This window comes from Methylobacterium fujisawaense (genome assembly GCF_039619325.1).
Classification (GTDB): Bacteria; Pseudomonadota; Alphaproteobacteria; order Rhizobiales; family Beijerinckiaceae; genus Methylobacterium; species Methylobacterium fujisawaense.
In genome coordinates this window covers 3,626,914-3,684,584 of sequence record NZ_CP155000.1, presented here as the reverse complement: position 1 = coordinate 3,684,584, position 57,671 = coordinate 3,626,914, and the positions used below count along the sequence as shown (strand labels likewise).

The window sequence follows — 57,671 nt, the reverse complement described above, 5'->3', positions numbered from 1 at the left end:
TGCGCGCCGCGACATAGGCCGGGCTGTCCTCGCGGACGCCGCCCTGCTTGTACGCGAAGGGCGTCTCCACAGAGGGCCGGGTGTAGTCGGGGCCGACCACGCAGCCGGCGAGGAGCGGGGCGGCGAGGAGGAGGGATGCGAGGGTGCGGCGCCGGCGATTGGCAGCGGCAGGTTCGCGGCTCAACAATCCGACGGACGCAGGCGTCATGCCCACCCGCACCCTCATGCTGAGGTGCCGGAGCGCAGCGGAGACCTCGAAGGACGGCTCCAGCCAGACGCGCGATCCCTGGAACCCTCCTTCGGGGCCCGCTGCTGCGGGCACCTCAGGATGAGGGCGTGGGTTGGACAGATGTTCACACCCGACCGGAGCCGCCGCTGTTTCACGTGAAACCTTAACCATCACTCTCCGGCCGGCAGCGCCGCTTCTCCGCCCCGTCCCGCGCGCCTGCGCCGGTTGAGCACCCTGTGCCGGAGGCGATCGAGGGTGAGGTAGACGACGGGGGTGGTGTAGAGGGTCAGGATCTGGCTCACAATCAACCCGCCGACGATGGCGATGCCGAGCGGGCGGCGCAGCTCCGCGCCCTCGCCGTTGGCCAGGATCAGCGGGACGGCGCCGAGCATGGCCGCCAGCGTCGTCATCATGATCGGCCGGAAGCGCAGGAGACAGGCCTCGCGGATCGCGTCCACGGGATTCGCGCCCCGGGTCCGCTCGGAATCGATCGCCACGTCGATCATCATGATCGCGTTCTTCTTCACGATGCCGATGAGCAGGAACACGGCGATCAGCGCGATGATGGTGAAGTCGGTGCCGGTCACCAGCAGCGCCAGCACGGCGCCGACGCCGGCCGAGGGCAGGGTGGAGAGGATCGTCAGCGGGTGCACGAAGCTCTCGTAGAGGATCCCCAGGACCGCGTAGACCGCCAGGATCGCCGCCAGGATCAGCAGCGGCTGGCGGGAGGCCGAGGCGACGTAGTTCTTGGCCGCGCCGGCATACTCGCCGTGGATCGTGGCCGGGAGCTGCAGGGAGGCCATGGCCCGGTCGATGGCGTCGGTGGCGTCCGACAGGCTCTTGCCCGGGGCGAGGTTGAACGAGATCGTCGTCGCCACGAACAGGCCCTGGTGGCTCACCTGCACGGGGGCGCTGCCGGGCTCGATCCGCGCGAAGGCCGAGAGCGGCACCATCGTCTCCTTGGCGGCCGAGACGGGCGCGCTCGACGAGGCCCCGCCCTTGCTCGCCGCGATGGCGTTGGAGGAGGCGTTGCGGGCCGAGTCGGACGCGATGGCGGCGGCGTTCGAGGCGGTATCGGCCGTGCTGGTGGCGGAGGCGGCGGCCGCCGCCGCGACGGCGCCCGCGCTGCCCGAGCCGCCCACCGCCCCGGAGCCGGTGGCGGCGCCGGTCGCGGCACTCGCCGATGACCCGCTGCCCGGGCTGCTGGTGCCGGTCGCCGTGTTGATGTTGACGGTCCCGCCCGCCGCCACCGTGCCGGCGACCGCGTTGGTGGTGGCCGAGCCCGGCGCGTTGCCGCCCGAGGTCGAGACGTAGATCTGCTTGAGCGTCTCCGGCGTCTCCAGGTAGCGCGGCGCGATCTCCATCACGACGTGGTACTGGTTCAGCGGATTGTAGATCGTCGAGACCTGACGCTGGCCGAAGGCGTCGTAGAGAGTGTTGTCGATCTTGATCGGCGTGATGCCGTAGCGGAACGCGGTCGCCCGGTCGATCACGACCCGGCTCTCCAGCCCGCCCTCCTGCTGGTCCGAGGTCACGTCCGCGAAGGTCGGATCCTTCTGCAGGGCCGCCACCAGCTTCGGGGCGGCGGCGAACAGCTCCGCGGCGGTGTCGCCCTGAAGGGTGTACTGGTATTGGGCGAAGCTCTGGCGCCCGCCCATCTGCAGGTCCTGGCGCGGGAAGACGTAGAGGCGCGCCCCCGCAACTTGTGCGAGCTTCGGCCGCAGCCGCGCCATGACGGCGGAGATCGGCGCCCGCTCGTTGAGCGGCTTCAGGCCGACGAAGACGTTGGCCGAGTTGGTGCCGCGGCCCCCCGTGAAGCCGACGACGCTTTCCACCGCCGGATCCGCGCCGACGATCGCGGTCGCCTGCTTGAGCTTCTTCTCCATGGACTGGAACGAGATGCGCTGGTCGGCCTGGATACCGCCCATCATCTGCCCGGTATCCTGCTCGGGGAAGAAGCCCTTCGGGACGATGATGTAGAGGTAGACGTTGAGGCCGACTGTGGCGAGCAGGCTCAGCAGCACGAGCCGCGGATGGGCGAGCGCCACCGCGAGGGTCCGTTCGTAGGCGCCGAGCAGACGCGAGAAGCCGCCCTCCAGCATCCGGATCAGCCAGTTCGGCCGGCGGCCCGCCGGGGGGGCGCCGTTGGGGCCGTGCCCCTCGGCCCGGAGGAGCCGGGCGCACATCATCGGCGTCGTGGTGAGCGAGAGGACCAAAGAGATCAGGATCGACAGCGACAGGGTGACGGAGAATTCCTGGAAGATGCGCCCGACGAGGCCGCCCATCAGCAGGATCGGCAGGAACACCGCGATGAGCGACAGGCTCATCGAGATCACCGTGAAGCCGACCTCCCGGGCGCCGATCAGCGCCGCCTGGAGCCGGGGCTTGCCCTCCTCGATGTGCCGCTGGACGTTCTCCAGCACCACGATGGCGTCGTCGACCACGAAGCCGGTGCCGATGATCAGCGCGGTCAGCGACAGGATGTTGAGCGAGTAGCCGAGCAGGTACATCGCCGAGAAGGTGCCGATGATCGAGATCGGCACGGCGACCGCCGGGACCAGGGTCGCCCGCCAGGAGCGCAGGAAGGCGAAGACCACCAGGATGACGAGGCCGACCGCCACCAGCAGCGTCTCCTCGGTGGCCGAGAGCGAGGCGCGGATCGTGGCGCTGCGGTCGCCGGTGAGCTTGATGTCGATGCCGCCCGGCAGCGCCGCGGTGATCTGCGGCAGGGCCTCCTTCACGGCGTTGATGGTCTCGACCACGTTGGCGCCGGGCTGCTTGTAGACGAACAGCAGCACGCCGGGCTTGCCGTTGACGATGCCGAGGTTGCGCTTGTCCTCGACCCCGTCGAGCACCTCCCCCACGTCGGTGAGCTTCACCGCGGCGCCGTTGCGGTAGGCCACGATGATGTCGCGGTAATCGGCGGCCTTGCGGCCCTGGTCGTTGGCATAGAGTTGGTAGCGGCGGTCGCCCGCATCGATCTCGCCCTTGGGCGAGTTGGCGTTGGCCGAGGCCAAAGCCGCCCGGATGCCTTCGAGGCCGATGCCGTAGTTGAACAGGGCCGTGGGATCGAGCTCGACCCGCACCGCCGGCAGGGACGAGCCGCCGATATCGACATTGCCGACACCGGGCAGCTGCGACAGCTTCTGCTGCACCACGGTGGCGGCGGAATCGTAGACCTGCCCGCGGGTGAGCGTCTCCGAGGTCATGCCGAGGATGATGATCGGCGTGTCGGCGGGGTTGAACTTCCGGTAGGTCGGGTTCTGCCGCAGAGAGGCCGGCAGGTCGGCGCGGGCCGCGTTGATGGCGGCCTGGACGTCCCGGGCCGCGCCGTCGATGTCGCGGTTCAGGCCGAACAGCAGCACGATCCGGGTGGAGCCGAGGGCGTTCGTCGACGTCATCTCGTTGACGTCGGCGATGGCGCCGAGCCGCCGTTCGAGCGGCGCCGCCACGGTGGTGGCCATGGTCTCGGGCGAGGCGCCGGCCATCTGCGCCTGGACGAGGATGACCGGGAAGTCGATCTGCGGCAGCGGCGCCACCGGCAGCTTCAGGAAGGCGAACACGCCCGCCAGCAGCACGCCGATCGTGAGCAGCGTGGTCGCCACCGGCCGTCGGATGAACGGCTCGGAGATGTTCACGGCAGCGCCTCGCCGGCCGCGAGATCGGGCCCCCGCCGCCCGGAAATCCGCCGCTCCAGCCGGTCGAAGGCCAGGTAGATCACCGGCGTCGTGAACAGCGTCAGCACCTGGCTGACGATCAGGCCGCCCGCGATGCAGATGCCGAGCGGCTGGCGCAGCTCCGAGCCCACGCCGGTGCCCAGGATCAGCGGCACCGCGGCGAACAGAGCCGCCAGCGTCGTCATCAGGATCGGCCGGAAGCGCAGGAGGCAGGCCTGGAAGATCGCCTCCCGGGGCTCGAGCCCGTCCTCGCGCTCCGCCTGGAGCGCGAAGTCGATCATCATGATGGCGTTCTTCTTCACGATGCCGATCAGCAGGACGATGCCGATCACCGCGATGATGTCGAGCGACAGGCCGAACAGCATCAGGCCGAGCAGGGCCCCGATCCCCGCCGACGGCAGGGTCGACAGGATGGTGATCGGGTGGATGAAGCTCTCGTAGAGCACGCCGAGCACGATGTAGACGGTGACGATCGCCGCCAGCACGAGGAACAGCTCGTTGCCGAGCGCCGACTGGAAGGCGAAGACTGAACCCTGCGGCACCACCCGGAACGAGGGCGGCAGGCCGATCTCGGCCTTGACCGTGTCGATCGCCTCGACCGCCTGACCGAGGGCGGCGCCCGGGGCGAGGTTGAACGACACGGTGGTGGCCGGGAACTGGCCGAGATGCGAGATCAGGAGCGGCGCCCGCCGCTCGCTGATCCGCGCCACCGCGGAGAGCGGCACCTGCCCGTTGGTCGCCGTGGAGGAGGGCAGGTAGATCGCGTCGAGGCTGCGCAGGGTCGTGTGCAGCTTCGGATCGGCCTCCAGGATCACCCGGTACTGGTTGGACTGGGTGAAGATCGTCGAGATGATGCGCTGGCCGAAGGCGTCGTAGAGGGCGTTGTCGATCGTGGCCGGGGTGATGCCGTAGCGGCCGGCGGTGGGCCGGTCGATGGTCACGTAGGCGGCGAGCCCCTGGCCCTGGTGGTCGCTCGCCACGTCCGCCACCACGGGCGACTTCGCCAGCGCCGCGGTGAAGCGCGGCACCCAGGTCTCGAAATCGTCGATGTTCGGGCTCTCGAGAATGACCTGGTACTGGGTCGCCGAGACCGCCGTGTCGATGGTCAGGTCCTGGACCGGCTGCATGTACAGCCGCATGCCCGGCTCGTTCGCGACCGCCGCCGAGATCCGCCGGATGATCGCGCTGGCCGAGGCCGTGCGCTCATCCCGGGGCTTCAGGTTGATCAGCATCCGGCCGGAATTGAGCGTGACGTTCTGGCCGTCGACCCCGATGAACGAGGACAGGCTGGCCACGTTCGGGTCCTTGAGGACGATCTCGGCCATGCGCTGCTGGCGCTCGGCCATGGCCGCGTAGGAGACGGACTGGTCCGCCTGGGTGATGCCCTGGATCACGCCCGTGTCCTGCACGGGGAAGAAGCCCTTGGGGATCACCACGAACAGGTAGACGGTGAGCCCCAGCGTGCCGAGCGCCACCAGCAGCGTCAGGCCCTGGTGGTCGAGGACCACCCGCAGGGAGCGTCCGTACGACGCGATGGTGGCGTCGATGGCGCGCCGGCCGAGACGGGAGAGCACGCCCTCCCGGCGGCGGGTCTCGGCCTCGGGCACGTGCTTCAGGAGCCGCGCGCACAGCATCGGCACCAGCGTCAGCGAGACCACCGCCGAGATGATGATGGTGGCCGCCAGCGTGATGGCGAATTCGTGGAACAGCCGCCCGACCACGTCGCCCATGAACAGCAGCGGGATCAGCACCGCGATCAGCGAGACGGTGAGCGAGATGATGGTGAAGCCGATCTCGCGGGAGCCCTTGAGCGCCGCCTCCAGGGGCGAGTCGCCCGCCTCCACGTGGCGGGCGATGTTCTCGATCACCACGATGGCGTCGTCGACCACGAAGCCGGTGGCGATGGTCAGCGCCATCAGCGACAGGTTGTCGAGGGAGAAGCCGTAGAGGTCCATCACCGACAGGGCGCCGATCAGCGACAGGGGCACGGACAGGCTCGGGATCAGGGTCGCCGACAGGCTGCGCAGGAACAGGAAGATCACCAGCACCACCAGGGCGATGGCGAGGCCCAGCTCGAACTGCACGTCCTCCACGGAGGCGCGGATCGTGGTGGTGCGGTCGGTCAGCGGCGCCACCGCCACGGCGGCCGGCAGGCTCGCCTGGAGCTGCGGCAGCAGCGCCTTGATCTTGTCGACGGTGGCGATGACGTTCGCGCCGGGCTGGCGCTGGATGTTGAGGATCACCGCCGGCGTCGCGTCGGCCCAGGCGCCGAGCTTGGTGTTCTCCGGCCCCTCGACCACGTCGGCGACCTCCGAGAGCATCACCGGGGCGCCGTTGCGGTAGGCGATGATCGCCGAATTGTAGGCCTTCGGGTCGCGGATCTGGTCGTTGGCGTTGATCGCGTAGGACTGCGTCGGCCCGTCGATCGTGCCCTTGGGCGTGTTGACGTTGAGGTTGGTGATCGTGGTGCGCAGGTCGTCGATGTTGAGCCCGTAGGCGGCGAGCGCCCGGGCGTTGAACCGCACCCGCACGGCCGGGCGCTGGCCGCCCGAGATGCTCACGAGGCCGACGCCCGCCACCTGGCTGATCTTCTGCGCGAGGCGCGATTCGGCGAGGTCGCGCACCTGGGTGAGCGGCAGGGTCTTCGACGTCAGCGCCAGGGTGAGGACCGGCGCGTCGGCCGGGTTGACCTTGGCGTAGATCGGTGGCGCCGGCAGGTCCGAGGGCAGCAGGTTGCCGGCGGCGTTGATCGCCGCCTGGACCTGCTGCTCGGCGATGTCGAGGGACAGGTCCAGGCTGAACTGCAGGGTGATGACCGAGGCCCCCGCGGAGGATTGCGAGGTCATCTGGTTGAGGTTGGCGAGCTGCCCGAACTGCCGCTCCAGGGGCGCCGTCACCGAGGAGGTCATCACCTCGGGGCTGGCGCCGGGATAGAAGGTCTGGATCTGGATCGTCGGGTAGTCGACGGCCGGCAGGGCCGAGACCGGCAGGTTCAGGTACGACACGCCGCCGACGATCAGGATCGCCAGCATCAGCAGGGTCGTCGCCACCGGGCGCAGGATGAAGAGGCGGGACGGGTTCATGGGCGCGACCCTTCCGCGCCGGACAGCCTGCGCTGCAGGGAGGCTTGAATCGGGGGGCACGGACGTCCCATCCGCGCCCTCATCCTGAGGTGCCGAAGCGCAGCGCAGGCCTCGAAGGAGCCCTCCAGCCGGGCGCGCGATCCCTGAAGCCCTCCTTCGAGGCGGTGTCGCCGCACCTCAGGATGAGGAGGAGACTGGGACTGACCTTCCGGAATCTCCCCGACTCCGCGGAAGGGGGAGGGGAGGCCGCGGGTCCCGCGCGCCAGACCCGTCCTCACTGCGCCTGACGGCGCCGGTGCCGACGACCGCCCTCCGCTGTCCCTGGGGCATCCGCCGCCGCGTCGGTCGGCGCGCCGGACTTCACCTCACCCTTGCCGTCGGGCTTGGACTCCGCGGCCTTCCCGTCCCCTGCCGCCGCCTGTGCGCCCTCCGTGATCCGCACCGGGGCGCCGTCCTTCAGCCGGTCGGTGCCGTCGGTGACGACCCGATCCCCGGGCTTCAGGCCCGAGACCACCACGGTGTTGGTCCCGTCGGTCTCGCCGGTCTTGATCGGCCGGACCGTGACCTTGTTGTCCCCGTCCATCAGGTAGACGTAGGTGCCGGGCGTGCCCTGGAGCAGGCTCGCATTCGGCACGAGCGCCGCGCCCCGCACCGTGTCGACGGTGAGCTTGGCGTTCACGAACTGGTTCGGGAACAGCTCCTCGTCGCCGTTGTCGAACAGCGCGCGCAGCTTCACCGTCCCGGTGGTCGTGTCGATCTGGTTGTCGACCGTGTCGAGCCGGCCGGCGGCGATCTCGTGGGCGTCGCCGCGGTCGTAGGCCCGCACGGTCAGCTTCGCGCCCGCCCGCACCTGCCGCATCACCCGCGCCACGTCGTCCTCCGGCAGGGTGAAGATCACCGAGATCGGGTGGAGCTGGGTCACCACCACGATCGCCGTGGAGGCGGCCGAGATGTAGTTGCCCTGGTCGACCTGACGCAGGCCGACCCGCCCGTCCACCGGCGACGTGATGTGCGTGTAGGCGATGTTGAGCTTCTGCTGGTCGACCAGCGCCTGATCGGCCGCGACCGTGCCCTCGTTCTGCTTCACCAGGGCGCCCTGGGTGTCGACGTTCTGCTTCGAGATCGAGTCCTGCCGGTTCAGGGTCTGGTAGCGCTGCAGGTCGAGCTTCGAGTTCTGCAGGAGCGCCTGATCGCGGGCGAGCTGGCCCTGGTACTGGGCGAGCAGCGCCTCGTAGGGCCGGGAATCGATCTGCGCGAGTTCGTCGCCGGCCTTCACGGTCTGGCCCTCGCGGAACTTCACCTGGGTGAGATAGCCGCTGATCTGCGACTTCACCGTCACGGTGGCCAGCGGCGTCACTGTGCCGAGGCCCTGGAGCACCACCGGCATGTCGCCGGTCGTGACCGCCGCGACGCCCACCGCCTGCGGCATGTCGGCGCCGCCGTGCCGGCCGCCGCGGCCGCCGCCCTTGTGCGCCGTCGCGGGCTCCGCGCCCTTGTCGGTGCGCGCCTCGTACCAGCGATGACCGATCGCCCCGGCGCCGGCGAGCAGCATCAGGATCACGAGCCAGCGGATCGGCCGGAAGCGCCGCGTCCGGACCTCCCGCGCGGGCGCCTCGCCGGGCTGGTAAGCCCGGGCCGTGTCGATCCGGATCGGTGAACTCTCGTTCATGCCTGACTAGAGCACATGCCGGTCGCCTGCGCGACCGGCGGCACCCTATCCCTCGCTGTCGAAGCCCCCACTCCGCCTCCGGAACGCCGCGTCCCGAAGACCTGTCCTGAAGCCGCCCTGTCCCTCGGGAACCGACGGCTCCGATCCCGTGTGCGGGAGCATACGCCCATAAAGCTGTCCGGGCCCCGAACGGCTCCTTACCGCGGCGACATGTTCACCTGCGGGTTCACCTGCGAGGTCACCTGCGAGGTCACCTGTCGGTGCACTTACCGGTGCCCGGCCAATGCGCCGTCACTAGGGCGGCGACGTTTCAGTCGTGTTGCTGGGTCCCGCCGGCCGCATCCGGCGCCGCATAGGCCCGCAGCACCGCGCGGAAGGCGTCATCCACCGGGGTGACGGTCATGGCGCGGCGCAGGCCGATTCCGACGCCGCCGATCAGCAGCGCCAGGATCAGGCAGCCGAGGACCGTGCGTGAGGAAGGCCGCATCGTCGCATCCGGAAGACCCGCCCGACGATCGGAGCGGCCGCCTCCGGACATGCCGAAAGGGCCACCGACCCGCAAGTCGATGGCCCTTCTTGGGGACCGGAGCGGAACCCCGCTGACGGAGCGAGGGGGCGAAGCTCCGTCGGCGTGTGCGCCGCTCCGGCCGTGATCCGAACCTAAGATACGGGTGATGAATGTCAACATTCGTCAGCCGGCGCGTGCGCGTCGGAATCCGGGTCTGTGCGACCGCGCACATTCCGCAACGCGCGGCGCCCATGCTACAGGCCGGCGATGCCGACCCCCTCGATGCCCGGCGCCCACAGCCGCGCCCCCTGCCGCGCCGCATGAAGCCCGCCTTCATCAACCCCGTCTTCGACGCCCTCCCCACGACGGTGTTCGAGACCATGTCCCGGCTCGCGCGGGTCCACGGCGCGATCAATCTCGGCCAGGGCTTCCCCGACGATCCCGGGCCGGAGGACGTGCGCGAGCGGGGCGCGCGGGCGCTCCGCGACAGCTGGAACCAGTATCCCCCGATGATGGGGCTGCCGGCCCTGCGGGAGGCGGTCGCCGCCCATTACGCGCGGCACCAGGGTCTCGTCCTCGACCCGGAGACCGAGGTGATGGTCACCTCCGGGGCCACGGAGGCGCTGGCCGGCGCGCTCCTGGCGCTGATCGAGCCCGGCGACGAGGTCGTGCTGTTCGCGCCCATGTACGACGCCTACCTGCCCCTCGTGCGGCGGGCGGGCGGCGTGCCGCGGATCGTGGCGCTGCAACCCCCGGCCTTCCGCCTCGACGAGGCCGCGCTGGCGGAGGCCTTCGGGGCGCGGACCCGCGTCGTGGTGCTGAACAATCCCCTCAACCCGAGCGCCACGCTGTTCGCCCCCGAGGATCTCGACCTGCTCGCCCGCTACTGCCAGCGGTTCGACGTGACCGCGCTCTGCGACGAGGTCTGGGAGCACGTGGTGTTCGACGGTGCGCGCCACCGGCCGCTGATGGCGCTGCCCGGGATGCGGGAGCGGACCGTCAAGATCGGCTCGGCGGGCAAGATCTTCTCGCTCACCGGCTGGAAGGTCGGCTTCGTGATGGCCGATGCCCGGCTGATGCGCGGGCTCGCCAAGGCGCACCAGTTCCTCACCTTCACCACGCCCCCGAACCTCCAGGAGGCGGTGGCCTACGGGCTGGGCAAGCCGGCCCCGTGGTTCGAGGCCATGCGCGCCGGCTATGCCCGGTCCCGCGACCGGCTCGCGGACGGCCTGCGCGGCCTCGGCTACACCGTGCTGCCGGCCCGGGCCACGTGGTTCCTCAACCTCGACGTCGCGAATCTCGGCTACGCCGACGACGCGGCATTCTGCGAGGCGCTCGTCACCCGGCATGGCGTCGCGGCGATCCCCGTGAGCGCCTTCTACCCGGACGCCGCCGTCCGCAACATCGTCCGGCTGTGCTTCGCCAAGGACGACGCCACCCTGGATGCGGCCCTCGACCGCATGAGCGGTCTTGCCGGGAGGGCGGCGTGACCCGCGGCGGCCCCGTCCTTGCGGGGATCCGACCGGGGGGCCACATCGTTGCGGACGATGGCTTCCCGACGGATCCCGACCATGGACTTCACCCAGGCTGCCCAGGCCGGGCGTTTCGCCCGTGCCGAGACGTTCCCTGGGGGCGCGACGCCCTCCAACCCCGCCTTCCTGAAGGCGGATCTCGGCCGGGAGGCGAGCCTCGCCCGGCTGGAGACGCTGGCCCACCTGATGGACACGGCCTTCGTCATCCCGGGCATCAACCGGCGGGTCGGGTTCGACGCGCTGATCGGCCTCGTGCCGGTGATCGGCGACGTGGCCGGCATGGTGATCTCCTCCTTCATCGTCTACGAGGCGAAGCGCCTGGGCGCGCCGCGCTGGCTGCTGGCCCGGATGGGGATGAACGTCGCCTTCGACGGGCTGATCGGTGCGGTGCCGCTGGCGGGCGACCTGTTCGACGCCGCCTTCAAGGCCAACCGCCGCAATGTCCGTCTGCTGCGCCGCTGGATGGAGCGCAGCGGCGGTCTGCGTCCCACCGAGATCGAGGGCACCGCGACCCGGCTCGACGGCTGAGCCCCCTCAGCCGCTCCCCGTCCGGCCGGTCCTGGGGCTGCGCGAATCTCAGGGCGAGTCCCTGGGCAAGTCTCTGGGCAAGCCCCGGGGCAGCGGCATGGCGCGCGGCACGGGCCGGGAGACAGCACGGATGAACGAGGTCACGCGTCCCGGCGAGAGCGAGGTCGTGCCCGCGCCGATGCCCGGCGCCCAGCCGCTGGTCCTGCGGCCGGACGAGGGGGCACCGGTCCCGGTCGCCGCCGCGGGCCGGCGTACCCGCCTGTCGCCGCTCAACCGGCGCCGCCTCGACAATTTCCGCCGCAACCGGCTCGGCTACGGGTCATTCCTGATTTTCGCGGTCCTGTTCGTCCTCAGCCTGTTCGCGGAATTCATCGCCAACGACCGCCCGATCCTGCTGTCCTACAAGGGCGAGTGGCTGGTCCCGGTGCTGGTCGACTATCCCGAGGAGAAGTTCGGCGGCTTCCTCGCGACGACCGATTACCGGTCCTCGGAGATCCGCAAGGAGATCGCGGCGAACGGCTGGGCGCTCTGGCCGCCGATCCCGTTCTCGTACGACACGATCAACGAGGATCTGCCGACGCCGTCGCCGTCCCCGCCCACCTGGATGCTCACCGACGCGCAATGCCGGCCCGTGGCCGAGAAGCTCGGCGGCACGGGCTGCGCGGACATTCCCTGGCACTGGCTCGGCACCGACAACACCACCCGGGACGTGCTCGCGCGGGTGATCTACGGCTTCCGAATCTCGGTGCTGTTCGGACTGATCCTGGCTGCGGTCTCCTCGGTGATCGGCGTCGTCGCGGGGGCCGTGCAGGGTTATTTCGGCGGCTGGGTCGATCTCGCCTTCCAGCGCTTCATCGAGGTCTGGGGCGGCATCCCGACCCTCTACCTGATCATCATCATCTCGGCCTTCATTGCCCCGGGCTTCTTCGTCCTGCTCGGGATCATGCTGCTGTTCTCGTGGGTGGCGCTGGTCAGCGTCGTGCGCGCCGAGTTCCTGCGAGCCCGGAATTTTGAATACGTCCGGGCCGCGCGGGCGCTGGGCCTGTCGAACATCCGCATCATGACGGTTCATCTGCTGCCGAATGCCATGGTGGCGACCCTGACCTTCCTGCCGTTCATCCTGAACGGCTCGATCACCACCCTGACGTCCCTGGACTTCCTCGGCTTCGGCCTGCCGCCGGGCTCCCCCTCCCTCGGAGAGCTTCTCGCGCAGGGCAAGGACAATCTCACCGCGCCGTGGCTCGGATTGACCGGCTTCCTGGTCATCGCCGTGATGTTGAGCCTGCTCGTCTTCGCCGGCGAGGCTGTGCGCGATGCCTTCGATCCGCGTAAGACTTTCGTCTAACGTCGCGATCGGCGGGCGAAAATGACGCAGGCGCCCCGCCCGTCTTTCCACAACTGTACGAAGATCGAGCGTTGTCCCGGCATGACCGCAGGGCAATCGTGAGCGATCGTCTAGGTGCGCCCTCGGTCCGGGCGGTAAAGGTCTCTGCCGCCAGCGAAAACCCGGCTCCAGGATCCGGCTAGCATTCGTGGGACCGGCGGGGATAAAGCGCTTCAGAAGTGCGCCTCAAGTGCCATCAATGCAACCATACCCTGTAAGCCCAGCCGCGTGATCGAGGTTTAGACTTCTGCACGATCACAGATAATTGTATGAATCGCCTTGCATTTTCTGGACGCTGTCTTAACTCGCGAAAAGTGAGGATCCAACCAGGCTTTTGCGCCGAGGAAAGAGAGAATGTCAGAAGCTGCGCCGACATCGCAATTGGACTACATCGAACGGACCGTGGACGTCGTCGCGGCCTACGTTTCCAACAACTCGCTACCCTCGGCCGATTTGCCGGCCCTGATCGCGAGCATCCATGAGGCCCTGAACGCGATCGGATCCGGCCCGGTCGCCCCGGCGACCGAGAGCGTCGAGCGGCCGACGCCGGCTCAGATCCGCAAGTCGATCCGCCCTGACGGACTGGTCAGCTTCATCGACGGCAAGTCGTACAAGACGCTGAAGCGCCACCTGACCAAGCACGGGCTCGATCCGCAGAGCTATCGGGAGCGCTACGGCCTGCCGGCCGATTACCCGACCACCTCGGCGAACTACTCGGCCCAGCGCTCGGCTCTCGCGAAGAGCCTCGGTCTCGGCCAGCCGGGCCGGTCTCAGTCCGCCGACAAGGATGCGGAACCCGCTGACGAGGCGGTCTCCGCCCCCACCCCGAGCCGGCGCAAGGCTTCGGCCGCCGCGACCAAGCCGCGTGCCGACCGCAAGGTCGAGGCCGCCTGATCGCGGCCGCGGAAGCCGGACGGTCGTAGGCGCGCGATCGGAGACGGTCGCGTCCTCACCGTCCGCAGGTCCTGCAAGGCGCCCTGGCGCGCTGTGGATTCAGGCCGGCTGCGGTCCGGCCTGACGGTCACGCGGCCGCCGATCAGGCCGCGAGCCGCCCATCCAGCGGAAAGACCTTGGCGGGGTTCAGCATCCAGTCCGGATCGAACACCGCCTTCACCCGCATCTGCTGCTCGAGATCGACCTGATCGTACTGGAAGCGCATCAGGTCGCGCTTCTCGATGCCGACGCCGTGCTCGCCGGTGAGGCAGCCGCCCACCTCGACGCAGAGCTTCAGGATCTCGTCGCCGGCGGCCTCGGCCTTCTGCAATTCGCCGGGCGTGTTGATGTCGAACAGGATCAGCGGATGCAGGTTGCCGTCGCCCGCGTGGAACACGTTGGCGACCCGCAGGCCCTTCCCGGCGCAGATCGCGCCGATCCGCTCCAGCACCGGACCGAGCTGGCCGGTGGGGATCGTGCCGTCCATGCAGATGTAGTCGGAGATCCGGCCGGTGGCCCCGAAGGCCGATTTCCGGCCCTTCCAGATCGCGGCCGATTCCGCCTCCGAGCGCGAGACCCGCACGCTGGTCGGGCGGAAATCCTTGGCGATCGTCTCGATCCGCGCCAGCATCGCGTCGCACTCGGCATCCGAGCCCTCGACCTCGATGATCAGCATTGCCTCGGCGTCGCGGGGATAGCCGGCCTGGGCGAAGTCCTCGGTGATCAGGATCGCCTCGCGATCCATGTACTCGATCGCCACCGGGATGATGCCGGCCGCGATGATCGCGGCCACGCAATCGCCCGCATCCTCCACCTTCGAGAAGCCGACCAGCACCGGCCGGGCCCCTTCGGCCGCCCGCAGGATCCGCACGGTGGCCTCGGTGACGATGCCGAGCTGCCCCTCCGAGCCGCAGACGAGGCCGAGCAGGTCGTAGCCGCCGCTGTCGAGGTGCTGGCCGCCGATCTCCACCACGGTGCCGTCGTTGAGCACCAGGGTGACGCCGAGCAGGTTGTTGGTGGTCACGCCGTATTTCAGGCAGTGGGCGCCGCCGGAATTCATCGCGATGTTGCCGGCGATCGTGCAGGCGAGCTGGCTCGACGGATCGGGGGCGTAGAAGAAGCCCTCGTGGGAGACCGCCCCCGAGATGGCGAGGTTGGTGATGCCGCTCTGCACCCGGGCGGTGCGGTTGGCGAAGTCGAGGTCGAGGACCTTGGTCATCTTGCCGACGCCCAGGATGATCGCGTCGGCCTGCGCGATGGCGCCGCCCGCGAGCGAGGTGCCGGCGCCCCGGGGGACGACCCGCACGTTGTTGGCGTGGCAATAGGCCATCACGGCGGCCACTTCCGCGGTGGTGGAGGGCAGCACCACGGCGAGCGGCATCTGCCGGTAGGCGGTGAGCCCGTCGGTCTCGAAGGCCCGGCGCTCGTCCTCGCTGACCACCAGCGCCTCCGGCGCGACCAGGGGCGCGAGGCCGGCCAGGATCGCGTCGCGGCGGGCGAGGATCGCGGGATCGGGGTCGGGGAAGCGGATGGTCATGGGGCTTGTGCCCTCCTTGGGCCCGCGGCGCGGGGTGGCATGCGGGATGGCGTGCCGGCAGCATGGACCGCGGCGGCCGCGCCTTCAACCGGCGTGCGGCGCTGCGTCGTCCCCGCGTCACATTTCAACCACGACGGCTGCCTAGCGTCGCCGGACACGCTTTGCTGCGCCGATCCGCGAGCCCGGCCCTCGGTGCCGGATCCGGTCGACGGGTCCAGAACGGAAACGATGAACGCTCCCGCCTCCAGCGCCCTGCGCGACGATCGTTACGACGCGCCGTCGGCGCATCTCGCCACCACCCGTGACCTCGGGATCCGCAGCCTCCAGCTCGGCATCGCGGCCCTGCAGGAGGCGAGCGCGGCCTTCCAGGGCCGGCTCGGCGCGGCCTTCGAGGAGGCGGTGCAGACGATCCTGCAGAGCAAGGGCCGGGTCATCGTCAGCGGCATCGGCAAGAGCGGCCATGTCGGCCGCAAGATCGCCGCGACGCTGGCCTCCACCGGCACGCACGCCTTCTTCGTCCACCCCACCGAGGCGAGCCACGGCGACCTCGGGATGATCGCCCGGGACGACGTCATCATCGCCCTGTCGTGGTCGGGGGAGACCGCGGAGCTGTCCGACCTCGTCGGCTTCAGCCGCCGGTTCTCGATCCCCCTGGTCGCCATCACCCGCAACGGCGAGAGCACGCTGGGCAAGGCCGCCGACGTGCTGCTGGAACTGCCCCGGGTGCGGGAATCCTGCCCGCACGACCTCGCGCCGACCTCCTCCAGCCTGATCCAGCTGGCCCTGGGCGACGCCCTGGCGGTGGCGCTCCTGGAGCGGCGCGGCTTCACCTCGGCGCGCTTCCACACCCTGCATCCCGGCGGCACCCTGGCCGCCCGCCTCAAGACCGTGCAGCAGGTGATGCACGGCCCCCAGGACATGCCGCTGGTCCACGAGACCGCGCTGATGTCCGAGGTGCTGATCGAGATCGCGGCGCGGCGCTACGGCTGCGTCGGCGTCACGGACGCGGCCGGGCGCCTCGTCGGCATCGTCACGGACGGCGACCTGCGCCGCCACATGGGCCCCGCGATCCTCGACACGCCGGTCACGGACATCATGACCCGCGACCCGATCACCGTGGAGCCCCACAAGCTCGCCCAGACCGCGCTGGAACTGATGAACCGCCGGCTGATCACGGCGGTCTTCGCGGTCGCGGACGGACGGCCCGTGGGCATCGTGCACGTCCACGATCTGCTGCGCGTCGGCATCGTCTGAGGCCGTTCGGAACCGGCAGGTCCGATCCTCGCCCCCGTCCTGAGGCCTCCGCCGCGCTGCGGCCCCTCGGGATGAGGACGGAGGGTCGGACGACCGGCGCCGCTCACAGCCGCGCCAGCAGCTCCGCCTTCTTGGTCGAGAATTCCGCATCGGTGAGCACGCCGCGCGCATGGAGCGCGGCCAGACGCTCGATGGTGGCGAGCACGTCGTCCGATGATGACCGATCCGGCGCAGGCGCTGCGGCGGGACCCTGGATCCCGGCCGCATCCACCGGATGCGGATCCGCCGGGTGAGTGCCCGCGGGGTAAGTGTCCGCGGGGTGAGTGTCTCCTGGGCGTGGATCCGCTTGGCGCGGCGCGGCGACCTCCGCCTCGATCCGGCGCAGGCGGTCGAGGGCGACGGCTCCGGCCGGCCCGGTGAAGCCGAGGCTTCCATCCGCCTGCGACACGCCGGTGATGCGGTGCTCACCGGTGTCGTAGAGAGCCACCCCCGCCCCCGATTCGACCGCGAGCCGCCGGCTGTCCGGGAAATAGGCGTAGCGCAGCCCGTTCTGCGCACCGGTGCTCGCCGGGTTCCCGAGACCGGCCGGCCACCACTCGCCGCCGCCCCGGAGGGCCGCAGGGGCCGCATCCGAGAAGCCGCCCGCCGGGAGCGCCCCGGCCAGCTCGGTGCAGAGCGCACCGACCCGCGCCTTCAGCGCGTCGTCGAACATCCGGCCGACCATCACCATGCCGCCGGCGAACCACTGGCCCATGCCGCCGAGATCCGGATGGTCGAACTGCGCCATCGTGCCGTGGCCGCGCTCCAGCGCCTGCACGAGATGGCGCACCGCATCCAGGCTGACCCCGTGGCGCTCGGCCACGCTCTGCAGCCCCGAGGCGTGGTCCAGCGGTCCGTCATCGAAGAAACCGTCGCGCGGGGCGCTGTCGGACGGGTTCATGAGCCAGCTCCCGATTCGTCGCAGGGCGGACCGGATCGGTGCAGGCCCGGCGATCCGCCACCCGGCATGTCCGACCTGCGGCGGTGAGCCCCAGGCCGGCCACGACGTTGCGCTGCGGACACAATCCCTGGTCGAAGGCACCGGTTCCGGCCCGTCTCAGTCCGCGGCGGGCGGGAACGGACCCGCGATGGTGAAGTCGGTGATCGGCCGGCGGCCGTTCGGCGTCTCGCGGGGCCGCTGCTCCTCGGTGAGTTCGGCCTCGGGCGTCTTGCGGCCGACCGCGAAGGCGGCCTCGATCCGGTGGTTCTCGGGCAGGCGCAGGATCTCGGGGGCACGGACATGGTCGAAGCCGACCATGCCGTGGGCGTGCCAGCCCTGGTGGATCGCCTGGAGCTGGAAGGCCAGCGAGGCGGTGCCGGCGTCGAAGGAGTGGCTGTAGGAGGGCTTGAGCTCGTCGCCGACCTTCATGAGCCCGTTCGAGACCAGGAACAGGATCGCGCCGGTGCCGGATACCCATTTCTGGTTGCCGGGCACGAGCAGGCCGAGGAAGGTCTCCCAGTGGGCGTCGCCGCGGAGCGCGTAGAGGAAGCGCCAGGGCTGCGAGTTGTAGGCGGAGGGCGACCAGCGCGCCGCCTCGATCATCCGCATCAGCTCGGCTTCGGGCACGGCCTCGCCCGTGAAGGCGCGGGGCGAGTGCCGCTTCACGAAGACCGGATCGATGTCGTGGTCGGCGCGGCGGGGCGGGGGCAGGCTCAAGGGATTCGTCTCCGAAGGGCGGGGCGCCCGGGCGGCCGAGCTTGCCCGAAACGCCTGCCCGGAGGCAAACCCGATGCCGACCCGATGCCGACCCTAGGCCACGCTGCGCTCGATCTCCTCCTCGTCGCAGATCACGCCGGCATTGCCCTCGAACTCCGCCGCGAGGTCCACGGGGGCGTGGGTCGGCGCCGGCGAGACCCGGTCGCGGGCGAAGGTCGCCAGGAACAGGCGCATCACGTGGCGGACGCCCGCATCGTTGATGGTGCGCTGGTCCTCGTTGTAGTAGCGCCCGGCATTCACGTTGCTCGTGACGATGTCGTAGGCGGGGAAGTAGACCGCCCGCGGGTCGCCGCGGCCGACCACCTCGCCGGCCGCCACCCGCAGCACCGACTTGGAGTAGCTGTTCGACTCCATCACGTGCCGGTCCATGTAGGTGGCGATCATCGGCACCGGCGAGACCGTGAAGATCACCCGCGCCTTCGGGTTCACGCTCCAGAGCCGGTCGAGGAAGCCGTTGAGGTCGCCGAGCACCTCGCCCGCGCCGGCATTGACGCATTCGTAGAGGTCCGGATCGAAGGTCCCGCCCGCGACCCCGGGGGCGAGCGGCAGCGCCGCCCCGTCGGCCCGCCAGCGCCAGCCTTCCGTGAGGCCGAGCGTCAGCACGAACACGTCCAGGGTCTCGAACAGGCGGCGCACCTCGGCGAGATGCGCGTCGCGCGCCGCGACCACCTCGGCCTCGCTGGCGAAGCCCGCCGGCTCGACCGTGGGGCGGAACGGGTCGACGTAGCGGCCGTCGTCCCGCAGCCACGCCTTCAGCTCCGGCTCGAACTTGCCGTAGGCCCGGTCGAACAGCTGCACGAACTGGCGCGTGTAGTAGAGGTTGCCGTAGCGCGCCGAGAACGTGCCGAACTGCCGGGCATTGGCCTCCTCGGCGCTCATGCCGGGGGGCGGCGGCTCGGTCAGGTAATAGTTGAAGCCGGCGCCGCGCACCGCCTCGGCCACCCGCTGCGCGAAGCAGGAGCCGCCGGTGGCGACCTTGTCGGTCGGCCCGATGACGAACGTGTCCTTCGGGTGCGGATTGACCGCGAAGGGCGGCACGTTGGTGACGACCTTGCGCCAGAATCGCTCGGCCGGTAGACCCGTATACGGATTCAACGCCATCTTCGAACCCTCTTCTTCACGACGGCGGCAGGCCCTCGGGGGCGCTGACCCGTCCGCTGACACCGGCACGCGACGTGGCCCTGAACGACCTGCCCCGGCGCGCCCGCAGCGCGTTCACCCTCGCGACACCCAGTTGGGCGCCCACCTGGGCGACACCATGGCGGAACCGCGCCCGCGCCGCCACGACCCGTGACGGGCCGAGCATCGCGGTGCTGGGCAATTGCCAGGCGCGGGGCATCGCCCGGGCCATGCGCCTGCTCGCGCCGAAGAGCCCGGTCCGCTACCTGCCCATGGGCTCGCTGAAGCGCGACCACGGCCATGTCGACGGCTTGATCCGGACCCTGCGCGCCCACGACCACGTCTTCTCGCAGGCCTTCCCGGCCGGGCTGATCCCGGGCGGCGACGTCGCCACTCTGCGCGCGGCCGACCCGCGGCTCAAGCTCTTCCCGTCGATCGTGTTCTCGGCCTTCCACCCGGACATGGTCTATGCCGGCCAGGCCTCGGACCTCGCCGCCCTGAAGCTCGCGCCGTCGCCGATGGGCCAGTACCACTCGGCGATCGTCCTCACCGCCCACCGGCTCGGCCTCGAGCCGCAGCGCACCGCCGGCCTGTTCCGCGAGGAGGTGTTCGCCCGCCTGGGCTATCTCGACCATTGGGATCCGGCGGTGCGCGAACTCGTCGGCGCGGCGGATGCCCTGGGCTTCGGGCTGGAGCGGGAGGTGACCCGCTGGGCGCGCCGCGGCGCCTTCATGCATCTGATGAACCATCCCAAGGTCCATGTCCTCGGCGACATCGCCCGGCGGCTGCTGCTGGAGAACGGGCTCACGCCCGAGCCCGTGGAGATCGAGGATTATCTCGGCGACGAGCTGGCTCAGGACGTGGTCTGGCCGCTCTACCCGCCCATCGCCGAGCATTTCGGGCTGACCGGCTCATACCTGTTCAAGGCCAAGCCCCGGGGCGACGACTTCCCGGTGCTCTACGACCTCTCGGGCTTCATCGCGGCGAGTTTTGCCATCTACGACGCGACGTCCCCCGGGGATCTCGCCTGTCCCCGGGTGGACGCTTGGCTCGGCGCGCCGGAGATCGTCGCGCTGTTCCGGCGCGGTTGAGGCCGTCTCCGGCCGCGAAGGGCGTCCGACCGAAGGATGCGGACGGCCCGTGATCCGGGAGGCGGCGTCTCAGCCTGCCGTGCAGAGTTGGCTGTCGCAGTCGGTCGCGCCGAGGCCCTCGACCATCATCCGGACCAGCCGGTTGACCTCCTGCACCTGGAAGGGCTTGCGCAGGAACAGGCTGCCCGGCACGCCGCTGCGGCGGTTCGTGTCCGTCGAGGAGTAGACCACCGGACGGTCCGGATGGATCGCCCGGAAGGCATGGGCCACGGTCCAGCCGTCGATCAGCCCCGGCAGGTGGATGTCGGTGAACAGCCAGTCGATCGCATCGCCCCGGTCGCGCAGGACGGTCAGCGCCGCCTCGCCCGTCGAGGCCTCGATCACCCGGATGCCGTGCGTCTCGCACAGGCTCGCGATGATCTCGAGGAGCAGGTAGCTGTCCTCGACGATGAGGACGCACTGGGCGGGGCGCATGACGGAGGTCCGGTTTTCGGCCCGTCGATTAGGAAGCGTTAGGGTTGAGGATTCCTTAAGGTCCCGGCCGGAACCGTTACGGTGCGGAAGCCCCGCGCCTGTTGCCGCGCCGCAACCGACACGGCCGAAATGGCCCTTCGCCTCCGTCCGCCCCGCCGCCGCCGCATTCCGGGCGTGTCCCGGGTGCGTCAGCGCACGCCATCGCTCGGTGCGGACCGTCACCACGGCCGCCGCGCCGCGCGACGGAACCGTCGCTTAACCATCCCCGCCTACCAACGGCGCCAGGACTATGCGGACCCGCCTCGAAGACCCGCAGCCGGCCTTCGGCACCGCTCGAGGAGTTTTTCAGACCATGCCCCAGCGTTTCCGCGCCGCCGCCCTCGGCCTCGCCCTCGTCGCCGCCCTCGGCCTCGGCGCCTGCAGCAACGACAAGGACCTCGCCGACGCCTCCGCCTTCGGGGCCGGCGCCGCGACCCCGGGCAGCGCGCAGGACTTCGTCGTCAATATCGGCGACCGGGTCTTCTTCGAATCGGATTCCACCGACCTGACGCCCACCGCGACCGCCACCCTCGACAAGCAGGCCGCATGGCTGCAGCGCTACCCGCGCTACACCTTCATCATCGAGGGCCATGCCGACGAGCGCGGCACCCGCGAGTACAACTTCTCCCTGGGCGCCCGCCGGGCCCAGGCGGTGAACGACTACCTCGCCACCCGCGGCATCGCGGGCAACCGCATGCGGACGGTGTCGTACGGCAAGGAGCGGCCGGTGGCGGTGTGCAACGACATCTCCTGCTGGTCGCAGAACCGCCGGGCGGTGATCGTCCTCGACCGCGGCGCCGGAGCGTAAGCCGTCGCGACGCGTTACCCGGAGGCGGCCCCGGCCGCCGCCGCGCCGCAGTTTTGCCGCGGTGCGGCGCATCTGTTAGGGCCTCGCGCCGCCACCGGATCGCACCCCCACCATGTCCGCCCGTCTTCGCACTCGCCTCGCGCTCACCACGATCCTGGGAGCCGTGCTCCTCGGCCACCCGGCCGTCGCGCAGGATGCCTCCGAGCTGGTGGTGCGCCTCGGCCGCATCGAGAACCAGTCCCGGCTCATGGCCGGCCAGATCGAGACCCTCCAGTACGAGAACCGCCAGCTCAAGGAGCAGCTGCGCAAGTTCCAGGAGGACGTCGAGTTCCGCCTGAACGAGGGCAAGGGCGGCAAGCCCTCGGCCGCTCCCGCGCCGTCGGGCCCCGTCAACGGCGGGAATCCGGGCGCCGGACGCCCCGGCAAGCGCGGCGACGCCTTCGACCCGGCCCAGGCCCCCGGCGCCCCGGGCACCCCGATGCAGCTCGGCAGCACCCAGCCCTCGGCGCCGCTGCCGCCCCGGGAGGCCGTCGAGGCGGCCGAGGCTGCGCCCCGGCCGCAGCGCCTGCCGCAGGGTGCGATCAACGGGGAGGACGAGGACGCGGAGGCCGGCGCCCCCGGCTACGACGAGCCCGTGGACCTGCGGCCGCCGGCCCGGACCGGGGCGATCCCGGCGCGGCCCTCCGAGAGCGTCGCGGCAACCCGGACGGGCGATCCGGCCGCCGATTACGATGCCGCGGTCGAGCTGTACCGGGCCAAGCAGTACGAGCAGGCCGAGATGGGCCTGCGCCAGTTCATCCAGTCGCATCCCCGCGACAACCGCGTCGCCGGCGCGACCTACTGGCTCGGCGAGAGCTACCTCGCCCGCGGCCGCAACCGCGAGGCCGCCGAGCAGTTCCTGAAGGTCTCCACCGACTACGCCCGCTCCTCCCAGGCGCCCGATGCCATGCTGAAGCTCGGCGTCACGCTCAACGCGCTCGGCGCCCGCGAGCAGGCCTGCGCGACCCTGGCCGAGCTCGACCGGAAATTCCCCAATGCCGGCAGCGGCGTCCGTCAGGGCGTCGCCCGCGAACAGAAGCGCGCCCGCTGCGGCGCCTGAGCGACCCGGGCGACCCGGTCCTCGGCGCCCTCCGCCCCTGGCTCGATCCGGCCGCGCGCGGCGGGCGGGGTGTCCTCCTCGCCGTCTCGGGCGGCCCCGATTCGAGCGCCCTGCTGTATGCCGCCGCTGCCCTGCGCGACGCTGGCCCGGTCGCCGTGCAGGTCGCCACCGTGGATCACGGCCTTCGACCGGGCTCGAAAGCCGAGGCCGAGGGCGTCGGCCGTGCCGCCCGGGATCTGGGCCTGCCCCATGCACTCCTGACCTGGGCGGGCGCGAAGCCCGGCACCGGCCTGCAGGATGCGGCCCGCACCGCCCGCTACGCCCTGCTCGCCGCTCAGGCCGCGGCGATCGGCGCCGGTCTCGTGCTCACCGGACATACGCAGGATGACCAGGCCGAGACGGTGCTGATGCGGCTCGCGGCCGGCAGCGGCCTCGCGGGGCTTGCCGGCATGCGCGCGGAGCGGACCTTGGCCGCCGGCCTCAGCCTCGGGCGCCCGTTCCTGCACCTGCCGAAGGCGACCCTGGTGGCGTGGTGCGAGGAGCGCGGCATCGCGTATGTCCGCGATCCCGCCAATGGGAATCCGCGCTTCGCCCGCGGCCGCCTGCGCGAGGCTTGGCCGGTTCTGGAACGCGAGGGCCTGACCCCGGCGCGTCTCGCCCGGCTCGCCGAGCGCGCCGCCCGCGACGAGGCCGCGCTCCGGAGCGCGGCGGAGCAGGCCCTCGACAGGATGGGGCGGCCCGGACCGGAGACGGGGACGGGGACGGGTCTGCGCCTCGACGGAGCCGCCCTGGCGGTTCTGCCGGATGCCGTGGTCCTGCGCTGCCTCGATCTCGCCCTGACCCGGGCCGGCGCGGCACCGCGCCGCCTCGAACGCCTCGAGGCCCTGGTCCTCGAATCGCTCCTCCCGGCCCTGCGCCGCCGGGAACCGATCCGGCGCACCCTGGCGGGGTTTCTCGTCTCCGCCGATTCGGGGGGAGCCGTGAGCCTCGCCCCCGCTCCGCCGCGCCGAAGCACGGGGGCAGGTGCTGCCCTCGCCGCAGGGGCTCCCGAATTACTTGGCAAGGGAGAGCCCCCCGCCTACATTGGTGACGTGTGCACGGATGGACCGGAACAGCCGCGTGGCATCTCCGTCCTGGGGGTCGCACGCGCCAAGGATTGATCGATGAACCCGAATTTTCGCAACTTTGCCTTGTGGGTCGTCATCTTCCTACTGGTGCTGGCCCTGGTCACCCTGTTCCAGAACCCGGGGCACCGGGGCGGCGGCAGCGAGATCGCCTACAGCCAGCTCCTGAACGACGCCGATGCCGGCAAGATCCAGTCGGTGGTGATCTCCGGGCAGGACGTGTCCGGCACCTATGTCGGCGGCGGCAACTTCACGAGCTACGCGCCCAACGACCCGAGCCTGGTCTCCAAGCTCCAGGGCAAGGGCGTGCAGATCACCGCCCGTCCGCCGTCGGACAACACCCCCTGGTTCATCCAGCTCCTCGTGAGCTGGCTGCCGATCCTCGTCTTCATCGGCGCCTGGATCTTCCTCTCGCGCCAGATGCAGTCCGGCGCCGGCCGCGCCATGGGGTTCGGCAAGTCGAAGGCGAAGCTCCTGAACGAGGCCCATGGCCGCGTGTCGTTCGACGATGTGGCGGGCGTCGAGGAGGCCAAGGAAGACCTCCAGGAGATCGTGGAATTCCTCCGCGACCCCCAAAAATTCCAGCGGCTCGGCGGCCGGATCCCGCGCGGCGTGCTGCTCGTCGGCCCGCCCGGTACCGGTAAGACCCTGATCGCCCGGGCGGTCGCGGGCGAGGCCAACGTGCCGTTCTTCACCATCTCGGGCTCGGACTTCGTCGAGATGTTCGTGGGCGTCGGCGCCAGCCGCGTGCGCGACATGTTCGAGCAGGCCAAGAAGAATGCCCCCTGCATCATCTTCATCGACGAGATCGACGCGGTTGGCCGCCACCGCGGCGCCGGCCTCGGCGGCGGCAACGACGAGCGCGAGCAGACCCTGAACCAGCTCCTCGTGGAGATGGACGGGTTCGAGGCCAACGAGGGCGTCATCATCATCGCGGCGACCAACCGCCCCGACGTCCTCGACCCGGCCCTGCTGCGGCCCGGCCGGTTCGACCGCCAGATCATGGTGCCGAACCCGGACGTCACCGGCCGCGAGCGCATCCTGCGCGTCCACGTCCGCAAGGTGCCGTTGGCCCCCGATGTCGACCTTAAGACCATCGCGCGCGGCACCCCGGGCTTCTCGGGCGCCGACCTGATGAACCTCGTCAACGAATCGGCCCTGCTGGCGGCCCGCCGCGGCAAGCGCATCGTGACGATGCACGAGTTCGAGGACGCCAAGGACAAGGTCATGATGGGCGCCGAGCGGCGCACCCTGGTGATGACCGAGGACGAGAAGCGGCTCACCGCCTATCACGAGGGCGGCCACGCCATCGTCGCCCTCAACGTCCCGGCCACCGACCCGGTGCACAAGGCGACGATCATCCCCCGCGGCCGGGCCCTCGGCATGGTCATGCAGCTGCCCGAGCGCGACAAGCTCTCCATGAGCTTCGAGCAGATGACCTCGCGGCTGGCGATCATGATGGGCGGGCGCATCGCCGAGGAGATGATCTTCGGTCAGGACAAGGTGACCTCGGGCGCCCAGTCGGACATCGAGCAGGCGACCCGCCTCGCCAAGATGATGGTGACCCGCTGGGGCTTCTCGCCGGAACTCGGCACCGTCGCGTACGGCGACAACAACGACGAGGTCTTCCTCGGCATGTCGATGGGCCGGCAGCAATCGGTCTCCGAATCGACCGCCCAGAAGATCGACGCCGAGGTCCGCCGCCTCGTGGAGACCGGTCTGGAGGAGGCGCGCCGCATCCTGGCCGAGCACAAGGACGACCTGGAAGCCCTGGCGCAGGGTCTCCTCGAATACGAGACCCTCTCGGGCGAGGAGATCCGCAACCTGCTCAAGGGCCAGCCCCCGATCCGCGACGGCGGCGACGTGCCGCCGACCCCGGCCCGGGGCTCCTCGGTCCCCTCGGCGGGCCGCGGCCGGCCGAAGGAGAGCGACGGCGGCCTGGAGCCGCAGCCGCAGGCCTGAGGCACGGACAACAGCACGACCACCGGAAAGGGCGCCCCGCGGCGCCCTTTTTCGTGCCGGCGCCGGATGCGACGCGCGCACGGGGCGCGTCGGCAGCCGCCTGTGACAATCCGGACGGCTCGTTTATGACTCGGCCGCGCCAACACGGCCGAAGCTTCGGTGCCGCCCACCCGGGGGTTGGGCCGGACTGGCCAAACGCTCACCCCGTCGCAGAAACGCTTCCATGCCGGTCTCGACCTATCTCGTCGTCGCCCTGGGCGCCGGCGTCGCCGGCTTCGTGCAGGGTCTGTCGGGCTTCGCCTTCGGCCTCGTGGCCCTGTCGTTCTGGGCCTGGGTGATCGATCCGAAGCTCGCCGCCATCCTCTCGGTGGCCGGGGGGCTCGCCGGCCAGATCGTCGCCGCCGTCTCGGTGCGGCGTGGCGTCGATCTCAAGAGCCTCGCGCCCTTCGTGCTCGGCGGCCTCGCCGGTATCCCGCTCGGCGTCCTGCTGCTGCCCAGCCTCGACGCCGACCGGTTCAAGGCCCTGCTCGGCCTCCTGCTGATGGTCTGGTGCCCGGTGATGCTGTTCGCCCGGGACCTCCCGCGGGTCACGGCGGGCGGTCGGATCGCCGACGCCGCCGTCGGCCTTGCCGGCGGTGTCATGGGCGCCCTCGGCGGCTTCACGGGCGTGCTGCCGACCCTCTGGTGCACCCTGCGCCGCTACGAGCGCGACGTGCAGCGCACGATCGTCCAGAACTTCAACCTCGCGATGCTCGCGGTGACGATGATCACCTATCTCGCCTCGGGGATCATCACCCCGCCGGTCCTGCCGATGCTGGCCGTGGTCCTGCTGGCCATGCTGATCCCCACGCTCCTCGGGACCCGGGCCTATGGCGGCATCAGCGAAGTGGCGTTCCGCAGGCTCGTGCTGAGCCTGCTCACGCTCTCGGGCCTCACCCTCTTGGCGTCGGCGCTGCCCCGGCTCCTGTAAACGCCGCGCCGCCCCATTTCGAACGCCTTTGTCGGGAAGCAACCGATTCACCGTCGGGGAGCGTCCGGCTCCGGATTTCACCGAAATCTGCTAGGCTCTGCCCGGCCCGCCCTCGGGTCTCGGAGACGTCATGGTGCGCAAGTATTTCGGAACCGACGGCATCCGGGGCCGGGCCAACGGCGTGATCACGCCGGAGCTCGCCCTCAAGGTCGGGCAGGCCGCGGGCCTCGTGTTCCAGCGCGGCGACCACCGGCACCGGGTGGTGATCGGCAAGGACACCCGCCTCTCCGGCTACATGATCGAGACCGCGCTGGTGGCCGGCTTCACCTCGGTGGGCATGGACGTGCTGCTGCTCGGACCGGTGCCGACGCCGGCCGTGGCGATGCTGACCCGCTCCATGCGGGCCGATCTCGGCGTGATGATCTCGGCCTCGCACAACCCGTTCGAGGACAACGGCATCAAGCTGTTCGGGCCCGACGGGTTCAAGCTCAACGACGTGATCGAGCACGAGATCGAGGGGCTGATCGACGCCGACATGCACAAGCGCCTGTCCGGCTCCAACGATCTTGGCCGGGCCAAGCGCATCGAGAGCGTGCATGCCCGCTACATCGAGTTCGCCAAGCGGACCCTGCCGCGGCAGGTGACCCTGGACGGCCTGCGGGTGGTGGTCGACTGCGCCAACGGCGCGGCCTACCGGGTCGCCCCCGAGACCCTGTGGGAGCTCGGCGCCGAGGTCATCGCCATCGGCACCGAGCCGGACGGCTTCAACATCAACCGGGATGTCGGCTCGACCGCGCCCGCGGCGCTGATCGACAAGGTGCGCGAGCGCCGGGCCGATATCGGCATCGCGCTGGACGGCGATGCCGACCGGGTGCTGATCGTCGACGAGAAGGGGCATGTGGTCGACGGCGACCAGCTCATGGCGGTCGTGGCGCGCTCCTGGCAGGAGGACGAGCGCCTCACGCAGCCGGGTGTGGTCGCGACGATCATGTCGAATCTCGGCCTGGAGCGCTATCTCGGCGGCCTCGGTCTCACCCTGGCCCGCACGGCCGTGGGGGACCGCTACGTCCTCGAGCACATGCGCGCCCACGGATACAATCTCGGGGGCGAGCAGTCCGGGCACATCATCATGTCGGACTACACGACCACAGGTGACGGCCTCGTGGCTGCCCTGCAGCTGCTGAGCGTGGTGCAGCGGCAGAACCGGCCCGTGAGCGAGGTCTGCCACTGCTTCGACCCGCTGCCGCAGATCCTCAAGAACGTCCGCTACCGGAGCGGCGAGCCGCTCCGCCAGGACAGTGTGGTCAGCGCCATCGAGCACGCCCGCGAGCGGCTCGGCAATGCCGGCCGCCTGGTGATCCGCCCCTCGGGCACCGAGCCGGTGATCCGCGTCATGGCCGAGGGCGACGACCGCGGCCTCGTCAACGCGGTGGTCGACGAGGTGGTCGACGCCGTCACCCGCGCCGCGGCCTGACCGGTCAGGCCGCCGCGTAGGCGGCGCGCAGATCGGGCGGCGCGGTCACGCGCCACGCCCCCAGCAGCGCCGTCCGCAGGGTCTCCTCGTCGCAGAGATCGAGGTCGAGATTGGTCCAGCCCCGGCGTCCCCAGGCGCCGTCCAGGGGCGTGAACAGATCGGGCTCGGCCGCGCACAGGGCGGCCTGATCCGCGGGCGCGAGGCGCAGCACCACCCGGGCCTCCTCGACCCAGAGGGTCGCGAAGACCCGGCCGCCGACCCGGAAATCCGGGTTGCCGCTGTGCGCGCCCGTCACCGTCTCGGGCAGCATCGGGGCCAGGATGCGTACGTCCTCGGGACCCATGGGGATGTCAGCCGGTGCGGAGCCCGGGCAGCCGGGCGGCGATGGTCGGGGGGCGCATGGGTCCCATCCAAGACAGATGAACCGGACCAACCTGGGGATCCCCGGCGGCAGAGGCAAGCAAGTCGCGTCCGGATAACGGTTTCGACAGGCCGGCAACGGATGCGCAAGCCTAACATTTAACGTTAAGCCGGATTTAAGACGTTGCTTCCATCCTTCGCTGCGTACCCCGGGACCGCGCGCCGCGCGTCCGGCTCACGAGTCCAGTGAAGGAATCTCCATGGCCCGCTCCAAGCTGAACGCTTTGGTGCGTAGCCTGACGCTCGCGGCGAGCGTCGGCGCGCCCTGCCTCGCCGCGGCCGCGGATCTGCTGCTTCCGCCGCCGCCTCCGCCCCCGCCCCCGCCGATCGAGGTGGGCGGCGGCTGGTACCTGCGCGGCGACGTGGGCGCGAGCATCTACACCCGTCCGCGCTACAGCGACGCCTACGACTACACCGGCTATCCGGACGCCAACCGCGCCTTCGGCAACACGATCGGCGGCGGCGGCTTTGCCGGCGTCGGCGTCGGCTACCAGTTCACCCCGTTCCTGCGCGGCGACATCACCGGCGAGTACCGCTACTCGACCGGCCTGCGCGGCAGCGAGTATTACAAGGGCCCCGATTTCGACAACGGGCTCGGGTCGTACGGCGTGAACAAGTCGAGCGGAAACTTCGATTCCGCGGTGGTGCTCGCCAACGCCTATTTCGACCTCGGCACGTGGTACGGCATCACGCCGTTCATCGGCGGCGGCGTCGGCTACGCCTTCAACCACGTCTCGAGCTACTCGACGAACCAGCAGTTCACGAGCCCGACATACGCCTACGATTACACCAATGCCGGCTGCGGCTGCATCCCGTACGCCCCGGTCTACGACCCGAACGGCAACGCGGTGTACAACACCAACAGCGGCAGCAAGTTCTACAAGGACAAGACGACCGGCAGCTTCGCCTGGGCGCTCCATGCCGGTCTCGCCTACAACGTGACCGACGCGCTGAAGATCGAACTGGCCTACCGCTACCTGAACCTCGGCAAGGCCGAGACGGGACCGGGCTTCGTGCCGTGCTGCACCGGCAGCCTGCAGGCGATCAAGGTGAAGGACATCGAGGCGCACGATGTGAAGATCGGCCTGCGCTACTACCTCGGCGGCCTCGTGGCGGCCCCGCTGCCGCCGCTGATGCCGGAGCCGATCCCCGGCCCGCTGGTGCGCAAGTACTGATCGGGCCTCGGTCCCGATCCCACCGACAGGCGACGACGGCGCGGAGGCTCTCCGCGCCGTTTCGCGTTTCCACGCCCCGTTCCGGTCGATCCGGGCCTGAACGCCGCCAATACCCGACGCGTCACGCCGGGATTGCGATCTCCGGATTGGAAATCCGTCATCGTGTTCAGCAACGGAGAATTAAGGTTACCGACGTATCACCGGGGTGAGGCTCGATCCGCTGCCGTCTCTTGCTGTCCCAGGACGATCCCGATGCGTACCGTCACCTTTCCGCTGCTGGCGGTTCTCGGTCTCTGCGGCGTGAACACCGCCCGCGCCGCCGATCTGGACTACGATTACCTGCGCGGCGCCGATTACGATCCGGTCCCGGCTCCGGTGGTCGACTGGAGCGGCGTGTATCTGGGCGGCCACGGGGGGTATACCTCGGGTGGATTAGCACAGCGCGACGCGATGCAGTCCACGCTGGCGAATTACTTCAGTTATCGCGATATCGAAAACGAATTCAGCGTCTCGAAATTCCTGTCGCTGCCAGGCACCCGGACGCACGGTGCCAGCTTCGGCGCCTTCGCCGGGTTCAACGTGCAGTTCGACGACATCGTCCTCGGTATCGAGGCCGACTACACGCACACGAATCAGAACAGCTGGTCGACCAACAGCATCAGCCGCATCATGACCACATCCGGAGGCAACTCTGAAACCGTGAATCTGTCCGGAACGTCGAACACACGCATCGACGATTACGGCAGCATCAGAGCCCGGGCCGGCTACGCGTTCGGCAACCTGCTCCCCTACGTCACAGCTGGCGCCGCGATCGGGCAGGTGACGATCAACGACACGGTGGCGGTCCAGAATTACGGTTACAGCGCCACGACCTATGCTGCGAATCAGGCCCTGACGACCGGGCTTCCCGCGGCGGTCTACAATCACGGCTACGCGAGCTTCAATCCGAATTTCCCCCTCAACCGCTCGACGCCGGCCGGGCAGGGTGTCCAGACCATCCCGTACGCGCCGACGACGCTGACGGCGAATGCGCGGACCAAGACCATCGGCGGCGTCGCCCTCGGCTTCGGCCTGGAATACGCCATCACGCCCAACATCCTGGTGCGCGGCGAGTACCAGTACGTGCAGTTCCAGGACTTCAACGGCCACAAGGCAGAGTTGAACACCGTCCGGGGCGGCGCGGCCGTGAAGTTCTGATCACGCCTCCCGCAACGGCCGGATCCTGACCATGACTGACCGTCCCTTGAGGCTGTGGCCCCTGACGTCGCGCGCCGCGCTGCTCGCCGGTCTCGTGCTTGTCCATGGGCCGGCCTTCGCGGAGCGCCGCGGGGCGCATCACCCGACGCGCCGCGTCGTGCGGGTCCGGCCGGTGCCGGCCGTCCCGCCGCCGGTGCTGATACGGGACTACCTACCGCGCAACCCCAACGTCCCGATGTACAACGAGCCGCCCCGCCGCGAGCCCGTCTGGTAAGGGCCGCGGGCCGCGCTCAGTTCTCCAGCTCGCTGTCCCAGTACAGGTAATCGAGCCAGGTGTGATGATACTGGCGGTGGTCGAACTCGGGCTGCCGGTGGTGCAGCTCGTAGCGCGTCGGCCGCCGGGGTTCGGTCATCAGCGGCATGTCCGCCTCGGCCGGCGTGCGGTTGGCCTTCCGCAGGTTGCAGGGCGAGCAGGCCGCCACGACGTTCTCCCAGCTCGACAGCCCGCCCCGGGAGCGCGGCACCACGTGGTCGAAGGTCAGGCCCCCCGAGGGCAGCCGCAGGCCGCAATACTGGCAGCTGAACCCGTCGCGCAGGTAGATGTTGTAGCGGGTGAAGGCCGGGCTGCGGGCCAGCGCCACGTAGTTCTTCAGCGCCACCACGCTCGGGACCCGCAGGGAGCGCGAGGGCGACCGTGCCTCGACGTCGTAGCTCGCCACCAGGGTGACGCGGTCGAGGAACAGGGCCGTGAAGGCGTCCTTCCACGACCAGAGGGAGAGCGGATTGTACGAGAGCGGCCGATAATCCGCGTTGAGGACGAGGGTTTGGAGATCCATCATCGGCGCGACTCTTCGGACTAGCTCTGGCGCGGAGAACGCGCGGGACCAGGCCGCCGCCCCGCCGGCCCGTCCGAACCGGCCCGCGGCCGATGCAGGACGAGCCGGCGCGCGGAGCGACGGCTTGACGGGAGAGGCGGAGGGAACAACAGGGCGGCGGGCCGGCGCGCGGGGGCGCCGGTCGATGCGGTAGCATCCGGAACGCGGCCGGGCCGGGCCGGCATCGCCACCGGCCGCGCCCTTTCGCGTAGCGACGAAAAGGCCCTGTCCATCAGGTGTTCATCTAATCCCAGCGTGACACCCTTGTGAAGCTTTTCCGGATGGGCCGCGGGGACGCACCCACAGCGGCCGTCCGGCGCCGGATCCGGCCCCGGGGTGGGCAGGGGCACGCTTTCGCCCTATTGCTCGCCCAGAGCGCCCGGCCGCCAGGAGGCCCGCCCGGTCCCCGATCGCCGCCGATTCGCCGATGCCGGACCCCGGCCGGCCGCCGTGCGCCCGACGAGAGGTTGCTCATGCATCATATCCCAGCGCGGATCCTGAAGCCGGAGGGCGCGTCGCGCCTGTCCCGCCTGCTCGTTCTGTTCGCCGCGCTGGTGTTCGCAACCCCGGCGGCCCTGACCCTGCCGGCCTTCGCCCAGGATCCGGCGCCCGCCGCCAAGCCCGCGGATCACAAGCCCGCGGATCACAAGCCCGCGCCCGAGACCAAGCCCGCGGACGGCAAGGCGCCGGACACGAAGGCGCCGGACACGAAGGCGCCCGACGCGCAGGCGACCGGCGCGAAGCCGTCCGACGCGAAGCCCGCAGCCCCGCCGGCCGCCAAGGCCGAGGTCCCCGAGCAGTTCAAGAAGGTCCGGGCCAAGCTCGACGCCGCCAAGGCCGAGCTCGACGCCCGCGAGAAGCAGCTCGGGCATACGGACCTGACGGTGGCCGACCTCACGGCCATCCGCGACAGCGCCGTCACGGTCACCGACGAGATCCGCACCCTGGTCACCCGGCTCGACGCGCCGCTGGAGGCCGCGCGCGAGCGCCTCGCCCAGCTCGGTCCGAAGCCGAAGGACACCCAGGAGAGCGCCGATGTCGCCGCCGAGCGCGGCGAGCGCGAGGCCGCCGTCACCCGCATCGACGAGACCCAGCGCCTCGCCCGCGCCCTGGTGGTGCAGGGCGATCAGATCGTCGACCGGGTCTCGAACCGCCGCCGCGAATCCTTCACCCGCGACCTGCTCCAGCGCTCCCAGCCCCTGGTCGGCCCCGGCCTCTGGACCAAGGTGATGGGCGACGTGCCCCGGGACACGCGCGCCCTGCAGAGCGCCGTGTCGGATATCGGGCTGCTGTTCTCGCGCAACGGCAGCCTCACCAACCTGCTGTTCCTGGGGCTCGCCTTCGGGATCTCGGTGGCGCTGTATTTCGGCCGGCGCAACATCGCCCCCAAGGGCGCCCGCCGGGACGCCGCCCGGACCGATCCGTCGCGGCGCGCCGTGATGCTCGCCGCCTGGCGGGTGATCCTGCTCGGCACGGTGCCGGCGGTGGCCGGGTCCTACGCGGTCTACTACGCGCTGGACGCCACCAACCTGCTGCCGTCCCGGCTCCTGCCGGTGGCCGCCGCGATCCTCGGGGGGCTCGCCTTCATCGCCTTCGTGGAGGCCCTCTGCGACGGGCTGCTCAGCCCCGAGAAGCCGGCGTGGCGGCCGGCCCCGGTGAGCGACGCGGCGGCCACGCGCCTGACCCGGCTCGCGGTCGGCATCGCCACGGTGATCACCGTGGTGAAGTCCGTGGAGGCCCTGAATTCCGGGATCTCGGCGGCCCTGCCGATCTCCATCGCCACGCGGGGCATCGGGGCGGTCGCCACGGCCCTGATCCTGGCCGTCGGCCTCCACCGCTTCGCCGATACCGAGCAGGAGGAGGAAGCCTGCTTCGGCCCCTACGTGCCGACCAAGACCACCACGGGCATCGGCGGGCCGGCGCGGCTGCTCGGCTGGGCCGCGGTGGCGCTGATCGGGCTCGGCGCGCTGGTCGGCTACGTCGCCTTCGCGGCGTTCCTGATCGACCAGCTGATCTGGGACGCCAGCGTCCTGGTCCTGCTTTACCTGCTGGTCCAGAGCGTCGACATCTTCGTCGGCCGCGCGCTCAGCGACGAGACCCGGCTCGCCACCACGCTCCAGGCCAATACGGGCCTGCGCAAGCGCTCGCTGAACCAGATCTCTGTCCTGGCGACCGGCGCCGCCCGGCTCGTCCTGTTCCTCGCGGCCGCGATCCTCGTGCTGGCGCCCTGGGGCCTGGATTCCACCGACATCGTCTCCTCGGTCCGGCAGGCCTTCTTCGGCTTCAAGGTCGGCGACGTCACGATCTCGCTCTCCAGCATCGCCTTCGGGATCGGCATCCTGGTGGTCGGCGTGTTCATCACCCGCGGCGTGCAGCGCTGGCTGGAGAACACCTACCTGCCGGCCACGGACCTCGATGCGGGCCTGCGCAACTCGATCACCACGGTGGCGGGCTATTGCGGCTTCCTGATCGCGCTGGCGCTCGCCTTCTCGTATCTGGGCCTGAGCCTGGAGAAGCTCACCATCGTGGCCGGCGCCCTGTCGGTGGGTATCGGTTTCGGCCTGCAGTCGATCGTCAACAACTTCGTCTCCGGGCTGCTGCTCCTGTGGGAGCGCCCGATCCGGGTCGGCGACCAGGTGGTGATCGGCGATCAGGAGGGCATCGTGAAGCGGATCTCGGTCCGCTCCACCGAGATCCAGACCTTCGACCGCTCGGCCGTGATCGTGCCGAACTCGAACCTGATCTCCGGGGTGGTGAAGAACCGGGTGCGGGGCGACCGGACGGGTCGCGTCAGCATCACGGTCAGCGTCCTGCGCAACCAGGACCCGGTCCGTGCGGCCGAGATGATCGCGGCCTGCGCGCAGGGCCATTCCGACGTCCTGAAGGAGCCCGCGCCCCGGGTGGTGTTCAAGAAGATCGGCGATCCCTTCCTGGAATTCGAGCTGCTCGTCTGGATCGTGGACGTGAGCCTCGGCCAGAAGGTGGTGACCGACCTGAACTTCTCCGTGTTCTCGACCCTCTCGGAGGCGGGCTTCATCCCGCCGCTCGGGCCCGGCTCCAGCATCGTCACCGTGCAGGGCCTCGACACGATGCAGAGCGCCATGGGCGAGATCGCCAGCCGCTTCATCCAGCCGACGGATGTCCCGGAGGGGGGCGACTCGGCCCGGGTTCCGCGCGACCGCAGCCTGCGGAGCGCAGGCGGCTGACTAGCCGCTCCCGACGGCGATGCGGACGGCGTTCCCGCCCGCATCCTTGGCGGCGTAGAGCGCCGCATCCGCCCGCTCGAACAGCCGGGTCCGGCTGCCGCCCGTCGCGATGCCGGTCTTGACCTCCAGGGCGATGCCCACGGAGGCGCCGATCCGCACCATCTGTCCGCGATACGGAATCGGCCGGCTCAGGGCGGCGACGATGCGCCGGCCGCACTCCGCCAGCGCGCGGAGATCCACGGGCGCCCGCAGGAGCACGGCGAATTCGTCGCCGCCGATGCGCGCCACGAGGGCCGCGTCCCGGCAGATGGCGGCGAGCCGCGCGGCGGAGCGCCGGATGCACTGGTCACCGGCGATATGGCCATGGAGGTCGTTGACCGGCTTGAACCCGTCGAGGTCGATGAGGATCAGGGCACCGAGGGGATCCGGTCCGGCGCCGGACGATCCGGCGTCGAACTGCGCCTCGAAGGCGTGGCGGTTCGCCAGTCCGGTGAGAGGGTCGCGGTCGGCGCGCCGGCTCAGCTCGGCCAACCGGGCGATCTCCTCGGTGACGTCCTGCTTGGTTCCGAAGAGCCGGGCTGGCCGTCCGCCCTCGGTCTCGACCGCCGCGCGGATCCGGATCCAACGCGGCCGGCCGCAGGCGGTGCGGATCTCGGCATCGAGCCGGAAGCTTGCGTGCCCGGCGATGGCCCGGCGGCGGATCGACTCCAGCAGCCGCCGCGAGGCCGGCTCGTAGAATTCCAGGATCCGCGGGCGGTGCAGCGCCGCGCCCCGGGGGATGCCGAACAGATCGTGGACTCCCCCGGACCAATCGAGGGCGCCGTCATCCAGGCGGCACGACCACAGCCAAGTCCCGGCGGCGGCCAGGGAACGCTCCTGACGCGCCAGCAGGCCGGCCTGCGCACGGATGATCGCCTGCTGCAACGCGAGCGTCGCCGCGGCGTCGGGATCGGTGGCCGATTCGGCCTGGGCCGACGGGCCGGCAGGCCCATCGACGGCGCGATCGCGGGGCGTCTCCAGCATGGTCAGGGAACGCTCGGTCGTGAGGTCGGTGCACGTTTAGACGACAGGTCTTTGAGGAAGCCCTAATCGTCCGATGCGCGACGGCCCGGCAGCGCCTATATGCCCCGCCGGGGCGGCTCGACCGTCGCAGGGATGGGTAAGTCGTGACGAGACGCGATCGGGACGGTCGGCATGCGGGGCGCGGGCTCGGCCGGATCACGGGCAGGATGCTGGGTCGCGCGACGGGCTCGGCGGCGCTGACCGCGGCAGCCCTGCTCGGCGGCTGCGCCACCCAGGCGCCGAGCACCGCGGCGTTGCCGAGCATCTACCTGCCCCTCGCCAGCAACAGCGCGCAGATCGACGTCGCGGCGGCCCGCGACATGATCTCGTCCTACCGCCGCAACCGCGGCGCGCCGCCCCTGACGGTCGATCCCGAATTGCAGCGCCTGGCCGAGGCCGAGGCGGCCGCGATGGCCCTGGCCGACCGGCCGAGCCGGGCGCAGACCGTCAAGGCCGCCGTGGAACGGCTCGGCTACGCCAACGTGAACGCCAACCTCTCGGCCGGCTACCACACCCTGGCCGAAGCCTTCTCCGGCTGGCGCGAGAGTCCGCCCCACGACGCCACCATGCTGGCGCCCGAAGCGACCCGGATGGGAATCGCCACCGCCTACGCCCCGGGCTCGAAGTACAAGGTCTACTGGGCGCTGCTCACCGCCCGATAGAAGCGGTTGACCGGCGGGCCCGGCGCCGCGGCGTCCTCACGGCAATCCCTTCACGTTCGGGACCGGCGGGGCCTCCTTGAGCAGCGTCACCGTCACGCGCCGGTTGGCGGGCATGTAGGGGTTGTCGGGGAACATCGGCTCGGTGTCGGCCTTGCCGGCGACCATGGCGAACCGGTCGTCCGGAACGCCGGCGCCGGCCAGGATCTCCCGGACGCTGACCGCGCGGCCCGCCGACAAGTCCCACGGGGGCGCGGCGGGACGCCGGCCGGGGCGGTCCGTGGCGGTGTGGCCCGTGACGGCGATCCGGTTCGGCATCTGGCGCAGGGCCGGGCCGAGCTTCTCCAGCAGGCGCCGGGTGCGGTCGTTGGGCCGGGTCGAGCCTTCCGGGAACATCGAGCGCCCGTCCTGGTCGACGATCGACACGTCGAGCCCCTGCTCGGTCCGGGCGATCACGACGTTCTTCGACACTTCGGCGAAGTCCGGCAGGCTCTGCAGGGCCTGCCGCAGGGAGGCGGCCGCGAGGCCGAAATTCTCCGGCTCGCCGGTGTCGGTCAGGCCGAATTCGCTGCTCTTGTCGAGCCGTGGCGGCGTGGTCCGGTCGGTGGCCTGCTTGGGAGGGATGTCGCGCAGGTGCTTCACGTGGTCGGCGGCCGGCAGGCCGTCGGTCTCGATGATGCCGGCGAACTTGGACTCCGTGTTCACGCCGAAGGCGTCGCGCATGGAGCCCGCCACCATCTGCATCTTCTTCTGGTCCTGCGTCGAATACGCGGCGATCATCACGAAGAAGCTCATCAGCAGCGCCATCAGGTCGGCGAAGGTGACGAACCAGCCGTGGCCGCCATGCGCGCCGCCGCGCTTCTTCCTGGCCATGTCATGCCATCCGCGGGCGCTCCGCCGGGGCGGTCCGGGCGGTCACGCGGCCGCCTCCTCGAACGACCCGCGGTGGTGGTGCGGCAGGTAGGCGACGAGCATCTCGCGGACGAGGGTCGGGCTCCTCTGGTCGCGGATCATCAGGATGCCGTCGATGATGAGCGAGCGGGAGACGTCCTCCTCTTCCAGCTTCACGTGCAGCTTGTCGGCGATCGGCAGGGCCACGAGGTTGGCGATGAGCGCGCCGTAGAGCGTGGCCAGAAGCGCGGTCGCCATGGCGGGGCCGAGCTTCGAGGGATCGGACATGTTGGCGAACATCGTCACCATGCCGAGGATCGTGCCGATCATGCCCCAGGCCGGGGCGCAGTCGCCGAAGGCGCGGTAGATCTTCGAGCCTTCGTCGAGGTGCATGAGGAAGTTGTCGCGGTCGCGCTCCATCGTGTCGCGGATGAACTCGCGGTCGTAGCCGTCGGCGACGTAGCGGGCCCCCTGCGCCAGGAAGGGGTCGGAGATCTCTACGTTCTCCAGGGCCATGGGCCCGCTCTTGCGGACCACCTCGGCGATCGTGGTGATCTCCTCGATGAGGTCGTGCGGCCTCACCGCGCGCATGGTGAAGGCGTAGCGCAGGCCCATCGGCAGGCCGTGGGCGATGGTGGCGAAGGGGAAGCGGATGATCGTCGCCATGACCGATCCGCCGAAGATGACGATGACCGCATGCTTGTCGAAATAGGCGGCGAAGTTGCCGCCATCGATCATGATCAGCGTGAACACCACGCCGACGCCGCCCAGCAGTCCGACACCGGTTGCGAGATCCATGGGACGATGACCCGACGGGCTTTCCGGACAGAGCTGCACCGCGCTCGCATCCGCGACGCAGGCGGCCCGTGCCGAGCCTAGGACATCGGGCTGAACGGACCGTAAAGGCGACTGTTTCGAACCTGTATCAGTCCGTCATCGCCCGTTCAGGCGAGCGCTGGCATACCCGTTTCCCAAGAGGGGTTTGACCCGGATTCGGCGCTGAAGCCGGCCGTGCGAACCCGTCAGAGACGGCGTGAGACCCGGGTCACACGGGCCGCGCCAGGGGTGGCGGAGCGGTACGATGGTTCGTCTGTACGGGCGGGTCCTGGGTTTCCTGAAGGCGGAGCGTCGGCTGGCCATAGGCTTGGCCGCAACCAACGTCGTCCTGGCGATCGCGGCCTTCGCCGAGCCCCTGCTGATGGGGCGGATCATCGACCAGCTGACCCATCTCAAGCGCGGCGGCGACGCCATGGGCACCATGCTGCCGCTGCTCGCCGCCTGGGTGGCGTTCGGCTTCTTCACCATCGCGGCGGGCGTGTTCATCGCGCTCCACGCCGACCGGCTCGCCCACCGCAACCGGCTGTCGTCGATGGCGAGCTACTTCGAGCACGTCCTCGACCTGCCGCTCGCCTTCCACTCGGCCAACCATTCCGGCCGGGTGCTCAAGGCGATGCTGGAGGGCACCAACGGCATGGCGTGGCTGTGGCTCGGCTTCTTCCGCGACCACCTCGTCGCCCTGGTCTCGCTCGGCGTGCTCCTGCCGATGACCCTCCTGATCAACTGGCAGCTCGGCTCGATCCTGGTGGTGCTGGTGCTGGCGTTCACGGCGCTCACCACCTTCGTGATGCGCCGGACCGAGGCGCTCCAGGGGCAGGTCGAGGAATTCAATTCGGGGCTGGCCGCCCACGCGTCCGACGCGCTCGGCAACGTCGCGGTGATCCAGTCCTTCACCCGCGCCAAGGCCGAGAAGGACGCGATGCGCGGCATCATCACCAACCTGCTCGCCGCGCAGATCCCGGTCCTGTCCTGGTGGGCGCTCGCCAACGTGGCGACCCGCGCCTCGGCGACCATCACCATGACGGCGATCTTCGTCACCGGCATCTGGCTCTATCAGGCCGGCACCACCACGGTGGGCGAGGTCGTGGCCTTCATGAGCCTCGCCACCGCCTTCGTGGCGCGCCTCGACCACGTGGTCGGCTTCGTCAACGGCCTGTTCCAGCAGGCGCCCAAGATCGCCGAGTTCTTCGAGATCTACGACACCGTCCCGGCGGTGGCCGACCGGCCGCAGGCCCGGCAGGTGGCGCGCTTTGCCGGCGAGGTCACCTTCGAGGACGTCGCCTTCTCGTACGATGGCCGGCGTCAGGCGCTCGACGGCGTCTCGTTCTCGGCGAAGCCCGGCGAGACGATCGCGCTGGTGGGCACCACCGGATCGGGCAAGTCGACGACGCTCGGCCTCCTGCACCGCAGCTTCGACCCGGCCGCCGGCGCGATCCGCATCGACGGGATGGACATCCGCGACGTCGGCCTGTCGTCCCTCCGCCACAACATCGGCGTGGTGTTCCAGGAGCCGATGCTGTTCGCCCGCTCGATCCGCGAGAACCTGCAGGTCGGCTGCCCCGACGCCACGGATGACGAGATGCTCGATGCCCTGGAGCGCGCCCAGGCCAGCGCCTTCATGGCGCGCCAGCCCGCCGGGCTCGACACGGTGATCGGCGAGCGCGGCCGGTCGCTCTCGGGGGGCGAGCGCCAGCGGCTCTCGATTGCCCGGGCGCTCCTGAAGAACCCGCCGATCCTGATCCTCGACGAGGCGACCTCGGCGCTGGACGCGGCCACCGAGCGCAAGCTCCAGGGCGCGCTGGAGACCGTGATGGAGGGCCGCACCACCTTCGTGATCGCCCACCGCCTCGCGACGATCCGCGACGCCGACCGCATCCTGGTGTTCCACGAGGGCCGGATCGTCGAGGCCGGCACCTTCGACCAGTTGGTGGGGCAGAATGGGCGCTTCGCCGAGCTCGCCCGGGCCCAGTTCATGGCGGCGGAGGCGGAGGACGACGAGGGGCTGGCGCTGGCCGCGTGAGGCTGCCCGGGCGCCGCTGCGCGCACGCCGTCCGCCTCCCCGTGCGGGGAGGGGACGCCCTCACGCCCACCCGATCCGCGCGAAGAACCCCGCGATCTCCGCGGCGGCCCGGTCGGGATCCTCCCGGTGGGGGAAGTGCCCCACCCCCGGGAACAGCGCCAGATCGAGATCCGAGAAGGTCTCGCCCAGGCGGTCGGTCCAGGCGAAGGGAAAGATCGGGTCGTGCTCGGCCCAGCGCACGCAGGTCGGCACGCCGATCGGCGGCAGGGCCGGGGCCTCGCCCTTGAGCATCGCGATCCGCCCGGCATGGGCGGCCCGGTAATGCGCGAAGCCGCCCGCGAGGTTTCCGGGCTTCAGGAAATTGTCCACGAAGGCGTCCAGCACCGGGTCGAACGCGTCCGTCCGGTGCGACCAGTGGCGCAGGAAGTGGCCGATATAGGCGGCGCAGCTCTCCCGGCTGGCGCCCACCAGCGTCACCGCCAGGTCCATCTGGTTGAAGGACTGGTACCAGATCTCGGTGAGGCGGTCCGGCGCCCCGAGCCGGGGGCCGATCCCCGGATAGACGAAGTCGAACAGGAACAGGCCGGCGCACCGCTCCGGGTGAGACCGGGCGAGGGCCTGGATCACCGCTCCGCCGACATCGTGGCCGACGATGCCGGCGCGGTCGATCCCGAGGGCGTCGAGGAGCGCCACCATGTCGGCGGCCTGCTCCGGCGGGCCGAAGGCGCCCGCGGGCTTGTCGCTGTCGCCGAAGCCGCGCAGATCCGGGGCGATCAGGGTGTGGCGGGCGGCCAGGCGCGCCATCACGGGTTCCCAGGTCAGCCAGAATTCCGGCCAGCCGTGGAGCAGCAGCAGCGGCGTGCCCGTGCCGCAGCGCGCCACATGCAGATCGGCGCCGTTCGCGCGGATCGTCAGGTGCTCGATCCGGTCCATCGTCCCTCCCTCTCGGCCCGGCGGGCCAGCATCTTCGCCTGCAGGCGGCTGCGGCGGGCGGCGATCACCGTGCCGTTGATCTCGCCGCCGAACAGGAACATGGCGGCGAGCCAGTAGAGGAACACCAGGAACACCATCGCGGTGGCCAGACCCCCATAGGTCGACGCGTAGGCGTTGGAGAACCGGTCGAGGTAGTAGCCGAAGCCGAGGCCGGCGAAGAACCACAGGACCAGCGTCACCCCGATCCCCGGCAGCACCGACAGGATCGAGCGCCGTCCGGCCGCCACGAACTTGTGGGCGATGACCAGGACGACGGTCAGCAGCAGGGCCGTCACGGCGATCCGCCCGATCGCCACGGTGAGGCTCAGGGGCTCCAGCCCCGGCGCCACCAGGACGACGTTGCGCCAGATCAGCGGCCCCAGCACCACGAGCAGCGCGAAGGCCAGCATCGCGAACGCCCCGCAGATCACGTAGCCGATCGATTCGAGGCGGGTCAGCCACCAGGGCCGGCTCTCGCGCAGCCCGTAGGCCCGGTTCAGCCCGACCCGCAGGCTCTCGACCCCCGAGGAGGAGAAGTACAGGGCGAACAGCGCGCCGAGCGTCAGCACGCCGCTGCGCTGCTCGGTGAGCACCCGGTGGACCTCGCCGACGATCGGCTTGGCGATCTCCCGGGGCCAGGCGTCGAAGATCAGCACCCCGGCCTCGTCGGCGAGCGACTGCGTGCCGAACAGGCCGGCCAGCGCCGCCAGCAGGATCAGGAACGGGAACAGCGAGGTCAGGCTCGAGAGCGCGATGTGGCTCGCGATCGCCCAGCCGTCATGGGAGACGAAGCGCTGCGCGGCGACGCCCATGATCTGCAATCCGCTGCGGAGAGGTTTCACGGGTGTCCAACGATCCTCGATCTCGTGATCCTCCCCGGGGAGAGGCCCGCCGATGAACGGTGCCGGCACCCGCGCGTCAACGCCGCCGGCCGGATCCGGTCCCGATCGCCGCCCGGTGACGCGTCCGCGCCACGCCGGCCCCCGGTGGCGGCCGCGCTCCGGCGGGCGGACGCGATCACCGTTGCGCCCGGCGCGCCGGCATGCTCCGTCCGGCGGACATGCCTATGCTCTCACGCCCGTCGCCGCTCGCGGCCGGCGCCCTTCCGGCGCTGTTCATCCCGATCTGGGCCACGGGTTTCATCTCCGCCCGGGCGGTGGTGCCGCACGTGGATCCGCTGGCCTTCACGGCAATCCGCTTCACGGCCGTCGCCCTGGTGCTGGCGCTGATCGCCACGGCCTCCCGGGTGCGCTGGCCCGGGGACCGGGCGGGCTGGCGCGACCCCGTCATCGCGGGCTTCCTGATGCAGGGGGTCTACCTGTCGGGGGTCTTCTGGGCGGTGAGCCACGGGCTGCCGGCCGGCATCGCCGCCCTCGTCGGCAGCCTCCAGCCGCTGCTCACCGCACTCCTGGCGCAGCCGCTGCTGGGCGAGCGCGTCAGCGGGCGGCGGGCCCTGGGCATCCTGATGGGCTTCGTCGGCACGGGCCTCGTGCTCGCCCCGAAGCTCGGGGCCACGGACCCGTCCGGGATCCCGCCGCTGGCGCTCGCCGTCAGCCTCCTGGCGGTGCTGGCGCTGACCCTCGGCACGCTCTGGCAGAAGCGCACCGGCGGCCGGGTCGATCTGCTGGCCGGCGCGACCCTCCAGTTCGTCGGCGGCATGGCCTGCGCCATCCCGCTGGCGCTGGCCTTCGGCAGCACCGCGTTCGACCCCGCCCCCGCCCTGTGGCTCGGCCTCGGCTGGGCGGTCCTGGTCAACTCGGTCGCGGGGATCCTGCTGCTGCTGGTGCTGATCCGGCGGGGGGCGGTGGCGGGCGTCGCCGCCCTGTTCTTCCTGGTGCCCCCGGTCGCGGCCGTGCTCGGCTACCTGCTGTTCGGCGAGGTGCTGACCCCGCTGCAAGGCGCCGGCATGGCGCTCGCCGCCCTCGGCGTGGCGGTGGCGAGCCGGGGCTGAGGCGCCGGGCCTGCGACGGAAGGCGCGGAAACCCTTCGGGGCTTCGCGGTTTGGTGCGCACGGGCCGGCACCGGGCGAGGCGAGGATGGACCAAGAACACCTGGATTCGGGCAAGCCCCGCGAGATCCGCCTCGCCCTCGACGCGATCCCGCTCGGCGGCAAGGCCGAGGGCAAGGCGGGCGACGACGCGGTGCTGTTCGTGCGCGACGCCGACGGCGTGCGCGCCTTCCAGGCCAAGTGCCCGCATCTCGGGGCGCCGCTCGCCAAGGGCGAGATCTGCGGCGGCCGGCTCTACTGCCCCTGGCACAAGGCGGCCTTCGCCCTCGCCGACGGCAGCCTGGAGGAGCCGCCGGCGCTGGACGCGCTCACCCGCTATCCCGTCCGGATCGAGGGCGGCGAGGCGGTGGCGACGCTGACCCCCGAGCCCGCTCCGGCCCGGCACGCCCGGACGCCCCTCGGACAGGTCCTGATCGTCGGCACCGGGGCGGCGGCCGCCGCCTGCGTCACCACGCTCCGGCGCGAGGGTTTTGCGGGCGCGATCACGATGGTCGGCCGCGAGGGGCGCCCGCCCTACGACCGGACCAAGCTGTCCAAACAGTTCCTGGCCAAGCCCACCCCGGCGGAGAAGACCCTGCTGGAGCCGGATTTCTCCGCCGCCCACCAGGTCGAGCGGATCGAGGCCGAGGCGGTCCGGATCGATCCGGACCGCCTCAGCGTCACCCTGGCGGACGGCCGGGTGCTCACCGGCGACGCGCTGCTGATCGCCACCGGCAGCCGTGCGGTGGTGCCGGACTTCGACGGCCGCGATCTCGACGGCGTGATGACGCTCCGCAGCCTCGACGATGCGGTGCGGCTCAGCGCCGCGGCGGCGCAGGCCAAGCGCGTGGTGGTGATCGGCGCGGGTTTCATCGGCCTGGAGGCCGCGGCCTTCCTGACCAAGCGCGGCCTGTCGGTGACGGTGCTGGCGCGGGAGGAGATCCCCTTCGCCAAGCGCTTCGGCGAGGCCGTGGGCGCGGCGCTGAAACGCTACCATGCCGGCAACGGCGTGACCTTCGTGACCGGCAAGGTCGCGCGGATCGCCGGCACCGGCTCCGTCGAGGCCGTCGAGACCGCGGACGGCACGCGGTTGCCGGCCGATCTCGTGCTGATCGGCGCCGGCGCCGCGCCGGAGACCGGGATCGTCGCCGGGGTGGAGCCGAACGAGACCGGCGGCCTCCCGGTCGGCGCCGATCTGAAGCTTGCCGACAACGTCTGGATCGCCGGCGACATCGCGGCCTTCCCGGAGCGCGGCAGCGGCGTCACCGCCCGGATCGAGCACTGGCGTCTGGCGCAGCAGCACGGCACCCACGTCGCCCGGGCGATGCTGGGCGCCAGCGGCGCCTTCGCGGGCGCGCCGTTCTTCTGGAGCAACCAGGGCGACAAGCGCCTGGATTACGGCGGCTACGCGCCGGATTTCGATCGGATCATCCTCCAGGGCGATCCGGCGGCGCTGGACTTCATCGCCTATTATGTCCGCCAAGACCGGGCCGTGGCCGCCTGCAGCATCGGCCGCAACCCGGCCTTCACGGCGTTCCTGCACCTGCTGGGCGAGGGACGCGTGCCCAGCCCGGAGGCGATCGAGTCGGGTGCGGATCTCACCGCGCTGGTTTGACCCGCTCCGTCATCGCTATGCTCCGCTCGCGACGACGGGCGTCCGGGCCGATGGAACCAGTTCCGGCGGCCCATCTTTCGGTAGACGCCGCCCGCCGTCTCGAGAGTCGGGCCCATACGGGAGGCCCCATGAACCAGATCATCGTCGTCGCGCTCATCTGCGCCGCCTCCGTCCAGGCCCCGGACTGCTCCCGCGAGACCGCCCTCGACGTGGTCACCGGGCCGGCCCACACGCTCCAGGAATGCCTCGTTCAGGGCCCGGTGCTGGCAGCCAGTACAGGCTTCAAGGGCGAGGACGGGGCCTACGTGAAGACGCGCTGCGAGCAGAGGCGCTGAGCCGGGCACGGTCTGGCGAACAGCTTTCGGCAGGGCGGCGGACGGTTCATCAGTGTCGGGACCGACGCGTATCGCCGCACCGGCCCGGCCTTGACTTTCATGGGCTGCGCATCGGCCCGTGAGCTCCGGCATTCAACTTGAGTTCAAGGCGAGCCAAACGAAATCTGCTTCGGCTCCGGCCCGCGACAGGTTAAAAGACCCGATCCAAGAAGACGCCACGCGAGCAGGAAACCATGTCCGCATCCCCCGCCATCCAGACCGAGCCGCAGGATATCGCCACCCTCGCCAGGGCCGCCGGCGAGAGCGTCAAGGCCCTCGTCGCGGAGGCGACCCGCCGGGTCCGCACGCGGATCCTCGGAACGGACGGGCGGATCGACGCGGCCAAGCTCGAGGGCGAGCAGCACGCCGCCCACGGGCTCGCATGGCTCGCGACCTACGCGGAGGCGGTCGCCGAGCTCGGCGGCTACGCCGAGCGCCTCCAGGCCGAGGGCCGGTTCGGCGAGACCGAGTCGCTCCTCGTCCGGATCGGCGCCGGCGAGTATCTCGACCAGCTGTTCTCCGGCATCCCGATGAGCCAGGGCGAGATGGTCCGCCTCACCGGCTCGCTCGGCCTCTCCGCCAAGGAGGTGGCGCAGTACCGCACCGACGCCGTCGAGACCCTGATCGCCGAGGGGAACACCCCCGAGAACCGCGCCGCCCTGGTGGCGCGGATGCGCGACGGCAGCGGCTCGGCGACCGTCGGCGCCTCGGGCCTCGACGAGGACATGGAGGCGATCCGCTCCGAGATGCGCCGCTTCGGCAAGGCCGAGGTGGTCGATCAGGCGCACGAGTGGCACCTGAAGAACGCCTACATCCCGATGGAGATCGTCACCAAGATGGCCGAGCTCGGCGTCTTCGGCCTGACGATCCCGGAGGAATACGGCGGCATGGGCCTGCCGAAGACCGCCATGTGCGTGGTCTCGGAGGAGCTGTCGCGCGCCTATATCGGCGTCGGCTCGCTCGGCACCCGCTCGGAGATCGCCGCTGAGCTGATCCTGTGCGGCGGCACCGAGGAGCAGAAGCAGCGCTTCCTGCCCAAGATCGCCAGCGGCGACATCCTGCCCACGGCCGTCTTCACCGAGCCGAATACCGGCTCCGACCTCGCCTCGCTCCGCACGCGGGCGGTGAAGGACGGCGACACCTGGAAGATCACCGGCAACAAGACCTGGATCACCCACCCGGTCCGCGCCGACATCATGACGGTGCTCGTCCGCACCAAGCCCGAGGAGAAGGGCCACAAGGGCCTCTCCATGCTGATCGCCGAGAAGCCCCGGGGCACCGACGCGGAGCCGTTCCCGGTCCAGGGCCTGTCGGGCGGCGAGATCGAAGTGCTCGGCTACCGGGGCATGAAGGAGTACGAGCTCGCCTTCGAGGGATTCGAGGTGCCCGCCGGCAACCTGCTGGGCGAGGTCGAGGGCAAGGGCTTCGCCCAGCTGATGCAGACCTTCGAATCGGCCCGCATCCAGACCGCGGCCCGGGCCATCGGCGTCGCCCAGTCGGCCCTCGACGTCGGCCTGCGCTACGCCGAGGAGCGGGTCCAGTTCGGCAAGGCGCTGGTCAACTTCCCGCGGGTCGCCGACAAGCTCGCCATGATGGCGGTGGAGATCAACATCGCCCGCCAGCTCACCTATTTCTCGGCCCGCGAGAAGGATGCCGGCAAGCGCTGCGACCTGGAGGCCGGCATGGCGAAGCTGCTGGGCGCCCGCGTCGCCTGGGCGGCGGCCGACAACGCCCTGCAGATCCATGGCGGCAACGGCTTCGCGCTGGAATACCCGGTGAGCCGGATCCTGTGCGACGCCCGCATCCTCTCGATCTTCGAGGGCGCCGCGGAGATCCAGGCCCAGGTGATCGCCCGCCGGTTGCTCGAGGCGGCCTGAAAATCGAGATCAAACTGGGGAATAGTACGTATCATGGGATTATAAGTCGGCTCATGAACCCGGCTTAAACGAAGTACCAGCTTCCTGGCCCCCGGTGAACAACTGGGGCGGCTCGGTGACCGCGCACGACGACGACGGACAGACGGGCCGCAACATCCTTCGGCGCTGGCAGGATTGCCGGACGCCGGGGGCGCCGATCCCGTCCTACGAGGCCGTCGTGCTCGGGAGCCTCGGCCGCCTCGCCGACCGGGCCGCCCTGGTGACGACCCGGAACGGCCAGGCCGCCCGGATCCTCTGGGCGGGCCAGGAATTCGGCGCCTGGATCGCGCAAGGGTCGGAAGGCCCGTCGGCGGAACCTTGTCCCAGCGAGACCGTCCCGGTCGACGCGCTCCCGATCGAGCTGCGCGAGCCCGTCGGCGAGATGGTCGCGGCCGCCCTCGGATCCGGCCAGCCCGCCTACAGCCGGTGCGATCGCCTGGATGCCGGCGTCGTGACCTCGACCCGCCTCGTCGGTGTGCCCCTCGACAACCGCTGGGGCGAGCCGTTCGTGCTGATCGGGTTCGACGGGGCGAGCGTCCGGACCGAACTCGTCCAGGCGATGTTCACCGCCACCGACCAGGGTATCCTGGCCCTCAGCACGATCCGTGACGCGGCGGGCCACCCGGTCGATTTCAAGATCGTGGCCCTCAACCGCGGCGCCGAGCGCCTCCTGGAGCGTCCCGCCGCGGTCCTGCAATGGCAGCGCATCGGCCAGCTCTTCCCGGGGGCGATCACCGCGCGGACGATCGCGACGCTCGCCGCCATGGTCGAGCGGGGCGGGCGCTCCGCCTTCGAGCTGAGCCGCCCCCGGTCCGACGGCGGCACGCTCCACCTCAAGGTCGAGGCGGGCTGCGTCGGCGATCTCCTCTCGGTCACCATGACGGATGTCGGCGACATCAAGGCCCGGGAGGCCTCGTTCCGGCTCCTGTTCGAGAACAACCCGGTCCCGATGTGGGTCGTGGCCGACGCGCGCGACCGCTTCCTGGCGGTCAACGACGCGGCCGTCGCCCATTACGGCTACAGCCGCGAGCAGTTCCTGAGCCGGGCGCCGGCCGATCTCGCCATGCCCCCCGACGCGGCGCCGGGACTCGGCCTGCCGCCCACCGGCACCCTCCACCGGCGCGCCGACGGCTCGGCGATCGAGGTCTCCCTGTTCCAGCGGGCGATGCCGTTCGAGGGGCGGCAGGCCGTGCTCGAAGCCGCCATCGACATGACGGAACGCCGGAGGGCCGAGGCCCGCATCGCCCACATGGCGCACCACGACGCGCTCACCGGGCTGCCGAACCGCGTGCTGTTCCGGGACCGCCTCGCCGAGGCGATCTCCCGCCACGCCCGGGACGGGGAGGCGGCGGTGCTGCTCTGCCTCGACCTCGACAAGTTCAAGATCGTCAACGACACGCTGGGCCATCCGGTCGGCGACGCGCTCCTGCGCGAGGCGGCCGAGCGGATCGCCGGCTGCCTGCGCAAGGACGACCTCGTGGCCCGGCTCGGCGGCGACGAGTTCGCCATCCTGGTAGGGGGGATGGATCTCCCGGCCCTGGCCGACGGGCTGATCGCCCGGGTGATCGCCGAACTCGGCCGGCCCTTCCGCCTGGACGGCCAGGATTGCCATATCGGCACCAGCATCGGGGTCGCCTGCCTGCCGCGGGACGGCACCGATCCCGAAACCCTGATGAAGAACGCCGACCTCGCCCTGTACCGGGCGAAGGCCGAGGGCGGCGGCACCTTCCGGTGCTTCGAGCCGGAGATGGATGCCTGGGTGCAGGCACGGCGGCGGCGCGAGAACGAGCTGCGCGAGGCCTTCGCCCGCGGCCAGTTCTCGCTGGTCTACCAGCCGCTGATGGATGCCCGTTCCGACCGGATCCTGGCCTTCGAGGCGCTGCTGCGCTGGTCCCATCCGGACCACGGCCCGGTTTCGCCGGCCGAGTTCGTGCCGCTGGCCGAGGAGACCGGCCTGATCGTCCCGATCGGCGCCTGGGTGATGCAGACCGCCTTCGCGGAGGCGGCGACCTGGCCGGAGGCGATCCGCCTCGCCGTGAACCTCTCCCCGATCCAGTTCCGCAACCGCAGCCTGGTCGAGACCGTGCGCGGCGCCCTCGCGACCTCGGGCCTCGACCCGCGGCGCCTCGAGCTGGAGATCACCGAATCGGTCCTGCTCGCCGACAGCGCCGCCAATCTCGCGACCCTGCATGAGCTGCGGGCCCTGGGCATCCGGATCGCAATGGACGATTTCGGCACCGGCTATTCGAGCCTCGGCTACCTGCGCAGCTTCCCCTTCGACAAGATCAAGCTCGACCGCTCCTTCGTGAGCCAGGTCGGCGAGAACACCCATTGCACGGCGATCGTGCGGGCGGTGGCGAGCCTGGGCGCCAGCCTCGGCATCGCCACCACCGCCGAAGGGGTGGAGACCGTCGAGCAGCTCGCGATGCTCCGTGCGGAGGGCTACGACGAGGTCCAGGGCTTCCTGTTCAGCCGTGCGGTCCCGGGGTCCGAGGCCCGCCGCCTGATCGACCGCGGGCGGGAGCCGGTCCCGGACGACCGGGCGGCCTGACGGCCGCCCGGCCGGTGCAGGCCCGGGGCCTACTTGGTGATCTTCACCGACACCGGATCGCTCGACGGGAAGGTCTCCTCCAGGGCCTCGTCCAGGCGCTCGTTCAGCTTCTCCTGCTTGTTGTCGGGGTTCTTGGCGTCGCCCGGCTTGGCGCTGCCCTGCTGGAAGCCCGGCTTGGCTTCGTTCGGCTTGTTGTGGGTCTCGGCCATGTCGCTCACTCGTCCGTGACGGAGGCACGCAAGGGTGCTGGTGGGCATCAACGCGAGGGACGGCGGGTGTTTCCGATCTTTCCGGTGGCCGCATGGGCTTTCCGGTCGAAGCGTCCGGCCCATGGCCTCGCCGGCGTCACCCGCGCGGCGTCGGGATCCGCGGCAGCGCGACGGGCAGCGCGACGGGCGGCGCGGCGCCGACGGGGTGGCTCCGCGTCCCGCGCACGGACGGCCGAACCGGCTGCAGGGTCAGGCGGTCGCGAGCGGCCGATCGACCGGGCTCAGGCCCCTCCTGCGGGCGGTGGCCCCGCGCATCACCGTCTCGTAGACGCCCTCGAGGCGGTCGAGATGGGCGTCGAGGCTCAGGGGCGCCGTCCAGTAGCGGTCGTGGGCGGCCCGGCCCATCCGGGCGGCGAGGCCGTCGTCGGTCAGGCGGCGCAGATGGGCGGCGAGCGCCTCCGGATCGCCGGAGCGGAACCAGAACCCGGTCTCGCCATCGATCACCGCCTCCCGCCCCGCGCAGGCATCGCTGACGATCACCGGCGCCCCGCAGGCCAGGGCCTCGTAGACGGTGAGCGGCTGGCCCTCGTACCAGACGCTCGGGAAGACCAGCGCCCGGGCTTGGCGCATCAGCGCCTGTACGCCGGCGGCGTCGCGCCAGCCGAGCATGACGGCCTCGGGATGGCGCGACGCGAGATCGGCCCGCTGGGGGCCGTCGCCGACGAAGACCGCCCGCACCCCCGCGCGCCTGGCCGCGTCCGCGAAGATCGGCGCGCCCTTCTCGGTGGAGATCCGCCCGACGAACAGGAAGTCGCCCGGCGCGCCCTCCCGCAGGGGCGCCTGCACCACCGCGATCGGGTTGTCGACCCGGTGGAACACGGTGCCGGGGGGCATCAGCGGCCGGACGACGCTTTCCTGCAGATCGCTGATCGTGACGACGTGGGCGAACAGATCCGGCAGCCGGGCCACGTGGGCGAGGCCGGCATGGCGGACCATCCGGGCCACCTTGCGCGGGTAGCTGCGTGCGTCGCAATGCGCCGCGATGCAGGCGGCCGACATCGGGGTCCGATGGCAGATCCGCTGCTCCGGATAGGCGTAGAAGCCGCCGGTGGGGCAGACGAGGAAGAACTCGTGCATCGTGTAGAGGCACGGCAGCCCGGAGGCCCGGATCGCCGGGCCGATCGACGGCGACAGCGCCTTGGCGAAGGCGTGGACGTGGACGAGGGTGTCCCGGGGGTCGCAGGCGGCGAGTTCCCGCGCGAGGGCGCGGCGCGCCGCGCCGTTCCAGATCGCCTGGGCGGCGAAGGCCAGTTTGCTGCGCGCCGTGGTGACGTCGTCCTGCTCCAGGCAGACCACCCGGATGCCGGCGGGCTCCAGCCGGGGGTCCACCGGGCCGACCGCGGCGAACAGGCTGACGCGGATCCCCCGGGCGGCGAGCCCCAGGGCGGATTCGATCGCGACCTTGGCCTGGCCGCCGTTGATCGCGGCGTGGTCTGCGACGAGGACGACGTGCACGTCAGGAATTCCGCCGCTCTGATCCGGGGCAGAGATCTGTATCCGGCCGCGGTTGATCCCCCGTAAACCGCTCTCCTTCATCCTCCCGGCTCCCGAGACCGACGCGATCCCCGGGAGGGACACCGTGCATGTCGTGATCCTGGCCGAGTTCGCGGCCGCCAGCGGCGGGGCCGAGAAGGTGGCGCTGGAATCGGCCCGCGGGCTCGCCGAGGCCGGTCTCGCCGTCACCTACATCCAGGCGATCTCGGGGGCCGTCGATCCGCTCCTCGACCATGCCGGGATCCAGCGGATCGACCTCGGCCTGCCCGACATCTGGTCGCTCGGTGCCGCGCGGGCGGCCGCCGCCGGGATCTGGCACGCCGCCGCCGCCCGCCGCCTCGCCGCGGCCCTCGCGGGCCTCGCCGCGCCGCCGGACTGCATCCACCTGCACCAATGGACCCGGACCCTGTCGCCGGCGATCGTTCCGGTCCTGTCGAAGACCGGGGTGCCGCTGGTCGTCACGCTGCACGACTACGCCCTGGCCTGCCCGAACGGCGTCTATTACCGCTTCGACCGGGCCGAGCCCTGCGGGCTCGCCCCCCTGTCGGCCGCCTGCCTCGCGGCGCCCTGCGATCCCCGCAGCCGGGGGCACAAGCTCGTGCGGGTCGCCCGTGCCGCGGCGATGCGGCAGGTCGTCGGTCGGGCCAGCCGGCGCCATCCGCTGCACGTCGTCCATGTCTGCGACGCCAGCCGGCAGCGGCTGGGCGCTCTGCTCGGCGGCTACGCCCTCACGCATCATCGGATCGACAACCCCGTCCGGCTTCCGGAGGGGCCCGCGGCCGCGCCCGCCCGCGGCGACGCGATCGCCTATGTGGGGCGCCTGACCCGCGAGAAGGGCGCCGACCTCGTGGCCGACGCCGCGCGGAGGGCCGGACTTCCGGCCCTGTTCATCGGCGCCGGCCCCCTGGAGGCGGAGCTGCGTGCCCGGGACGGCGTGGAGGTGATCGGATGGCAGAGGCCCGAGGCGGTCTGGGCTACGCTCCGGACCCGCGCCCGGGCGCTGGCGGCGCCGTCGCGCTGGTACGAGACCGGCCCGCTCACCGTCTACGAGGCGCTGGCGGCCGGCATCCCGGTCGTGGCCTCCGACCGCTCCGGCGCCGCCGAGAAGGTCCGGCACGGCCGGACCGGATTCGTGCTCGCACCGGAGGTCGGGCCCCTCGCCGAGGCCTTCACGGCGCTCCGGGACGACGCCCTGGCGGCGTCGCTCGGGGCGGAGGCCCGCAGGCTCTTCCGCACCGCGCCGATGGGCCTGGACGCCCATGCGGCGGCGCTCCGGGGGCTCTACGCCCGTCTGTCCGGAGCCGCGGCTGGTGCGATGCAGCATCCGGATTCGCTGGTCCAGCCGCGATGATCCGAGGCGGCCCGGCCCGTCTGGTATACCACAAGCATTCACGATCCGTTCGTGCCCCTCTGGACAGGCAGATCGTTTTTTGCGAAGCGGCCTCTTGCCGGGATCGGCAATCTTGGCCGATCGGATAAATGGCGCAGCTTGCACGCAATCTGCTATCGGGGCTGCAGCCGCGATGCGATGACTGTGCGAGATCATCGGATCTGCATTTTATCGGGCTTCCGGGTCCTGCATGGCCCCCGAAGCATGCACTTGACTTCTTGTTGCGGTGCAACATATAGAAGCGCGTCAACGCGGACGCATCCGGCGTCCCGCTCCATGAACGTTGCTGGAGACATCGATGCAGACCCCGAACTTCGAGATCCCGACCGAGATGCGCGACTTCGCCGAGAAGAGCGTCGATCAGGCTCGGACCGCTGTCGGCACCATGATGACGAACGCCGTGAAGGTCGCCGAGCAGGTCCAGACCTCGGGTCAGACCTTCCAGTCGACCCTGACCGCCGCGGTCGCGAAGGGGTTTGATCACGCGCAGGCCAACGCCAACGCGACCTTCGACTTCGCCCAGAAGCTGGTGCGCACGAAGGATCTCCGCGAGGCGTTCGAGCTCCAGTCCGAGTTCGTCCGCAGCCAGTTCGCCGCGCTCCAGGCCCAGGCCAAGGATTACGGCGCCCTCGCCCAGAACGCCGCCGCCCGCTGAGGCCGGCGCGCCGTCCCCGATCCTCGATCGGGGACGCGATACGGGATCCGGAGGGCGCGCGGCGCCGACCGGATCCGAGGCTCTGACACCCGGGCGTCACGGGTCCGAGGCCGACACCGCGGGCGAGCCGGCTGCGCACGACCCTCCGGCCGCCGCTCCGTCAGGACGGCCTGACGCCGACAGGAGGAGATCGCGCGATGGGAAAGCCGCGTCGACCGAGGGGAGGCCGCCCCGCCGGATCACCCCAACCGCTCCGGAAGGCGCTGGCCCCGGCCGAGATCCGCCCTGCGCCGATCGCCGAGGACGCACCCGCGCCGGCGAGCGACTTTTCCGTCGAGACCCACGAGCCGCAGGCCGAGCCGGCCCAGGCGGCGCCCGCGGCGACCGCCCCGGTCCTGCCCGAGACCGCCTCTGAGGTGCCGGCCGACGGGCCGACCGAGACGGCCGCGCAGGCGGTCCCCGAAGCCGGCGCCGCGGCGGATATCGCCGTCCCGCCGGTGCCGGACGCCGTCGGCGTCCCAGACCGGATCGTCTTCACCCCCGACCGCTTCGATGTCGTCGAGATCGGCTCGACCATCGCCCGCTACGTGCGCGGCGAGGGTGAGGCGGCCCTGGCGCATCTGCGGGCGCTCTCGGGCGCCCGGTCGCCGGCCGAGGTGATTCGCCTGCAGGTCGGCGAGGTCCAGCGGGCCGCCGACGCGTCCCTGACCTGCTGGGTCACGGTCATCGGTCAGACGAGCCGCGTGGTCGCGTACCGCTGAAGCGGCGCGGGACTTGTCGCATCCCGGCAACACGGGCGCCCGGATCGAACCGGCGGCGGCAACCGTCCGTTAACCAAGTCGGTCCCATGCCGTAACGGAGGGCACGGGAAACGACACCGGACCGATGCCGAACTGCGCGCGCCTGATCCGTACCGCATGGCTTCGCCTGGCCGTGGCGCTTCTGCCGGCCCTGGCGGGAGCGCCGGTTGCCGCGCAGAACGGCGAGAAGCCCGCCGTCGCCATCGGGGCCGACCTCGCGAGCCAGGCCGGCGGCACGCGCCTGACCCTGACCCTGTCCCGGGCCGTCGAGGCCCGCGGCTTCGTGATGGAGCGGCCGGACCGGGCGGTGATCGACCTGCCCGAGGTCAACTTCCAGCTCGAATCCGGGACCGGCAGCCGCCGCGACGGGCTCGTCCAATCCTTCCGCTACGGCCTGTTCGCCCCAGGCCGCTCCCGCATCGTGATCGACCTCACCGCCCCCGCCACCGTCGGCAGGATCGAGTCGGTGACGCGGGCCCGCGACGGCGCGGTGCTGCTCACGATCCCGCTCCAGCGCGCCGACCGCGACGCCTTCCGCAAGGCGGCGGCCGCCGCGGATCCCGCCCCCGCCCAGGCCCGCAGCGCCCCGCCGGAACCGACCGACCAGCGCCCGCTGATCATGGTCGATGCCGGCCACGGCGGCACCGATCCCGGCGCCATCGCGGTGGGCGGCGTGTTCGAGAAGGATATCGTGTTCGGCTTCGCCCAGGCGCTGGTGGAGAAGCTGGAGGCGGCCGGGCGCTACCGGGTCCGGATGACCCGCGACCGGGACGTGTTCGTGCCCCTCGCCGACCGGGTGCGCCTCGCCCGCGAGGCCAAGGCCGACCTGTTCGTGTCGATCCACGCGGATTCGATCTCGGCGGCCCCCCAGGTGCGGGGCGCCACGATCTACACCAATGCCGAGAAGGCCACGGACGCCGAATCCGCCAAGCTCGCGGAGCGCGAGAACCGGGCCGACGCCGCCGCGGGCGCCGACGCCGCCGAGGCGCCGCCGGACATCGCCGACATCCTGCAGGAGCTGACCCTCCGCGAGACCCGCGGCTTCTCGTCGGGCTTCGCCCGCACGCTGATGGGCCAGCTCGCCCCCGTGATCGAGATGAGCGCCAAGCCCCACCGCGAGGCGCGCTTCGTGGTGCTGCGCTCCCCCGACGTGCCGAGCGTGCTGGTGGAGCTGGGCTATCTCTCCAGCAAGCGCGACCTGGAGATGCTGCAATCGCCGGAGTGGCGGGCGGGCGTCACCGGCTCCATGGCCAAGGCGATCGATCTGTTCTTCACCAACCGCGCCACCCTGGGGCGTCCGACAGTCATGCGCCGCTCAGCCGCTGTCGCCCCAGTTTCACCATAGAATGCGTGTCGATACGGGACGTCCGAACGCCCCGTCGCACCGCCGTCGAAACCGGCATTCCGAAGGGGCCTGACGGGAGCATCCGGGGGCTGACCGCATCGAGAGCGGACGCACGCGCCGGATGAGCCGATTCCGGCATTCGGCCGGGCCAGCGACGAGCGGAACACCGGATGCGTCTGATCCTTCGTTTCTTCGGGATCCTGTTCAGCGCTGGCGCGGTGCTGTTCGTGGTCGGCGCGGCGGTGGGCGGGTACTTCTACTGGAAGTACAGCCAGGACCTGCCCGACCACGCGGCGCTCGCCAATTACGAGCCGCCGGTGATGACCCGCGTCCACGCGGCGGACGGTTCGCTGCTCGCCGAATATGCCCGCGAGCGCCGGCTGTACCTGCCGATCCAGGCGATGCCCAAGATCGTCGTCGCGGCCTTCCTGTCGGCCGAGGACAAGAATTTCTACAAGCACGGCGGCATCGACCCCGAGGGGATCGTGCGCGCCTTCCTGACCAACGCCAAGTCGGGCAAGCGGCAGGGCGCCTCGACCATCACCCAGCAGGTCGCCAAGAACTTCCTGCTCTCCTCCGAGCAGACCTACGACCGCAAGATCAAGGAGGCGCTGCTGGCGCTCCGGATCGAGGCGGCCTACTCGAAGGACAAGATCCTCGAGCTGTACCTCAACGAGATCTTCCTCGGCACGATCGTGCCGGGCCGCAACCTCCACGGCGTGGCGGCAGCGGCGTTGGATTACTTCGGAAAATCGGTCCACGAGCTGACCATCAACGAGGCGGCCTACCTCGCCGCCCTGCCGAAGGGGCCGAACAACTACCACCCCTACCGCAAGACCCAGGCGGCGCTGGACCGCCGCAACGAGATCATCCGCCTGATGGCGGAGAACGGCTACATCACCAAGGAGGAGGCGGATTCCGCCAAGAAGATGCCGCTCGGCGTCAACCCGCGCGTCGCCTTCCCGAACGCCGCCAACGCCAATTACTTCACCGAGGAGGTCCGCCGCGAGATCTCCGAGCGCTACGGCGAGAAGAAGCTCTACGAGGGCGGCCTCTCGGTGCGCACGACCCTCGATCCGAAGATGCAGGGCTGGGCCCGCAAGGCGCTGGTCGACGGCCTCGTGCGCTACGATCAGGCCCATGGCTGGCGCGGGCCGGTCACCAAGGTCGACCTGACCGGGCGTGACTGGGGCATGGCGGCGGCCGAGGTTCCGGCGCTGGGCGACGTGGCACCCTGGCGCCTCGCCGTGGTGCTGGGCAATGGCGGCGGCGGCGTGCAGATCGGCCTGCAGCCCAAGCGCGAGGCCTCCGGCCAGGTGGTCAAGGACCGCGAGACCGGCGTGATCACGCCCGAGGGCATGCGCTGGGCCGGCCGCGCCAATCTCCAGCCCGGCGACATGGTCTATGTCGAGGCGATGGATGGCGGCCGCGGCCAGTTCCGCCTGCGCCAGAAGCCCGAGGTCTCCGGCGCCATCGTGGCCATGGACCCGAATACGGGCCGGGTGCACGCGATGGTCGGCGGCTTCTCGTACGACGAATCCGAGTTCAACCGCGCCACCCAGGCGATGCGCCAGCCCGGCTCCTCGTTCAAGCCGATCGTCTACTCGGCGGCGCTGGACAACGGCTACACGCCCGCCTCGATCATCCAGGACACCCCGATCACCATCGAGGCCGGCCCCGGCCAGGAGGCCTGGACGCCCTCGAACTACGA

The 57,671-nt window shown here is 70.9% G+C and carries 47 protein-coding genes (2 of these 47 only partly in view); 28 read left to right on the top strand and 19 right to left on the bottom strand.

Annotated elements, in window-relative coordinates; translation table 11 throughout:
- The 5 genes from ABC766_RS17440 to ABC766_RS17420 all read right to left on the bottom strand — a co-directional run.
- Positions 1–208 carry the start of an efflux transporter outer membrane subunit gene (locus ABC766_RS17440; protein WP_425285095.1) on the bottom strand. 1,343 nt of this gene lie to the left of the window's left edge, so 208 of the gene's 1,551 nt are visible here — the first part of the coding sequence; the start codon lies at positions 206–208; its stop codon lies off the left edge, out of view.
- 191 nt (positions 209–399) lie between these two features.
- Entirely contained in the window at positions 400–3,867 is a 3,468-nt protein-coding gene (locus tag ABC766_RS17435; RefSeq protein WP_345819126.1) for an efflux RND transporter permease subunit, read from the bottom strand.
- Positions 3,864–6,989, bottom strand: coding sequence for an MdtB/MuxB family multidrug efflux RND transporter permease subunit (locus tag ABC766_RS17430; protein WP_345819125.1), 3,126 nt, complete (start codon positions 6,987–6,989; stop codon positions 3,864–3,866). The genes ABC766_RS17435 and ABC766_RS17430 overlap by 4 nt, the downstream gene beginning before the upstream one ends.
- 274 nt (positions 6,990–7,263) lie before the next feature.
- Positions 7,264–8,658, bottom strand: coding sequence for an MdtA/MuxA family multidrug efflux RND transporter periplasmic adaptor subunit (locus tag ABC766_RS17425; protein WP_345819124.1), 1,395 nt, complete (start codon positions 8,656–8,658; stop codon positions 7,264–7,266).
- 310 nt (positions 8,659–8,968) lie between these two features.
- Entirely contained in the window at positions 8,969–9,145 is a 177-nt protein-coding gene (locus tag ABC766_RS17420) for a hypothetical protein (RefSeq protein ID WP_345819123.1), read from the bottom strand.
- A 341-nt stretch (positions 9,146–9,486) separates the two neighbouring features.
- On the opposite strand from ABC766_RS17420, the gene ABC766_RS17415 reads away from it, so the two are divergent.
- From ABC766_RS17415 to ABC766_RS17400, 4 genes are all read left to right on the top strand, one after another.
- Entirely contained in the window at positions 9,487–10,656 is a 1,170-nt protein-coding gene (locus ABC766_RS17415; RefSeq protein ID WP_345822791.1) for an aminotransferase, read from the top strand.
- Positions 10,657–10,737: 81 nt separating this feature from the next.
- On the top strand, positions 10,738–11,226 hold the full coding sequence (locus ABC766_RS17410; protein ID WP_043346332.1) for a DUF4112 domain-containing protein: 489 nt from the start codon (positions 10,738–10,740) through the stop codon (positions 11,224–11,226).
- Between the two features lie 130 nt (positions 11,227–11,356).
- Positions 11,357–12,571: an ABC transporter permease gene (locus ABC766_RS17405; RefSeq protein ID WP_043346336.1), complete on the top strand. Its 1,215-nt coding sequence runs from the start codon at positions 11,357–11,359 to the stop codon at positions 12,569–12,571.
- Between the two features lie 393 nt (positions 12,572–12,964).
- On the top strand, positions 12,965–13,504 hold the full coding sequence (locus ABC766_RS17400; protein WP_345819122.1) for a MucR family transcriptional regulator: 540 nt from the start codon (positions 12,965–12,967) through the stop codon (positions 13,502–13,504).
- A 142-nt stretch (positions 13,505–13,646) separates the two neighbouring features.
- Here the strand turns inward: ABC766_RS17400 and ABC766_RS17395 are convergent, their stop codons facing one another.
- A complete protein-coding gene (locus tag ABC766_RS17395) occupies positions 13,647–15,080 on the bottom strand; it encodes an FAD-linked oxidase C-terminal domain-containing protein (RefSeq protein WP_053611317.1) in 1,434 nt (477 codons plus the stop codon).
- Positions 15,081–15,308: 228 nt separating this feature from the next.
- Here ABC766_RS17395 and ABC766_RS17390 point away from each other — a divergent pair, with 228 nt between their 5' ends.
- Positions 15,309–16,334, top strand: coding sequence for a KpsF/GutQ family sugar-phosphate isomerase (locus ABC766_RS17390; RefSeq protein ID WP_043759616.1), 1,026 nt, complete (start codon positions 15,309–15,311; stop codon positions 16,332–16,334).
- A 103-nt stretch (positions 16,335–16,437) separates the two neighbouring features.
- On the opposite strand, the gene ABC766_RS17385 is transcribed toward ABC766_RS17390, so the two are convergent.
- From ABC766_RS17385 to ABC766_RS17375, 3 genes are all read right to left on the bottom strand, one after another.
- Positions 16,438–17,274, bottom strand: coding sequence for an SHOCT domain-containing protein (locus tag ABC766_RS17385; protein ID WP_078947378.1), 837 nt, complete (start codon positions 17,272–17,274; stop codon positions 16,438–16,440).
- A 156-nt stretch (positions 17,275–17,430) separates the two neighbouring features.
- Positions 17,431–18,030: a nitroreductase family protein gene (locus ABC766_RS17380; protein ID WP_043346351.1), complete on the bottom strand. Its 600-nt coding sequence runs from the start codon at positions 18,028–18,030 to the stop codon at positions 17,431–17,433.
- Between the two features lie 93 nt (positions 18,031–18,123).
- Entirely contained in the window at positions 18,124–19,191 is a 1,068-nt protein-coding gene (locus tag ABC766_RS17375) for a GSCFA domain-containing protein (RefSeq protein ID WP_043346353.1), read from the bottom strand.
- Between the two features lie 74 nt (positions 19,192–19,265).
- Between ABC766_RS17375 and ABC766_RS17370 the strand changes: the two genes are divergently transcribed.
- Positions 19,266–20,300: a WcbI family polysaccharide biosynthesis putative acetyltransferase gene (locus tag ABC766_RS17370; RefSeq protein ID WP_345819121.1), complete on the top strand. Its 1,035-nt coding sequence runs from the start codon at positions 19,266–19,268 to the stop codon at positions 20,298–20,300.
- 69 nt (positions 20,301–20,369) lie between these two features.
- On the opposite strand, the gene ABC766_RS17365 is transcribed toward ABC766_RS17370, so the two are convergent.
- Positions 20,370–20,774 carry a response regulator gene (locus ABC766_RS17365; protein WP_043346357.1) on the bottom strand — a complete coding sequence of 135 codons (405 nt, stop codon included), beginning with the start codon at positions 20,772–20,774 and terminating at the stop codon, positions 20,370–20,372.
- Between the two features lie 352 nt (positions 20,775–21,126).
- Between ABC766_RS17365 and pal the strand changes: the two genes are divergently transcribed.
- From pal to glmM, 6 genes are all read left to right on the top strand, one after another.
- A complete protein-coding gene (gene pal, locus ABC766_RS17360) occupies positions 21,127–21,621 on the top strand; it encodes a peptidoglycan-associated lipoprotein Pal (RefSeq protein WP_043346359.1) in 495 nt (164 codons plus the stop codon).
- A gap of 112 nt (positions 21,622–21,733) precedes the next feature.
- Positions 21,734–22,720, top strand: coding sequence for a tol-pal system protein YbgF (gene ybgF, locus ABC766_RS17355; RefSeq protein WP_043346361.1), 987 nt, complete (start codon positions 21,734–21,736; stop codon positions 22,718–22,720).
- Positions 22,708–23,880: a tRNA lysidine(34) synthetase TilS gene (tilS, locus tag ABC766_RS17350; RefSeq protein WP_345822790.1), complete on the top strand. Its 1,173-nt coding sequence runs from the start codon at positions 22,708–22,710 to the stop codon at positions 23,878–23,880. The genes ybgF and tilS overlap by 13 nt, the downstream gene beginning before the upstream one ends.
- A gap of 3 nt (positions 23,881–23,883) precedes the next feature.
- Entirely contained in the window at positions 23,884–25,806 is a 1,923-nt protein-coding gene (gene ftsH / locus ABC766_RS17345; protein ID WP_043346363.1) for an ATP-dependent zinc metalloprotease FtsH, read from the top strand.
- A 223-nt stretch (positions 25,807–26,029) separates the two neighbouring features.
- A complete protein-coding gene (locus ABC766_RS17340) occupies positions 26,030–26,776 on the top strand; it encodes a sulfite exporter TauE/SafE family protein (RefSeq protein WP_043346365.1) in 747 nt (248 codons plus the stop codon).
- A gap of 133 nt (positions 26,777–26,909) precedes the next feature.
- Positions 26,910–28,250 (top strand): phosphoglucosamine mutase, encoded by a 1,341-nt coding sequence (glmM, locus tag ABC766_RS17335; RefSeq protein WP_345822788.1) that lies wholly within the window; start codon positions 26,910–26,912, stop codon positions 28,248–28,250.
- Positions 28,251–28,254: 4 nt separating this feature from the next.
- Here glmM and ABC766_RS17330 read toward each other — a convergent pair whose 3' ends face one another.
- Positions 28,255–28,593 carry an MmcQ/YjbR family DNA-binding protein gene (locus ABC766_RS17330; RefSeq protein ID WP_043384808.1) on the bottom strand — a complete coding sequence of 113 codons (339 nt, stop codon included), beginning with the start codon at positions 28,591–28,593 and terminating at the stop codon, positions 28,255–28,257.
- Positions 28,594–28,870: 277 nt separating this feature from the next.
- Between ABC766_RS17330 and ABC766_RS17325 the strand changes: the two genes are divergently transcribed.
- From ABC766_RS17325 to ABC766_RS17315, 3 genes are all read left to right on the top strand, one after another.
- Positions 28,871–29,845: an outer membrane protein gene (locus tag ABC766_RS17325; RefSeq protein WP_043346381.1), complete on the top strand. Its 975-nt coding sequence runs from the start codon at positions 28,871–28,873 to the stop codon at positions 29,843–29,845.
- A 252-nt stretch (positions 29,846–30,097) separates the two neighbouring features.
- The gene (locus ABC766_RS17320) at positions 30,098–31,042 is read left to right on the top strand and encodes an outer membrane protein (RefSeq protein ID WP_053611315.1); all 945 of its coding nucleotides are present in this window, start codon (positions 30,098–30,100) and stop codon (positions 31,040–31,042) included.
- Positions 31,043–31,073: 31 nt separating this feature from the next.
- On the top strand, positions 31,074–31,316 hold the full coding sequence (locus ABC766_RS17315) for a hypothetical protein (RefSeq protein ID WP_043759621.1): 243 nt from the start codon (positions 31,074–31,076) through the stop codon (positions 31,314–31,316).
- A 16-nt stretch (positions 31,317–31,332) separates the two neighbouring features.
- On the opposite strand, the gene ABC766_RS17310 is transcribed toward ABC766_RS17315, so the two are convergent.
- Positions 31,333–31,881 (bottom strand): HNH endonuclease, encoded by a 549-nt coding sequence (locus tag ABC766_RS17310; RefSeq protein ID WP_043346385.1) that lies wholly within the window; start codon positions 31,879–31,881, stop codon positions 31,333–31,335.
- Positions 31,882–32,390: 509 nt separating this feature from the next.
- On the opposite strand from ABC766_RS17310, the gene ABC766_RS17305 reads away from it, so the two are divergent.
- Positions 32,391–35,123, top strand: coding sequence for a DUF3772 domain-containing protein (locus ABC766_RS17305; RefSeq protein ID WP_345819119.1), 2,733 nt, complete (start codon positions 32,391–32,393; stop codon positions 35,121–35,123).
- Here ABC766_RS17305 and ABC766_RS17300 read toward each other — a convergent pair whose 3' ends face one another.
- Positions 35,124–36,146 (bottom strand): diguanylate cyclase domain-containing protein, encoded by a 1,023-nt coding sequence (locus tag ABC766_RS17300; RefSeq protein WP_043759623.1) that lies wholly within the window; start codon positions 36,144–36,146, stop codon positions 35,124–35,126.
- A 206-nt stretch (positions 36,147–36,352) separates the two neighbouring features.
- Here ABC766_RS17300 and ABC766_RS17295 point away from each other — a divergent pair, with 206 nt between their 5' ends.
- Positions 36,353–36,847, top strand: coding sequence for a CAP domain-containing protein (locus ABC766_RS17295; protein WP_043384797.1), 495 nt, complete (start codon positions 36,353–36,355; stop codon positions 36,845–36,847).
- 36 nt (positions 36,848–36,883) lie between these two features.
- On the opposite strand, the gene ABC766_RS17290 is transcribed toward ABC766_RS17295, so the two are convergent.
- Both ABC766_RS17290 and ABC766_RS17285 read right to left on the bottom strand, forming a co-directional pair.
- Positions 36,884–37,717, bottom strand: a complete 834-nt coding sequence (locus tag ABC766_RS17290) for a flagellar motor protein MotB (protein WP_345819117.1) — start codon at positions 37,715–37,717, stop codon at positions 36,884–36,886.
- A gap of 42 nt (positions 37,718–37,759) precedes the next feature.
- Entirely contained in the window at positions 37,760–38,533 is a 774-nt protein-coding gene (locus ABC766_RS17285; RefSeq protein ID WP_043384792.1) for a motility protein A, read from the bottom strand.
- A gap of 283 nt (positions 38,534–38,816) precedes the next feature.
- Here ABC766_RS17285 and ABC766_RS17280 point away from each other — a divergent pair, with 283 nt between their 5' ends.
- Positions 38,817–40,592, top strand: coding sequence for a glucan ABC transporter ATP-binding protein/ permease (locus tag ABC766_RS17280; protein WP_053611311.1), 1,776 nt, complete (start codon positions 38,817–38,819; stop codon positions 40,590–40,592).
- A 60-nt stretch (positions 40,593–40,652) separates the two neighbouring features.
- Here the strand turns inward: ABC766_RS17280 and ABC766_RS17275 are convergent, their stop codons facing one another.
- Both ABC766_RS17275 and ABC766_RS17270 read right to left on the bottom strand, forming a co-directional pair.
- The gene (locus ABC766_RS17275; RefSeq protein ID WP_043759626.1) at positions 40,653–41,525 is read right to left on the bottom strand and encodes an alpha/beta fold hydrolase; all 873 of its coding nucleotides are present in this window, start codon (positions 41,523–41,525) and stop codon (positions 40,653–40,655) included.
- Positions 41,504–42,376 (bottom strand): YihY/virulence factor BrkB family protein, encoded by an 873-nt coding sequence (locus ABC766_RS17270; protein WP_043384854.1) that lies wholly within the window; start codon positions 42,374–42,376, stop codon positions 41,504–41,506. The genes ABC766_RS17275 and ABC766_RS17270 overlap by 22 nt, the downstream gene beginning before the upstream one ends.
- A gap of 254 nt (positions 42,377–42,630) precedes the next feature.
- Here ABC766_RS17270 and ABC766_RS17265 point away from each other — a divergent pair, with 254 nt between their 5' ends.
- From ABC766_RS17265 to ABC766_RS17245, 5 genes are all read left to right on the top strand, one after another.
- Positions 42,631–43,515, top strand: coding sequence for a DMT family transporter (locus ABC766_RS17265; protein WP_425287623.1), 885 nt, complete (start codon positions 42,631–42,633; stop codon positions 43,513–43,515).
- 85 nt (positions 43,516–43,600) lie between these two features.
- Positions 43,601–45,166 carry an FAD-dependent oxidoreductase gene (locus ABC766_RS17260; protein ID WP_345819116.1) on the top strand — a complete coding sequence of 522 codons (1,566 nt, stop codon included), beginning with the start codon at positions 43,601–43,603 and terminating at the stop codon, positions 45,164–45,166.
- A gap of 128 nt (positions 45,167–45,294) precedes the next feature.
- The gene (locus ABC766_RS17255; protein WP_043357188.1) at positions 45,295–45,501 is read left to right on the top strand and encodes a hypothetical protein; all 207 of its coding nucleotides are present in this window, start codon (positions 45,295–45,297) and stop codon (positions 45,499–45,501) included.
- A 233-nt stretch (positions 45,502–45,734) separates the two neighbouring features.
- Positions 45,735–47,417 (top strand): acyl-CoA dehydrogenase family protein, encoded by a 1,683-nt coding sequence (locus ABC766_RS17250; RefSeq protein WP_075381037.1) that lies wholly within the window; start codon positions 45,735–45,737, stop codon positions 47,415–47,417.
- A gap of 94 nt (positions 47,418–47,511) precedes the next feature.
- Positions 47,512–50,007, top strand: coding sequence for a putative bifunctional diguanylate cyclase/phosphodiesterase (locus ABC766_RS17245; RefSeq protein WP_345819115.1), 2,496 nt, complete (start codon positions 47,512–47,514; stop codon positions 50,005–50,007).
- A 29-nt stretch (positions 50,008–50,036) separates the two neighbouring features.
- Here ABC766_RS17245 and ABC766_RS17240 read toward each other — a convergent pair whose 3' ends face one another.
- Positions 50,037–50,216, bottom strand: coding sequence for a hypothetical protein (locus ABC766_RS17240; protein ID WP_043384781.1), 180 nt, complete (start codon positions 50,214–50,216; stop codon positions 50,037–50,039).
- A gap of 249 nt (positions 50,217–50,465) precedes the next feature.
- Positions 50,466–51,731, bottom strand: a complete 1,266-nt coding sequence (locus tag ABC766_RS17235) for a glycosyltransferase family 4 protein (RefSeq protein WP_345819114.1) — start codon at positions 51,729–51,731, stop codon at positions 50,466–50,468.
- 124 nt (positions 51,732–51,855) lie between these two features.
- Here ABC766_RS17235 and ABC766_RS17230 point away from each other — a divergent pair, with 124 nt between their 5' ends.
- The 5 genes from ABC766_RS17230 to ABC766_RS17210 all read left to right on the top strand — a co-directional run.
- A complete protein-coding gene (locus tag ABC766_RS17230; RefSeq protein WP_345819113.1) occupies positions 51,856–53,121 on the top strand; it encodes a glycosyltransferase in 1,266 nt (421 codons plus the stop codon).
- 337 nt (positions 53,122–53,458) lie between these two features.
- Positions 53,459–53,815 carry a phasin gene (locus tag ABC766_RS17225; protein WP_043357179.1) on the top strand — a complete coding sequence of 119 codons (357 nt, stop codon included), beginning with the start codon at positions 53,459–53,461 and terminating at the stop codon, positions 53,813–53,815.
- Between the two features lie 197 nt (positions 53,816–54,012).
- Positions 54,013–54,576, top strand: coding sequence for a hypothetical protein (locus tag ABC766_RS17220; RefSeq protein ID WP_345819112.1), 564 nt, complete (start codon positions 54,013–54,015; stop codon positions 54,574–54,576).
- A gap of 124 nt (positions 54,577–54,700) precedes the next feature.
- Complete coding sequence (locus tag ABC766_RS17215; protein ID WP_043759637.1) at positions 54,701–55,960, top strand: N-acetylmuramoyl-L-alanine amidase; 1,260 nt, start codon at positions 54,701–54,703, stop codon at positions 55,958–55,960.
- 170 nt (positions 55,961–56,130) lie between these two features.
- A protein-coding gene (locus ABC766_RS17210; protein WP_043350075.1) for a penicillin-binding protein 1A crosses the window boundary here: on the top strand, positions 56,131–57,671 show its 5' portion. The gene runs 892 nt beyond the window's last position; only the first 1,541 of its 2,433 coding nucleotides appear in the window; the start codon lies at positions 56,131–56,133; its stop codon lies off the right edge, out of view.

Excerpts from the sequence above, each read along its gene's own strand:
- ABC766_RS17385 (WP_078947378.1), bottom strand. The coding sequence starts at position 17,274 with ATGAACCCGTCCGACAGCGCCCCGCGCGACGGTTTCTTCGATGACGGA.
- ABC766_RS17315 (WP_043759621.1), top strand. The coding sequence starts at position 31,074 with ATGACTGACCGTCCCTTGAGGCTGTGGCCCCTGACGTCGCGCGCCGCG.
- ABC766_RS17325 (WP_043346381.1), top strand. The coding sequence starts at position 28,871 with ATGGCCCGCTCCAAGCTGAACGCTTTGGTGCGTAGCCTGACGCTCGCG.
- ABC766_RS17375 (WP_043346353.1), bottom strand. The coding sequence starts at position 19,191 with ATGGCGTTGAATCCGTATACGGGTCTACCGGCCGAGCGATTCTGGCGC.
- ABC766_RS17295 (WP_043384797.1), top strand. The coding sequence starts at position 36,353 with ATGCTGGGTCGCGCGACGGGCTCGGCGGCGCTGACCGCGGCAGCCCTG.
- ABC766_RS17420 (WP_345819123.1), bottom strand. The coding sequence starts at position 9,145 with ATGCGGCCTTCCTCACGCACGGTCCTCGGCTGCCTGATCCTGGCGCTG.
- ABC766_RS17250 (WP_075381037.1), top strand. The coding sequence starts at position 45,735 with ATGTCCGCATCCCCCGCCATCCAGACCGAGCCGCAGGATATCGCCACC.
- ABC766_RS17395 (WP_053611317.1), bottom strand. The coding sequence starts at position 15,080 with ATGACCATCCGCTTCCCCGACCCCGATCCCGCGATCCTCGCCCGCCGC.
- ABC766_RS17260 (WP_345819116.1), top strand. The coding sequence starts at position 43,601 with ATGGACCAAGAACACCTGGATTCGGGCAAGCCCCGCGAGATCCGCCTC.
- ABC766_RS17275 (WP_043759626.1), bottom strand. The coding sequence starts at position 41,525 with ATGGACCGGATCGAGCACCTGACGATCCGCGCGAACGGCGCCGATCTG.
- pal (WP_043346359.1), top strand. The coding sequence starts at position 21,127 with ATGCCCCAGCGTTTCCGCGCCGCCGCCCTCGGCCTCGCCCTCGTCGCC.
- ABC766_RS17290 (WP_345819117.1), bottom strand. The coding sequence starts at position 37,717 with ATGGCCAGGAAGAAGCGCGGCGGCGCGCATGGCGGCCACGGCTGGTTC.
- ABC766_RS17320 (WP_053611315.1), top strand. The coding sequence starts at position 30,098 with ATGCGTACCGTCACCTTTCCGCTGCTGGCGGTTCTCGGTCTCTGCGGC.
- ABC766_RS17400 (WP_345819122.1), top strand. The coding sequence starts at position 12,965 with ATGTCAGAAGCTGCGCCGACATCGCAATTGGACTACATCGAACGGACC.
- ABC766_RS17310 (WP_043346385.1), bottom strand. The coding sequence starts at position 31,881 with ATGATGGATCTCCAAACCCTCGTCCTCAACGCGGATTATCGGCCGCTC.
- ABC766_RS17220 (WP_345819112.1), top strand. The coding sequence starts at position 54,013 with ATGGGAAAGCCGCGTCGACCGAGGGGAGGCCGCCCCGCCGGATCACCC.
- ABC766_RS17340 (WP_043346365.1), top strand. The coding sequence starts at position 26,030 with ATGCCGGTCTCGACCTATCTCGTCGTCGCCCTGGGCGCCGGCGTCGCC.
- ABC766_RS17330 (WP_043384808.1), bottom strand. The coding sequence starts at position 28,593 with ATGGGTCCCGAGGACGTACGCATCCTGGCCCCGATGCTGCCCGAGACG.
- ABC766_RS17265 (WP_425287623.1), top strand. The coding sequence starts at position 42,631 with ATGCTCTCACGCCCGTCGCCGCTCGCGGCCGGCGCCCTTCCGGCGCTG.
- ABC766_RS17270 (WP_043384854.1), bottom strand. The coding sequence starts at position 42,376 with ATGGGCGTCGCCGCGCAGCGCTTCGTCTCCCATGACGGCTGGGCGATC.
- ABC766_RS17430 (WP_345819125.1), bottom strand. The coding sequence starts at position 6,989 with ATGAACCCGTCCCGCCTCTTCATCCTGCGCCCGGTGGCGACGACCCTG.
- ABC766_RS17390 (WP_043759616.1), top strand. The coding sequence starts at position 15,309 with ATGAACGCTCCCGCCTCCAGCGCCCTGCGCGACGATCGTTACGACGCG.
- ABC766_RS17415 (WP_345822791.1), top strand. The coding sequence starts at position 9,487 with ATGAAGCCCGCCTTCATCAACCCCGTCTTCGACGCCCTCCCCACGACG.
- ABC766_RS17240 (WP_043384781.1), bottom strand. The coding sequence starts at position 50,216 with ATGGCCGAGACCCACAACAAGCCGAACGAAGCCAAGCCGGGCTTCCAG.
- ABC766_RS17215 (WP_043759637.1), top strand. The coding sequence starts at position 54,701 with ATGCCGAACTGCGCGCGCCTGATCCGTACCGCATGGCTTCGCCTGGCC.
- ABC766_RS17410 (WP_043346332.1), top strand. The coding sequence starts at position 10,738 with ATGGACTTCACCCAGGCTGCCCAGGCCGGGCGTTTCGCCCGTGCCGAG.
- ftsH (WP_043346363.1), top strand. The coding sequence starts at position 23,884 with ATGAACCCGAATTTTCGCAACTTTGCCTTGTGGGTCGTCATCTTCCTA.
- ABC766_RS17255 (WP_043357188.1), top strand. The coding sequence starts at position 45,295 with ATGAACCAGATCATCGTCGTCGCGCTCATCTGCGCCGCCTCCGTCCAG.
- ABC766_RS17300 (WP_043759623.1), bottom strand. The coding sequence starts at position 36,146 with ATGCTGGAGACGCCCCGCGATCGCGCCGTCGATGGGCCTGCCGGCCCG.
- ABC766_RS17365 (WP_043346357.1), bottom strand. The coding sequence starts at position 20,774 with ATGCGCCCCGCCCAGTGCGTCCTCATCGTCGAGGACAGCTACCTGCTC.
- ABC766_RS17305 (WP_345819119.1), top strand. The coding sequence starts at position 32,391 with ATGCATCATATCCCAGCGCGGATCCTGAAGCCGGAGGGCGCGTCGCGC.
- ybgF (WP_043346361.1), top strand. The coding sequence starts at position 21,734 with ATGTCCGCCCGTCTTCGCACTCGCCTCGCGCTCACCACGATCCTGGGA.
- ABC766_RS17225 (WP_043357179.1), top strand. The coding sequence starts at position 53,459 with ATGCAGACCCCGAACTTCGAGATCCCGACCGAGATGCGCGACTTCGCC.
- ABC766_RS17280 (WP_053611311.1), top strand. The coding sequence starts at position 38,817 with ATGGTTCGTCTGTACGGGCGGGTCCTGGGTTTCCTGAAGGCGGAGCGT.
- ABC766_RS17405 (WP_043346336.1), top strand. The coding sequence starts at position 11,357 with ATGAACGAGGTCACGCGTCCCGGCGAGAGCGAGGTCGTGCCCGCGCCG.
- ABC766_RS17425 (WP_345819124.1), bottom strand. The coding sequence starts at position 8,658 with ATGAACGAGAGTTCACCGATCCGGATCGACACGGCCCGGGCTTACCAG.
- ABC766_RS17285 (WP_043384792.1), bottom strand. The coding sequence starts at position 38,533 with ATGGATCTCGCAACCGGTGTCGGACTGCTGGGCGGCGTCGGCGTGGTG.